A 56,761-nucleotide genomic window follows, 5' to 3' on the forward strand; every position below is an offset into this window, starting at 1 on the left:
CACAGTGCCAGTGCCGATGAGAGTGCCTGCGGCATCACGCACCTGCACGGTAGCGCCCGGTTCGCCGCGACCGGTGAAGGTCACGCCGTCGGCCAGGGCCAGGTCAGTTGGTTGAGCCGGCGGCAGCAGGTCGGCTGAGGTGACCGAGCCCGGCTGGGACACGTTGCCAGCAGCGTCGGTCAGGGTCACTTGCAGGGCACTGCCGTCGTTCACGGCAGGGGCCAGGGCGATGACGAAGGTGCCATCCGCACCAACGGTACCCGTCGCGATGATGTTGCCTGCGGCATCACGCACTTGCACGGTGGTGCCGGCTTCGCCACGGCCGCTCAGCTGGCTGCCGGCCAGGCCGATGACCAGATTGGTCGGGGCCTCAGGCGGCGTGGTGTCGCCCCCGTCGATATCCGGCGCAGTGACCGCGCTGGCTACGGATGTATTGCCAGCGGCATCGGTCGCGGTGGCTTGCAGGACTTCGCCGTCAACCTGTGGGGGGTTGAGGTTGATGCTGAACACGCCGGTTGGGCCGACTACAGCCGTGCCCAGTTCGGTGCCATCGGCAGCCACGATACGCACAGTGCTGCCCGGTTCGGCACGGCCGGTCAGGACGGTGCCATCCGCGCTGACGGCCAGCTCGGTCGGGGCACCTGGGGCGGTGATGTCCGGGGCTGTGAATTCCAGTGGTATCGAACTGTTGCCAGCGGCATCGACCTGGCGGATGTCCAGTACCTCGCCATTGGCCTGGGCGGGCGAAAGGGTGAGGCTGAAGGTACCGTCGGCGTTCACCAGGCCACTGCCGATGAGGTTGCCGGCGGCATCGCGCACCTGCACGGTGGCGCCGGGTTCGCCGCGACCGGTAAGGTTGGCGCCCTGTTCATTGATCGCGAGGTCGGTCGGTGCCAGTGGCGCGGTTGCGTCCGGGGCGGTGACGGTGCCTGGCGCCGAGACATTTCCGGCGCCATCGGTCAGGGTGACTTCAAGGTTCTCGCTGTTGACCTGCGGTGGGTTCAACGTCACGTTGAAGCTGCCGTCGGCACCCACGGTGCCGCTGCCGATCAGGTTGCCAGCGGCATCGCGGATGTTAACCGTGGTGCCCGCTTCACCGCGGCCGCTCAGGCGCAGGCCATCCGGCGACACCAGCAGGTCGATAGGCGTGGCCGGTGCGGCGGTGTCGGGGTCGGAACCGCCGCTGCTGCCACCGCCGCCGTTGTTTGCCGCTGCCGCTGCGCCGCCCACGCCGAGCAGGCTGAGCCCGGCAATCGCCCAGGTCGGCATGGCACTGCCGGCGGTGCCGATACCCGCCACCAGTTCGTCCAGCGAGGCCACGTCTTCGAAGGTAAAGCCGGTGAACGCTGCCGCATCGTACTGGGCATGCCACAGGGTGCCGTCTTCGCCGACGAAGACCATGTCGCTGCCGACCCCGGCCTGGTCCACGGCGAAGAAGTTGCCGATGGTGACCTTTTCACCCGACTTGAGGGTGACGATCAGGTCCTGCCCGCGCTGGGTAACGGTAGCCACCTTGTCGGGAGATACCGGCATCTGCACGACGCCTGGCCCTTTGAGATTGATATTGCCCCAGGCGCTCTGCGTGGCGACTTCGGATTGCTTATCGGCGACGACGATGTTGTCCATGGATGCTCCCTGCTGGTATCCGGATCCCCCGGCCCGACTGTTCGGGCCACAACCGGCGTAACACACCCTTTCAGGGTTGTTAGGCGCAGTCTCGACCAGGCAGTCGAAAAACGGGTGGTTAGGGAGATATAGCAGCCGGGCAGGAAGCAACCAGATGGCTTTCTGGGTTAATCCTTTTGTAGGTGAACCTCAGCGAAGCCCCAGCCGGCGGGCCAATCGGCTCAGGTTTGCGCGGTCCAGGCCCAGCTCACGGGCGGCCGCCGCCCAGTTGTCCTGATGCCGTTGCAGGCAGGCTTCTATCGCCTGGCGCTGGTAGATATCGACCGCTTCGCGCAAGCCGCCTTCAGGCAATGCTGCCACCTGCAGCGGGGCTGCAGAGGAGGGTTGTGAGCCCGTTGTCGGGGGGGTAACGCGCAGGTCCAGGTCGATGGCTTCGAGGGTGAGGATACGTGGCCGGTCAGGGTGCTGGCCGAGCGCCTTGAGTGCCGAACGGCCAATCAGGTGTTCCAGTTCGCGCACATTGCCTGGCCAGTCGTAGGCGACCAGCGCGGTTTGGGCGTCGTGGCTCAGGCGCAAGCTGTTCAGGCCAAGTCGCGATCGGTTCTGTTCAAGGAAATAGCCAGCCAACAGCAGTACATCTCGAGCACGTTCGCGCAGGGGCGGCACGTGTAGCGGGTATACGCTGAGGCGGTGGTAGAAGTCGGCGCGGAAGTTGCCATTGCGCACTTCGGCAGCCAGGTCGCGGTTGGTAGCGGCGATCAGGCGCACGTCCACCCGGTGCTCGCGGTCCGAGCCCAGGCGTTGCAGCTGGCCGCTTTGCAGCACCCGCAGCAGCTTGGCCTGCACGGTGAGTGGCAGTTCGCCCACTTCGTCGAGGAACAGCGTGCCACCGTTGGCCAGTTCGAACTTGCCACGGCGTTCGCCGTGCGCACCGGTGAAGGCACCGCGTACATGGCCGAACAGTTCGCTCTCGACCAGGGTGTCGGGCAGGGCGGCACAGTTGAGGCTGACCAGCGGCTTGTCGGCGCGGCTGCTGGCCTGGTGCAGGGCCTGGGCCACCAGTTCCTTGCCAACCCCGGTTTCGCCGGTGATCAGCACGGTGAGGTCGCTGCCGCCGACCAGGCGGATTTCTTCTACCAGGCGCTTGTGTGCGGCGCTCTGGCCAATCAGCTCTTTGTCCTGGCCGCTGGCCTGGCGGTAGATCTCGGCGCGCAGGTGTTCGTCTTCAGCACGCAGGGCCAGGTGCTCGATGCGCTCGGCCACGGTAACGGTGGCGGCCGCCAAACTGGCGAAGGCCTGCAGGGCATCCAGCTCCAGGCTCTGGAATTGCCCGGGGGTGAGGGCGTCGAGGGTGACCAGGCCCCACGGGCGTTCATCGACCATCAATGGGCAGCCCATGCAGTCGTGCACTTCAAGGTCGGCATCTGCGGCGTTGACCAGGCCATCGTAGGGGTCGGGCAGTTCGGAGTCGCTGGCAAACCGGGTGGGTTCCGGTCGGCTGAGCAAAATCTGGAACCGCGGATGCTCACTGACCCGGAATCGGCGGCCCAGGGTGTCGGGGCTCAGGCCGTCCACAGCCAGGGGTACCAGCCATTCACCGTCCAGGCGCAGCAGCGCAGCGGCGTCGCACGGCAGCAGGCTGCGCATGGCCTGCAGCAGGCGGCGGTAGCGCTCCTGATCGGGCAAATCGCGGGACAGATCACTGACGAGGGGCAGCAGGGCGGTTAGCAACGGCTTTGTAGTCATATTGACTCCTGTAGGTCGATATGACTATACACCGAGCCGAGTCATTTTGACATGGACTGCATCAAGCCCTTGATTTTGCTGGCTGTGAAAGTTGGCACGAATGCTGAAACGGCAAGGGCAGTCATTTGAAGCCACAGGCTCAGGAGTTGCTGCAATGCTCAATGCCGAACAACGTGCAATCATCAAGGCCACTGTCCCCCTGCTGGAAAGCGGCGGCGAAGCACTGACCACCCACTTCTACAAGATGATGCTCAACGAGTACCCAGAGGTACGCCCACTGTTCAACCAGGCCCACCAGGCCAGTGGTGACCAACCACGCGCCTTGGCCAACGGCGTGCTCCTGTATGCCCGCCACATCGACCAGCTGGAGCAGTTGGGCGGCCTGGTTGGGCAGATCATCAACAAGCATGTTGCCCTGCAGATTCTGCCGGAGCACTACCCGATCGTCGGCAGTTGCCTGCTGCGCGCCATCGAAGAAGTGTTGGGCAAGGAAATTGCCACCCCGGCAGTGATCGATGCCTGGGCCGCGGCCTATGGTCAGCTGGCCGACATCCTGATGGGTGCAGAGGAAAACCTTTATAAACAGAAGGAAGAGGCCGAGGGCGGCTGGCGCGGTACCCGCGCATTCCGCCTGGTACGCCGCGAGCAGGAAAGCAGCGAGATCGTCTCGTTCTACTTTGTACCGGTGGATGGCAAGCCAGTGCTCAAGGCCGAGCCAGGCCAGTACATCGGCCTGAAACTGGACATTGACGGAGCCGAACAGCGCCGCAACTACTCCCTGTCGGCGCTGTGCGATGGCAAGGAGTACCGCATCAGCGTCAAGCGCGAGGCGGGCGGCAAGGTTTCCAATTACCTGCACGATCAGCTGGTGGTGGGCGAGACCCTGCAACTGTTCCCGCCTGCGGGTGACTTTACCCTGGCAGCCAGCGACAAGCCGCTGGTGCTGATCAGTGGCGGCGTAGGCATTACACCGACCCTGGCGATGTTGCAGGCCGCGCTGCAAACCCGGCGTGAGGTGCACTTCATCCACTGTGCGCGTAACGGTGCGGTGCATGCCTTCCGTGACTGGGTCGATGGCCTGGCGGCGCGTTATCCGCAGCTCAAGCGCTTCTACTGCTATGCGGAGCCTGCGGAGGGCGCCGAGGCCGATGCCGTCGGCCTGCTGAGTGAGGACCTGCTGGCCGAGTGGCTGCCGCAGGAGCGGGATGTGGATGCGTACTTCCTTGGGCCAAAGGCGTTCATGGCGGCGGTGAAGCGCCAGTTGAAGGGCCTGGGTGTGCCGGAGCAGCAGAGCCGCTACGAGTTCTTCGGGCCGGCGGCTGCCCTGGATTGATGCAACGCCTGTACCGGGCCCTTCGCGGGCTTGCCCGCGAAGGGGCCGGTACAGGCACAAATATGTATCCCAGCCACAGTACTCCTTCCTGCCTATATATAAGGAGAGATGAAAAGCGCCTGCTCAGCTTTCATCTTTAATCCTCCTTTAATCACGGTATCCTTCACTCCCGGGTGTCGAGGGGCTTGCCCCTGCGCGGTACCCGTGCAGCCGTTTTTTTGCCGCCCGGCGTTGAACCGACGTTGTTGCGGCCGGTCTCAGCCACACCGGATAGCCCTGCGCAGTGCTGTCACGCCGCTTCCTCGGCACGCTCAAAGGCCCTGCCCAGCGTGTAGACTTGCGCCCAGGCAGGCGGACCACGCTGCCACTATCCATCGAAGGAACCGGCAATGAACGAACAAACATCGCGCCTGAATCGGGAACGGCGCTTTCTGGTGCTGTTGGGCCTGATCTGCCTTTCGCTGATTGGCGGCGCCCTCTACATGCAAGTGGTACTGGGCGAGGCACCGTGCCCGTTGTGTATCCTGCAGCGTTACGCGCTGCTGTTCATTGCCGTGTTTGCCTTCATCGCCGCAGCGATGCCCGGGCGCCGCAGCCTGACCTTCTTCGAAGCACTGGTTGTGCTCAGCGCGATTGGCGGAATCATTGCGGCCGGCAACCATGTGTATATACTCGCCAACCCCATGGTCAGTTGCGGCATCGACACCCTCCAGCCGATCGTGGATGACCTGCCGCTGGCCAAGCTGTGGCCGCTGGCATTCCAGGTCGACGGCTTCTGCAGCACCCCGTACCCGCCACTCCTCGGTTTGTCGCTGGCGCAATGGGCGCTTGTGGCGTTCGTGCTCACCGCCATCCTGGTGCCGCTCGGGATCTACCGCAACCGACGCCAGGCTTAGACAAAAGTCCCGAATCGCATAGGGTCTTTTACAGCGCATGTGAAGAGGGAAAAGTCGCTCACCGCTTGATCCAGATCAATCACAAAGCCTTGTAGAATGCGGCTTTGAGGCCTGGCAAGCGGGGTGCGACAAACTGTCGCGAAGTTGAATTATCGAGCAGCATTGTTGCACATTCTGTAAAAGACTGTTGCTCAATAAGTCATAGTCAAGGGTTGGCGACCTCACTACAATCGCCCCCAATTTCCGTTCGGCACTGCTTGCGAGTCGCAGGATTGAAGGAAGCCCCAGCGCTCCTTTTTGCTGACTTCGTCAAGTTTCGCCCAACGGCGATACCGGGCGGACCCCCCTCCGCGTTTTCCCGCACCAAATGGACTTGGTCTGAAGTACAGGCCTGTTGCCTACGAAACCATAAGCACCGCTAACAACGCTTGAAGCCAAGGTCCTGCAGTCGGACCCCAGGCAGGAGCGAGTACGGGCGCAAAATGCCTCACTTGGCAGGACGAAGTGTTGGCTACCAAAACACAAATTGCATTGAAGCAAGCTGATCTAGAGGTCGTGAGATGAGTAAAAAGCGTTACCCCAGACTGTTTGGCATATTGCCCTTTTTAGGCATGCTTTTACTCAGTGGGTGCAACTGGACCCTGCTCGACCCGAAGGGACAGGTCGGCATTGAGCAAAAGAACCTGATCCTGATCGCTACCGGCCTGATGCTGCTGGTGGTTATCCCTGTGATCATCATGACCTTGGCGTTCGCCTGGAAGTACCGTGCTTCCAACAAGGCAGCCACCTACACCCCTGACTGGTCGCACTCGACCAAGATCGAGGCTGCGGTGTGGATCATCCCGATCCTGATCATCATCGCCCTGGGTTACGTCACTTACCACTCCACCCACAAGCTGGACCCGTACCGTCCGCTGGACTCGGACGTGAAGCCGATCCAGATCGACGTTGTCGCACTGGACTGGAAGTGGCTGTTCATCTACCCGGAACAGGGCATTGCCACGGTCAACAAGATCGTCTTCCCGGCTAACACCCCGGTCAACTTCCGCGTCACTTCCGACGCCGTGATGAACTCGTTCTTCATCCCGGGCCTGGGCGGCCAGATCTACGCCATGGCCGGCATGACCACCAAGCTGCACCTGATCGCCAACGAAAACGGTGTGTTTGACGGTATCAGCGCCAACTACAGCGGTGCTGGCTTCACCGGCATGAAATTCAAGGCTACTGCCACCTCTCAGGAAGACTTCGACAAGTGGGTCGCTGAAGTCAAGCAGTCGCCGAAGAAGCTGGACAAGGCTGAATACGACGCCTTGGCCAAACCAAGCGAAAACAACCCGGTCGCGCTGTATAGCGAGGCTTCGCCAGAGCAGTTCCAGCTGATCGTCGACAAGTACGAAGGCATGAACCGCGGTCGTAGCCACGAAGAAGCAGGCAGCAAAGATCTGGCCACAACCAAGGGTGTGGAATCGAGTATGCAACCAGCTGCCGGTGCAGAGGAGTAAGAGATGTTCGGTAAATTAAGCCTGGAGGCGATACCCTATCACGAGCCGATAGTCATGGTGACGCTTGCCATGATCGCGCTCGGCGGTATCGCTGTCGTCGGTCTTATCACCTATTTCCGCAAGTGGACCTACTTGTGGAGCGAGTGGCTGACTACTGTCGACCACAAAAAGATCGGCGTGATGTACATCATCGTCGCGATGGTCATGCTGCTGCGCGGCTTTGCCGACGCCATCATGATGCGTACCCAGCTGGCTGCCGCTACCGGTGGCTCCGAAGGCTACCTGCCGCCTGAACACTATGACCAGATCTTCACCGCTCACGGTGTGATCATGATCATCTTCATGGCGATGCCGTTCTTCACCGGCCTGATGAACCTGGCGGTTCCTCTGCAGATCGGTGCACGTGACGTTGCCTTCCCGTTCCTGAACTCCCTGAGCTTCTACCTGCTGCTGGCAGGCGTGCTGCTGGTCAACATCTCGCTGGGCGTTGGTGAATTCGCCAAGACCGGCTGGGTTGCCTATCCGCCGCTCGCAGGCATTCAGTACAGCCCTGGGGTGGGTGTCGACTACTACATCTGGGCGCTACAGCTATCCGGACTGGGTACGACGCTTACCGGCGTGAACTTCCTCGTCACCGTGATGAAGATGCGCGCACCTGGCATGAAGCTGATGGACATGCCGATCTTCACCTGGACCTGCACCTGGGCCAACGTACTGATCGTTGCTTCGTTCCCGATTCTGACTGCTGCACTCGCTCTGCTGACTGTTGACCGTTATCTGGACTTCCACATTTTCACCAACGAGCTTGGTGGGAACCCGATGATGTACGTCAACCTGTTCTGGGCGTGGGGTCACCCTGAGGTTTACATCCTGATCCTGCCGGCCTTCGGCGTGTTCTCGGAAGTTACCTCGACGTTCTCTGGCAAACGCCTGTTCGGCCATCACTCGATGATTTACGCATCGGGCGCGATCGCCATCCTTGGCTTTGCGGTATGGCTGCACCACTTCTTCACCATGGGTGCCGGCGCCAGCGTCAACACCTTCTTCGGCCTGGCGACGATGCTGATCTCCATCCCGACCGGTGTGAAGCTGTTCAACTGGCTGTTCACCATGTACCAAGGCCGTGTGCGCTTCACCGCACCGATGCTCTGGACCCTGGGCTTCATGGTCACCTTCTCCATCGGTGGCATGACCGGCGTACTGCTGGCCGTTCCGGGTGCTGACTTCGTTCTGCACAACAGCCTGTTCGTAATTGCGCACTTCCACAACGTGATCATCGGTGGCGCGGTATTCGGCTACATCGCCGGTTTCGCCTTCTGGTTCCCGAAAGCCTTCGGTTTCACCCTGAACGAGAAGTGGGGCAAAGCTGCCTTCTGGTTCTGGCTGTCGGGCTTCTACGTTGCGTTCATGCCGCTGTACGCCCTGGGCTTCATGGGCATGACCCGTCGTCTGAACCACTCCGACAACCCACTGTGGGAACCCTACCTATACGTAGCCGTTGTCGGCGCCGTGCTGATCCTGTTCGGTATCGCTTGCCAGCTGATCCAGATCTTCGTGTCGGTTCGCGACCGCAAAGACAACATGGACGTCACTGGCGACCCATGGGGCGGCCGTACCATCGAGTGGTCCACTTCGTCGCCACCGCCGTTCTACAACTTCGCTCACATGCCTGAGAAAGTTGGTCTGGACGCCTGGCACGAAGCCAAGGAAGCCGGTGTTGCGTACAAGGTCCCGGCCAAGTACGAAGCGATCCACATGCCGAGCAACACCTCCACCGGTCTGTTCATGGGTATGTTCCTGACCGTGTTCGGCTTCGCCTTCATCTGGCACATCTGGTGGCTGGTGGGCGCGAGCCTGTTGGCAACCATCGCAGTCTTCGTTCGCCACGCTGCACGTGACGACCAGGGCTACATGGTTCCGGCCGAAGAAGTGGCGCGCATCGAAGGCGAGCGTATGAAAGCGCTGGCCAAAGCAGGTGCTCTGCCTGCCGGCGCACGTGTCGAATCGTTTGAGCGGGTGTAATCAATGTCCAGTCAAGTAATGCACGGCGGCGCTGCTCATGGTCACGACCATGGGCATGACGACCACCACCACGACTCGGGCCAGATGACCGTACTGGGTTTCTGGCTGTACCTGATGACCGACTGCATCCTGTTTGCGTCGCTCTTCGCCACCTACGCGGTGCTGTCCGGCAGTTTTGCCGGCGGCCCGTCGGGTCATGACATCTTCCAGCTCGATTTCGTAGCTGTTGAAACGCTGTTCCTGCTGCTGTCCTCGATCACCTTCGGCTTCGCCATGCTGAAGATGTTCGATGGCAAGAAAGCCGGTGTACTGGGCTGGTTGGCTGTGACCTTCCTGTTCGGTGCAGGCTTCATCGCGATGGAAATCTATGAGTTCCATCACCTGATCAGCGAGGGCTTCGGCCCGCAGCGCAGTGGCTTCCTGTCGGCGTTCTTCGCCCTGGTAGGTACCCACGGTCTGCACGTGACTGCCGGCCTGATCTGGATGGCAATCATGATGTACCAGATCAACAAGCATGGCATCACGCCGACCGCCAAGACCCGCATGAGCTGCCTGAGCCTGTTCTGGCACTTCCTGGACGTGGTCTGGATCTGCGTGTTCACCGTCGTCTACCTGCTGGGGGTTCTGTAATGGCTAGCGCACACGACACTCATCACGAAGGTAACCACGGCAGCGTCAAGTCGTACATGATCGGCTTTGTCCTGTCGATCATCCTGACTGCGATCCCGTTCGCACTGGCCATGACCGCCAGCCTGCCGAAGAACCTGACCGTTCTGATCATTGTTGCCATGGCCGTGATCCAGGTAGTTGTACACCTGGTGTACTTCCTGCACATGGACCGCTCGAAAGAGCAACGCAACAACGTGTCGACGTTCCTGTTCACCGTACTGGTAATTGCACTGCTGGTCGGCCTGTCGCTGTGGATCATGTTCAACATCCACATCGAAATGATGGCCAAGTGAGGTAAGACTGCATGTCCGTTAAGCACTTTATCCAAATCACCAAACCGGGGATCATTTTCGGTAACGTGCTTTCCGTGGCAGGCGGTTTCTTCCTTGCCTCGAAGGGCCATGTGGACTTCGCCTTGTTCCTGGCGGTGGTGATCGGTACTTCGCTGGTGGTTGCGTCCGGATGCGTGTTCAACAACTGCATCGACCGTGACATCGACCACAAGATGGAGCGCACCAAGAACCGCGTCATGGTGCAGGGCGGCATGTCGCTGCCCCTCGCGCTGATCTACGCCACCCTGCTCGGGGTGGCGGGTTTCAGCCTGCTGTATGTCCAGGCCAACCCGCTGTCGGCGTTCTGCGCAGCTGTAGGCTTCATCGTCTACGTCGGTTTCTACAGCCTGTGGCTGAAGCGTAAATCGGTGCACGGCACCTTGGTCGGCAGCCTGTCGGGTGCCATGCCTCCGGTGATCGGCTACTGCGCCGTAAGCAACAGCTTCGACCTGGCTGCGGTAACCCTGCTGGTGATGTTCAGCCTGTGGCAGATGCCGCACAGCTTTGCCATCGCCATCTTCCGCTTCAAGGATTACAGCGCTGCCAACATCCCGGTCCTGCCGGTGGCACGTGGCATCCTCGCGGCGAAGAAGCAGATCGTGCTGTACGTGCTGGCCTTCGTGCTCGCCACCTTGATGCTTACCCTCGGCGGTTACGCCGGCCTCGGCTACCTGGCCGTGGCAGCTGCCATGGGCCTGTACTGGCTGTACATGGCCTGGGGTGGCTACAAGGCAGAGGACGACAGCAAGTGGGCCCGCAAGGTGTTCAGCTTCTCGATCCTCACCGTCACTGCCCTGAGCGTGATGATGGGCGTGGACAGCCAAACCGCTGCGGACGTGCTGATGACCTACGCACGCTGAAACTGCTGCCTGTTTCACGAAAACCCCGGCCATGTGCCGGGGTTTTTTTATGCCTGTCTTCCTGTGCCGGCCCTTTCGCGGGCTTGCCCGCTCCCACAGGTCGGGCGCAGGTCCCAGGGCTGTGAGTAACCCTGTGGGAGCGGGCGAGCCCGCGAAGAGGCCAGCACAGGAAACATGAAATCTGGCTTTTCAAATAATACGTCTGAAAATATATGACAAAACAGGAAAATGTCCTTTACATATTTTATGTTTCGGCATTATCTTCTGAGTCAGGCCGCCACATCGGCCAACGTCGCTCGGACGGTTCCGGGCGCTTACGTCCTCAGAGGAAGCCATGGCTAACCCAGGTTCGCCGCGCCGCTTTGCGCGCATTGATCGTCTCCCCCCTTACGTTTTCAACATCACTGCCGAGCTCAAGATGGCTGCCCGCCGCCGTGGCGAAGACATCATCGACCTGAGCATGGGCAACCCCGACGGCGCTACACCGCCGCACATCGTCGAGAAGCTGGTGCAGGTTGCCCAGCGGGAAGACACCCACGGCTATTCCACCTCTCGCGGTATCCCGCGTCTGCGCCGGGCCATTTCCAACTGGTACAAGGAACGCTACGAGGTCGACATCGACCCGGAAAGCGAAGCCATCGTCACCATCGGCTCGAAAGAAGGCCTGGCCCACCTGATGCTGGCCACGCTCGACCAGGGCGACACGGTGCTGGTGCCCAACCCCAGCTACCCCATCCACATCTACGGTGCGGTCATCGCCGGTGCCCAGGTGCGTTCAGTGCCGCTGATACCGGGTGTGGACTTCTTCAACGAACTCGAGCGGGCGATCCGTGAGTCGATCCCCAAGCCGAAGATGATGATCCTCGGCTTCCCGTCCAACCCCACTGCTCAGTGCGTGGAACTGGACTTCTTCGAGCGCGTGGTGGCCCTGGCCAAGCAGTACGACGTGCTGGTGGTGCATGACCTGGCCTACGCCGACATCGTCTACGACGGCTGGAAGGCCCCGTCGATCATGCAGGTGCCTGGTGCCAAGGACATTGCCGTAGAGTTCTTTACCCTGTCCAAGAGCTACAACATGGCGGGCTGGCGGATCGGTTTCATGGTCGGCAACCCCGAACTGGTCAGCGCCCTGGCGCGCATCAAGAGCTACCACGACTACGGCACCTTCACCCCGTTGCAGGTGGCTGCCATTGCCGCGCTGGAAGGCGATCAGCAGTGCGTGCGCGACATTGCCGAACAGTATCGCCAGCGCCGCAACTTGCTGGTGAAAGGGCTGCACGAACTGGGCTGGATGGTTGAGAACCCCAAGGCGTCGATGTACGTGTGGGCGAAGATCCCTGAGCAATATGCACATATGGGGTCGCTGGAGTTTGCCAAAAAACTCCTGGCCGAGGCCAAGGTGTGCGTGTCGCCGGGCATCGGTTTTGGCGAATATGGTGATGACCATGTGCGCTTTGCCCTGATCGAGAACCAGGACCGCATACGCCAGGCCATCCGCGGGATCCGGCAGATGTTCCGGGCTGATGGGCTGGCTCGCAAATAAGCCAGTTGGGGCTGCCAGGCAGCCCCATATCTACCCCAGGGCGAGCTTTCCGCCTGCATTTCCCCGATCTGCCTACCTATCTTCAGCACTCATTTCTCACCACAGAGACTCCCCAATGAGTGTGTTCACCGCCTATTTCTGCGGTACCGGTTCTCACCGTTTCGACGACGCAAACCCCAACTTCTGGAACGGCGAGCTGGTCTCGACCCTGGCCGCAAATGACGAGGGCCGCGAATTTGCCCACTGGATCGCCGTAGACGGCCCAGGCAGCGGCAACCTTCAGGATGACAACCTGTTCGTAGAACCCGGTGGCTACTTCAACTGGACCGGCCAATTGTTCGGCCGCGGCTGGGAAGAAAACGTCAACCATGTGCTGCAGGTGATCAAAGGCGAAAGCAGTTGGCAGCGCACCAAGCTGAGCGAGGAAGAATACCAGCGGCTGAAGGACGCTGGTGTACCTGTACCGGACGTTTCCTCCACGGCCTCGTGGTTCTGGCGCACCTACGACTACGGTGATCGCCAGCCAACCCCGCAGGCGTTGCAAGAGCGCATCATCAGCATGTTCCGCAAGCCGCGCATTCCAACCCAGGTGAACCTGGTGGGCTGGAGCCGGGGTGGTATCAGCTGCCACATGCTGGCCAACGCCATGGCAAATGACCCGGTACTGCGGGAGGTGCCGGTGAATATCTTCGCCATCGACCCGGTGCCGGGTGTTGGCAATGTGCAGGCCGAGCGCATCGCGCTAGCGCAGAACGTGCGTGAATACGTCGGCTTCTATTCGCGGGATGAGCGGTCCAAAGGGTTTGCCTGCGTAATTCCTACCGTCGCCAGTGGCACGCAGATCTGCATTTATCCAATGCCGGGGCGTCATGCCACGCTGGTGGGTAATGCATCGGTCGATGGTGCCGGCGATGGCAATGTGCTCAAGGAACCCGGGCTTATCGTTCGCCATTTCGCCGAAGTCTGCCTGACCCGCTGGGGTGTTCAACTGGGCAAGCGACTGGCCCTGGATGACCGCCAGGTGATGGAATATCACCAGGCCATGGCCGCAGCCGAAACGCAGTACCAAGCCATGCGCAGCAAATCGTATACGGTGCTGACCGAGGGGGAGAAGCACGACCGGTTGGTGCATTGCGGCGAAGCCCGCACGCACTTCAGCAAGGTGTGTGGTGATGCCTATGACCCGACCGAAGGCCTGGCGCTGCAGCGTTGGGATGCCTCCACCTACAAGGCATTGCGCTGAATGAAGCGGGCGGCCGGATCAGTGGCGAAATTTTTTGCGTGTGCCCTCTATCCAGCCGCCCCCGGTTCGATTGAAAATGGCGCGGCGGGCCAGCCCCGATAACAACAACCTTCCCTCCGTGGCATCATGTCTGAATATAACCCTTGCCTTGACTGCGGCGCCTGCTGCGGGTACTTCCGTGTGTCCTTCTTCTGGGGCGAATGCCAGTCTGCCGGGGGCGTTGTGCCGGACGATCTGGTGGTACAGATCAACCCCACCCGCGTTGCCATGATCGGCACCGATGCCAAGCCCTGCCGTTGCGTCAGCCTTGAAGGCGAGATCGGTAAGGAAGTTGCTTGTACCATTTACGCCAACCGCTCCAGCCCTTGCCGCGAGTTCGAAGCATCGTGGGAGGGTGGGGTGCACAACCCCAGCTGCGACGATGCGCGGGCGGCGTATGGGCTGCCACCACTGACGCCGCCAGGCGCCAACGAGCCGCATTGGCCGGATGATGGGGCTGAGGTGGCCTGAAGTATTGATCAGCCTGACGCGGTCAATGTGGGAGCGGCCTTGTGCCGCGAAAGGGCTGCACAGCAGCCCCGGCAATTCCCGCAGCGCCGCTGATACCTAGGGGCCGCTGTGCGGCCCTTTCGCGGCACAAGGCCGCTCCCACAGGGATCGCGCTAGCCATCAGCTGTAAGAAAATTCTGAACCTGAAACCAAATGCTTCAGGTTGCCAGGGATTGGGAATTATCCTACGACCTCAGTCGGATGCCGTCTGATAGGCAAGTACCTACCTCAGAGATAACGTTCCAGCGTCGCCATACAAAATCGGCGACCGGGTGTGAGAAGCCCGTCGTTTCGAGAGGGCTTGCCAGTTATGGCAGCCGTGCGCGTGCAGACTTCGGTCTGGCCGTGAATACCTCGTAACACGGTCTTCTCACCTCGCGTACGGCTGCCACCTTATCTGTGAGAAGGATGCGAGTGGTTGCTTCTGAAAATATTTCGAGGTGACTATGAAGAAACTTGTCCCTGATCCACCCGTTACAGACCTGACCTACCAAGCCGCCAAGTCCCAGGCCACCCAGGTAATGGACACCCTCTCCAGCATCATCATCCAGTATCTCGACGCCGAAGCGCCGATTTTGCGTGCTTCACTGCTCGAAGCCATGTCGGCCCAGACCAGCCAGCTGCATGCCCTGCTAGCCCATATGAAAGCGCTGGAGGCAAAGGCATGACCAACCACCTCAAATCCCGCACCACCGCAGGCGTGGAAAAATTCCTTGAGCTGTACCGGGTTGAACCAGGTGTACCGCTTGATCTGGCATTCGATGAATTGTCGGTACTGATCGGCTGCATCAAGCACCTGAACGAGGAAGCCGAGATGGAGGGCGACAAGATCGCCGGCAGCGCAGCGCGGATTCTCAGTGCCATGGCCAAGGCGCTGATCAATGACATGGAAATGGGCTTGAACCGAGGCGCCTGAGCGATTTTTGGAGCCGCTTTGCGGCTCCATCGCCGGCAAGCCAGGCTCCCACAGGGTGCGTGCAAGGCTCCGGGCCTGTGGTGAACCTGTGGGAGCCTGGCTTGCCAGCGATGGGCTGCAAAGCAGCCCCGGGCTGCCTGAACCCTGCACTTGACGTTAAACTGTCATCTCCCCAGCAATGGACAGGAGATCCGGCGTGACCCCACCCCGCAGTTTCCCCAGTGACCTCTGCCTCGACAGCCCGCGTCTGCAATTGCGCCCCATGCGCCATGCCGATGCCGCGCAATGGCTGGCGATCATGGCCGACCCCGAGGTCATGCGTTATTGGCACCATGCACCCTGGCAAGACCTGGCCGAAGCCGAAAGCGCCCTGGCCGCCGACCGCGAAGCCTATGCCAATGGCGACCAGCTCAAGCTCGGCATGTATCGCCGTGACAATGGTGAGCTCATCGGCATGGTGCAGCTGTTCAACATCGACGATGTGTCCCGCCGCGGCGAAATCGGCTACTGCCTGGCCAGTGCCGTGCAGGGCAGGGGCTACATGGACGAAGCATTGACCTGCTTCATCGATTACCTCGCCCACACCCTGCACCTGCGCCGCCTGGAAGGCGAAATCGACCCCCGCAACCAAGGCTCGGCGCGCACACTCGAGCGCCAGGGCTTCGTGCTGGAGGGCACCCTGCGGGCACGCTGGTGTGTGGCCGGCGAATTGTCTGACTCGGGTATCTATGGCTTGTTGCTTGAGCCACCCGTTGCATAGTCTTGCGCCGCATGGTGTCTCCGTGCGGCAACCATCCAGGGTCTGGAAGCGGGGCAGGGCCTGGGTTAAGGTCGTAGGCTGTCCCGTTTCCTCCAGGTGTGCCCCTTGCCCGTTTTCTACCTTAGCATCAGCCTGCTGCTGTATCTGCTCGCCCTGTTTTTCGATGGCGCGCTGATGAGTGGCGATCGCCACATGCCGGCCCTGCAAATGTTGCTGTACGGGCCATGGGGTATGCCGTTCGGCTTGTACCAATGGTTTGCCAACCCGCTGCTGGCCCTGGCCATTCTTGCCCATCGACGGTTCCGCCGCCTGGCATTGCTGGCCGGGTTGGTGGCGGCGTACCTGGCGGCCAGCAGTTTCGGCATCACCCGCCTTCCGGACAACCAGAGCTATGAGTTCCACGACCTGACCGGTTTTGGTGCTGGCTTTTATCTATGGCTGACGGCCATTGGGGTGTTTTGCCTGGGGCAGGCCTGGCATTGCTGGAAGGCACGTAGCGCCGACGACATGCCGGGCTGGAACTGGCTGGATGTGGCGTTGATTGCGGCGCTGGGCGTGGCGCTTTATTCGGCAACGCAGATGCAATCATTGCGCTTCCAGCCAGGCAAGGTACTGATGCCGCCGGAACAGCCGCAGTCGTTTTGATACCCGCAAGGAGGGTTTGCATGATCAAGCATTGCCTGACAGGCCTGGCACTGGCCGGCATTTTGCCGCTGGCCGTGGCGGACGATTACACGCCGGCCTACGGCCAGTGCATGGACAAGGCCTCCAGCACCGTGGCCATGAGCCAGTGCATCCAGGCCGAGACGCACGTGCAGGACCAGCGCCTGAACCGGGTGTACAAGCAGTTGATGGGCAAGCTGGATGCCGGGCAGCAGAAAAGCCTGCGGGATGTGCAGCGTAAATGGCTGGCCTACCGGGATGGCAATTGCCAGTTCCATGTGCAGGCCAGTGGCGGGACCATGGCGCAGCTGGAGGGAGGGTCATGCATGATGGACATGACCCGCGACCGGGCGGCAGAGCTGGAACGGGTGCTCAGCCCGGGGCAATGACGATGCCTGTGCCGGCGATGGGGGCGCGAAGCGGCCCCGCTTTTACTTGCGCGGTTCGCGCAGCACCCGAGCTTTGAGGTATTCGCGCACTTCCACCGCATCCCCGGCAAACTCGATACGCTCTGCCTTGGCAGCACGCTGGTAGGCATACATCGGGTCGTAATACTCGTTCAGCAAGCCTTCGATCCAGCCCCGGTGCAGGTCCACTGCGCCGCTGCGCTGTTGCTCTTCAAGGGCGAGGCGCAGGATCTCCGAAAGCCGCTGATAGCGCTCCCCACCCAAGCGCTTGTAGATGTTGGCCATGCTTTGCAGCATGCGCTCGGCAAACAACCGGCGGCCATCCTCTTCGCCATGCACGGCGATAAACTCGGCACTCAGGTTGACCACATAGTCGCGCAAGATGCGCTCCACGCGGTTGGCGAAGCTGTCTTCCAGCCACACCAGCGGGTATTGCTGCATGCCCTGGTACAACTCCAGTGGCACCGTGCAGCTGCCGACAATGCGGCCTTCATCTTCCAGCACGAACTGCTCGCAGCCGCGGGCGCGCTTTTTAAGCACATCGATGGCCAGCTGGTTTTCGAAATCGATCTGTGCCGGTTGTGCAGTGGCGCGTTTGCCGAAGCTGGAACCGCGATGGTTGGCATGGCCTTCCAGGTCGAGCACGTTGTCCAGCTGGTGCAGCACATCGGTCTTGCCGGTACCGGTCAGGCCACCTACGAGCACGAAATCGCATTGCGCTACAGCCTGCTGAGTGGTTTCCAGCAGGAAGGTGCGCATGGCCTTGTAGCCCCCTTTGACACGCGGGTACTGGATACCCGCCTCATCGCGTAGCCAGCCTTGCACGATCTGCGAACGCAGGCCGCCCCGGAAGCAGTACAGGTAACCTTGCGGGTTGGCCTGGGTGAACGCCACCCAGGCATCCATCCGAGCCTGTTTGGTGGTGCCGCTGACCAACTGGTGGCCAAGGGCGATGGCGGCGGCCTGGCCCTGCTGTTTGAAGCAGGTGCCGACCTTCTGCCGCTCCTGGTCGTTCATCAATGGCAGGTTGACCACGCCCGGGAAGGCGCCTTTGGCGAATTCCACGGGGGCGCGCATGTCCATCATCGGCACATCGTCGAGGAACAGCTGACGGAAGTCGGTGCAGTCGGGGCGCATCAGATCACCTCGACCGCGTGGCTCTGTCGCTCGACCAGCTTGCCGATTGGCGACAGTTGCAGGCCCAGTTCGGCCGCCACGGTGAGGAACCCGGCTTCACCCTCCGGGGTAACGGCCACCAGGAGGCCACCGCTGGTCTGCGGGTCGCACAGCAGGTGCTTCTGGTCATCAGTGAGGGTGCCGATCTTGTGCCCGTAGCTGTCGTAGTTGCGCAGGGTTCCACCGGGGATGCAGCCCTCCGCCAGGTAGTGGTCGACACTGGGCAGGCGTGGTACAGCGGCGTAGTCCAGGTGCGCGGTAAGGCCGCTGCCTTCGGCCAGCTCGACCAGGTGGCCGAGCAGGCCGAAGCCGGTCACGTCGGTCATGGCCATGACCCCGTCGAGCTTGCCGAAGCGGCTGCCGGGGGTGTTGAGGGTGCACATCCAGTCGCGGGCCAGGCCCTGGTCTTGTTCGCGCAGCTTGGCCTTTTTCTCGGCAGTGGTGAGGATGCCGATGCCCAGTGGCTTGGTCAGGTACAGCTGGCAGCCGGCAGTGGCGGTGTCATTGCGCTTGAGGTGGCGCTTGCTGACCACACCGGTGACGGCCAGGCCGAAGATTGGCTCAGGCGCGTCGATGGAGTGGCCGCCAGCCAGCGGGATGCCGGCTTCGGCGCACACGGCACGGCCGCCACGTATCACTTCCCGTGCCACTTCCGGTGGCAGTACGTTGACTGGCCAGCCGAGGATGGCGATGGCCATCAGCGGGTCGCCGCCCATGGCGTAGATGTCGCTGATGGCGTTGGTGGCGGCGATGCGGCCGAAGTCGTAGGGGTCATCGACGATGGGCATGAAAAAGTCGGTTGTCGAGACCACGCCGCGCTCATCGTCGAGCGCGTACACTGCGGCATCGTCGCGCGACGCGTTGCCGACCCACAGTTTCGGGTCCAGGGCCTGGGTGCCGCTTTCGGCGAGAATCACGTCCAGCACCTTGGGGGAGATCTTGCAGCCACAGCCGGCACCATGGCTGTACTGGGTCAGGCGAATCGGCTCGCTCATGTGTACCTCAGCAGGTCAAATTGTCGCGCGATTGTAGCAAAGCTGGCCTTTGGGCCCTTGCCTCTTATAATTCACGTTGTCGGCGGATTTGTCGGCATTTCCCCGCTATTGAACCGGAGAATACCCATGCTCAAACGCCCCCTGGCGCTCGCCGCCGGTCTCGTGCTGTCTTGCTGTGCCGTTGCCGCTCAGGCCGCTGAAACCCTGCGGGTCAGCGCCATTCCCGACGAAGCGCCTACCGAACTGCAGCGCAAGTTCAAGCCATTGGGTGAATACCTGGCCAAGCAGCTGGGCATGGAAGTGAAGTTCGTACCGGTGGCCGATTACCCGGCGGTGGTCGAGTCGCTGGCCGCCGACCGCCTGGACCTGGCCTGGCTGGGTGGCTTCACCTTTGTGCAGGTGCACCTGAAGGACCCGTCCGCCACGCCGCTGGTGCAGCGTGAGCAGGACGCGCAGTTCACCTCCAAGTTCATTACTGCCAACCCCGACGTGAAGAGCCTGGCCGACCTCAAGGGCAAGTCGTTTGCCTTCGGTTCCATTTCGTCCACGTCGGGCAGCCTGATGCCACGCTACTTCATGCTCAAGCAGGACAACATCAAGCCTGAAGCGTACTTCAGCCGCGTGGCCTACTCGGGGGCCCATGACGCCACCGTGGCTTGGGTACAGGCTGGCAAGGTAGATGGTGGCGTGCTCAACGCCAGTGTGTGGCAAAAGCTGGTGGATGCCGGCAAGGTGGATACCAGCAAGGTGAAGGTGTTCGCCACCACCCCGACTTACTTCGACTACAACTGGACCGTGCGCGGCAACATGGACCCTGCGTTGAAGGACAAGATCAAGAAAGCCTTCCTTGAACTCGACCCGGCCAACCCGGAGCACAAGGCGATTCTGGACCTGCAGGCCGCCAGCCGCTTCATCGAAACCAAGCCTGAGAACTACCTGGGCACCGAGCAAGCTGCACGTGAGGCCGGCCTGCTCAAGTGACCGCTTCGAATGTAGCCATCCATCTGCACGGTGCCAGCCTGCGCCATGGCCAGGTCCGCGCGCTTGACGCGGTGAGCCTGCGCATTGAGCAGGGCGAGCGGGTTGCCATCATCGGGCCGTCGGGGGCGGGCAAGTCCAGCTTGCTGCACCTGATGGCCACGGCCATCCAGCCCAGCGGCGGGCGCCTGGAACTGCTCGGCGAGCAGCCTTGGGCGTTGTCGGCCCGGGCACGCCAGCGCCTGCGGGCGCGGGTTGGCCTGGTGCATCAGGCGCCGCCCTTGCCACCACGCCAGCGGGTGGTGACAGCGGTACTGGCCGGCCGCCTGGGGCAGTGGGGGGTGATGCGCGGTTTGCTCAACCTGCTATACCCCGGCGATGTGCCGGGCGTGCGCCAGGTTTTGGCGGAGCTGGGGCTGGCCGGCAAACTGTTCGTGCAGTGTGGGCAATTGTCCGGTGGCCAGTTGCAGCGCGTGGGCATTGCCCGGGCGCTGTACCAGCGACCGCAGGTGCTGCTGACCGATGAACCGGTATCGGCCATGGACCCGGTACTGGCCGACCACAGCCTGGCCTTGCTCAACCGCCATGCCCAGGCCAACGGCGTGACGCTGGTGGCGAGCCTGCATGCCGTTGAGCTGGCGCTGGCACATTTTCCGCGGGTAATCGGTATCCGCGAAGGGCAGGTGGTGTTCGACTGCCCGGCCCAGGCCGTTACCGAGCAATTGCTGGAAGCGCTATACGCCAACGAACAACTCGTTTCGCCGCCAACCCAGGGGCCGACCCTGACCGTGCAGATACCGCGGTGCTGAAGGCCGATACCCGCGACCCGGCCCTGCTGCCGCGGTTGCTGCTGGCCTTGCTGGCAGTGGCCGTGCTGTGGCCTGGCATCCGCTTGAGCGAGTTGAACCCGTGGGTACTGCTGCAGGCCGAGAACCGGCAGCAGATAGCCAGTTTCACTGGCGCCTTCTGGCCTCCGGCACATGATGCCGATTTTCTTGCGCTACTGTATGAGGCCACTTTGCAGACCTTGGCCGTGGCGACTGCCGGTATGGCGCTGGCGTTGGTGTTGGCTATTCCGGCGGGTTTGCTGGCCAGCCGTGCGTTGTCTTTGCGTGCCGCTTCACGCGGCGGGCGGGCCGGCTTCTGGTCGCGGCTGCTGCGCCTGCCGGTGCGCGGGCTTCTGATTTTCCTGCGTAGCGTGCCAGAGATCGTCTGGGCGCTGCTGTTTGTGCGCGCCGTGGGGCTGGGGCCGACGGCGGGCGTACTGGCGATCGCCATTACCTACAGCGGCATGCTTGGCAAGGTCTACGCCGAAATCTTCGAGTCGGTCGACCAGCGCCCTGCGCATGCCTTGTTGCAGGCGGGCAGTGGCCGGCTGGCGGCGTTTCTCTACGGCATCCTGCCCAATGCTGCATCGGAAGTGGTGTCTTACACCGTGTACCGCTGGGAGTGTGCGGTACGGGCGTCGGTGGTGATGGGCTTTGTCGGGGCGGGCGGGCTGGGCCAACAGATCGACCTGTCGATGCGTATGTTCGATGGTGCGCAAGTGGCGAGCATGCTGCTGACGTTCTTGCTGCTGGTGATGCTGGCCGACCTGCTCAGCCGCTTGCTGCGCTGGAGGCTGGCATGAACCGCGCCATCAACCTGCTGCTGCTTGGCGCCATCGCGGTGGCGGTAGTGGCCTCGGTCGCCTTCCTGGAATTGGACTTGCGCGCCTTGGTCGGCAACGGCGGGTTGGGGCAGATGGGCGAATATGCCGGGCGTTTCCTGCAGCCAGATGTGTCTGCCGGGCACCTTGAGGCGGTCTGGCGTGGCGCACTGGAGACACTGGCCATGTCAGGCCTGGGGACCTTGTTGGCAATGGTGCTTGGGATGCTGCTGGCGCTGCCGGCGGCGGGGCGTTTCGGCTGGCCGTTACAAGGCGCGGCGCGGCTGTTGCTGAACGCCCTGCGGGCCATCCCGGAACTGGTGTGGGCGGCGTTGACAGTGCTGGCGGCAGGCCTCGGTCCCAATGCGGGCACCCTGGCCCTGGCGCTGCATACCGCTGGCGTCCTGGGGCGCTTGTTTGCCGAGGCGCTGGAGAACGCACCACCGGAGCCGGCAGCGGCTATCCGCCTGCAGGGCGGCAGCCAGGTGGCGGCGTTCTGTTTTGGCACCTTGCCTAACCTGTGGCCGCAGTTGCTGGCCTACAGCTTGTATCGCTGGGAAAACAACATCCGTATGGCCAGTGTGCTGGGGTTTGTCGGGGCGGGTGGCTTGGGGCAGATGCTGTACACCACCTTGAGCCTGTTCCAGGAGGCCCAGGCCAGCACGGTGATCATCGGGATGCTGGTGCTGGTGTTGCTGGTGGATGTGTTGAGCGACGTGGTGCGCCAGCGTTATGTACGGGCCTGACACCTAGCAAAATCCCTCACGCATCTACTGCCTCGGCACACTGTGCTTCCCGCTGCATCGACTCCAGATTCCGTTCGATCGTCTCGCAAATGGTATCCATCTGGATCTGGTGCTCACTGAAACGGAACGGGCTCTGCAAATCCGTGCCGATCCGCTCGATAGCCAGCAGCATGAACCCCACCACCGTCGATGCCAGCGGTGTGAACCAGCCCAGCGACTCCACCAGCCCCACCGGCACGATCAGGCAGAACAAAGTAATGAACAGCCGCGGGAAATACACGTAAGGGTAGGGCAACGGTGTGTTGGCAATGCGCTCCATGCCACCCTGGGCGTTGGACAGGTCCACCAGGGTCGACTCCAGCCGGGCCAGGCGAATGCTGTCCAGCCGCCCGGCTTTGTATTCTCGCGCCAGCAAGGCCGCCGAGCCGCCGAGAATGTCATTGGCGAAGTTGTTTGAACGGTTGCGGCGTTCGAACTCTGCGGGCGGGATGAATGCCATCAGCTCCTCGGGGCAGCGTTCCCCCTTCAAGTGCGCCGCCAGGCAGTTCACGTAGGCGATATGGCGGCGCAGCAGGGTGGCTTTGACCGGGTTCAGGCCATCATCCGGGTCATCGATCAGGGTCAGCGTCTGCCGGGCGAAGCTGCGCGAACCGTTCACCAGCGCCCCCCACAACGTGCGCGCTTCCCACCAGCGGTTGTAGGCGCTGCTGTTGCGAAAACTCACCAGCACCACCAGCGCCGAGCCCAGTAGGGTCAGCGGGATAAGCGGTAGAGTGAACTTGCTGTTGAGAAACAGCATGAAGTCGATGGTGACCAGCACATCCCAGATCAGCAGCCAGAACAGCGACCAGCCGATGTAGCCGATGGTCTTCACGACCAGGCGGTACTTGCGGGTGATGATGTCTTTCACGCGGGTAACCTCAAGGCGTGGGTGATGGAGGATGGGACGTCGAGGGGGATCGAAGGTTCGCGTGCCGAATGTTGCAAGGGATTTAGAAGCTGACGTGAAGAGAAAAGTCTGACCAAATTAGAGGATTTGCCTGAATTCCTGATTCAGCGGAAAAACGACAGGGTAGGTCGCTTCAATCCTTGAATGGGTGTATCCATAAGGATACGTCGTTTTGACACTGTCTTGAGGGTCATTCGTGCCTTGGGGGTGGACCTTCTCGTTCAGCCACATGCAATGACCCGCTGATCCAGCGTGGTTAAGTCAGTATTTGCTTCATCTGCACCAACGCTACCCGCGTGCCGTCCCACGCCTGCCGCTCCTCGATGCCGAACGGTGTGAAGCCCAGCTGTGGATAAAGCAGCAGGCCCGCGGTGTTGTGATTGAAGCATGACACCCACACCTCCCGAGCGCTGTAATGCTGGCGGGCGAGGTCGATCATGGTGGTTACCAGGTAACGCGCTACGCCATGGCCGCGGGCGGCAGGGGCCACGACCACATTGCCAAGGGCACACGCGCCGCCGTGTTCGGCTTTGTAGAAGTTGGCAAAGGCCAGGACAGTACCGTTGCCTTCCACCACCGTGGAGCCGCTGCGTTGGGCTATGGCGTCGCTCAGCTGGGCAGGGGTGAAGGGATAGGTGGCTTTGGGGAACATGTAGAACAGTTCGTCCGGGCCCTGCGGGAAGTTGCAGATGACGGGGATGTCGTCAGGGTGGATGGGGCGGTGGGTCAGGTGCATGGCAGGTCCCTCTTGCGCTGGCGGATCGGGCCTTTTCGCGGGTGAACCCGCGAAGAGGCCATCAGCCTTCCATCATAGGCCGCTTTTGCACTCGCAGATGCGGGCCGCCAGTCAACTCAAGGCTTGGCGGCCACCGCCACGTAGCCTTTGACCGAAGCCGGTGCCTGGGGCTTGGCCTTGTGCGCCAGCAGGTACTGATAGCGCCGCCATTCCTTGTCGATTTCGCTGAACGACATGAACACGCTGATACGGTCCTTGCCGGCCAGGTCGGGACGCTTGCCGGCGTCAATCTCGCTGGTGGGTATGATGGCGACGTTGATGCCCACTACCGTGCCGTCATCCGCAAACACGGGCCCGCCCGACATGCCCTTGGTGATCGGGCCGTCATGCACCGAGTAGAAGACACTGCCAGGCGTGCCTTCAAGGCGTACCAATGACGGCAAGGCATGGCCCTTGCCCTGCATCGGCATCATAAAGCTGTTGAAACCTACCGCCGTCACCGCTTCCCCAGGCACGTACTGGCGCCAGCGCGGCACGCTGCTGGCCTTGTGCTTGAAGAACACCACATCGCCGAGGCCCTCGTGGACCACGTTGCGCAGGAAGGGGGTGTGTTTGGCGGTTACTGCGTAATCGTCGTTCCACTGGATGGCACTGGCCATCAGCAACATCGGCAGCGGCGCACCCGAGGTGACCACGAAAGCCTGGCTGTAGACGGGGTCTGAAACGTACGACGTTGGCACTCCATTGCACCCACTGAGCAGCATCATTGCCGCCATGCAGGGCGCGATTGTTTTCATGGGTCACACGGGGCGTGGAGAAATGGGAGTGCAACTATGGCTAAGTGCCATTACGCCAGCAATGCTTTCGGCATATATCCGACGAATGACAGCTTAAGTATTAATCCTGACTGCGGCCAATAGAATGCAGACATGGCTACAGGCCCCGGAGTCATTAGGGTGCCGTCAATTATTTCGTGCCGCTCCTGACGTGACCGTGCAAGCCGCACGCTCTGCATCAGATCAAAATTCGGGCATAAAAAAACCGACCAGTAAGGTCGGTTTTTTCCGGATCTTGGTGCCCCGAGGGAGACTCGAACTCCCACTCCTTTCGAAAACGGATTTTGAATCCGCCGCGTCTACCAATTCCGCCATCAGGGCGTGTGGCGCGCAGTATAGAGAGCTGCCGCTAGTCGGTCAATCGGCTTTCATGGTCAATTTTCACACATTGGGCTAAACTTCCCGGCCCTGCCGAACCGAACATCATCATGCGCGTCGCCGATTTTTCCTTCGAACTCCCTGATTCCCTGATCGCCCGCCACCCGTTGGCCGAGCGCCATGGCAGCCGTCTGCTGGTACTCGATGGGCCGACCGGCGCGCTGGCGCACCGGCAATTCCCCGACCTGCTCGAATACCTGCGCCCCGGCGACCTGATGGTGTTCAACAACACCCGGGTGATCCCGGCGCGCTTGTTTGGCCAGAAAGCCTCTGGCGGCAAGCTGGAAGTGCTGGTCGAGCGCGTGCTCGACAGCCACCGGGTGCTGGCCCACGTGCGTGCCAGCAAGGCGCCGAAAGAAGGCGCAGTCATCCTCATTGATGGCGGTGGCGAGGCCGAAATGGTCGCGCGCCATGACACGCTGTTCGAGCTGCGCTTCACCGAAGAGGTGCTGCCACTGCTCGACCGCGTCGGCCATATGCCGCTGCCGCCCTACATCGACCGCCCCGACGAGGGCGCCGACCGTGAGCGCTACCAGACCGTGTACGCCCAGCGCGCCGGTGCGGTTGCCGCGCCCACTGCGGGCCTGCACTTTGACGAAGCGCTGTTGGAAAAGATTGCTGCCAAAGGTGTGGAGCGGGCTTTCGTTACCCTGCACGTGGGCGCGGGCACGTTCCAGCCGGTGCGGGTCGACAAGATCGAAGACCACCACATGCACAAAGAATGGCTCGAAGTGGGCCAGGATGTGGTCGATGCCATCGAGGCCTGCCGCGCACGTGGCGGCCGGGTGGTCGCGGTCGGCACCACCAGCGTGCGTTCGCTGGAGAGCGCGGCGCGCGATGGCGTGCTCAAGGCCTTCAGCGGCGACACCGACATCTTCATCTACCCGGGCCGGCCGTTCCATGTGGTCGATGCCCTGGTCACCAACTTCCACCTGCCGGAGTCCACGCTGCTGATGCTGGTCTCGGCCTTCGCCGGTTACCCCGAGACCATGGCCGCCTATGCGGCGGCGGTCGAGCACGGGTACCGCTTCTTCAGTTACGGTGATGCCATGTTCATCACCCGCAATCCGGCGCCACGCGGCCCCGAGGATCAAGCATGAGTCGCACCTGTCGAATGTCCTTCGAACTGCTGGCTACCGACGGCAAGGCCCGTCGTGGTCGCATCACCTTCCCACGTGGCACGGTGGAAACCCCGGCGTTCATGCCGGTGGGCACCTATGGCACGGTCAAGGGCATGCTGCCACGCGATATCGAGGCCATTGGCGCCGAGATGATCCTGGGCAACACCTTCCACCTGTGGCTGCGCCCGGGCACCGAGGTGATCAAGAAGCACAACGGCCTGCACGACTTCATGCAGTGGAAAGGCCCGATCCTCACCGACTCCGGTGGCTTCCAGGTGTTCAGCCTGGGCGCCATGCGCAAGATCAAGGAAGAGGGCGTGACCTTTGCCTCGCCGGTCGATGGCTCGAAGGTGTTCATGGGCCCTGAAGAGTCGATGCAGGTGCAACGTGACCTGGGCTCGGACGTGGTGATGATCTTCGACGAGTGCACCCCGTACCCGGCCGAGCACGACGTGGCCCGCACTTCCATGGAACTGTCGCTGCGCTGGGCCCAGCGTTCGAAGAACGCCCACGCCGACAACACGGCGGCGCTGTTTGGCATCGTCCAGGGTGGCATGTACCAGGACTTGCGCATGCGCTCGCTGGAAGGCCTGGAAAACATCGGCTTCGACGGCCTGGCCATCGGCGGCCTGTCGGTGGGCGAACCCAAGCACGAAATGATCAAGGTGCTGGATTACCTGCCAGGCATGATGCCTGCTGACAAACCTCGTTACCTTATGGGGGTAGGCAAACCGGAAGATCTCGTTGAGGGTGTGCGCCGCGGCGTCGACATGTTCGACTGCGTGATGCCTACGCGTAACGCACGTAACGGCCATCTGTTTGTCGATACAGGGGTGATCAAGATCCGCAATGCGTTCCATCGCCATGATGAATCGCCGCTGGATCCGACCTGTGACTGCTATACCTGCACCAACTTCTCCCGTGCCTATCTCCATCACCTGGACAAGTGCGGCGAAATGCTGAGCAGCATGCTGAATACCATCCACAACTTGCGCCATTACCAGCGCTTGATGGCCGGTTTACGCGAGGCTATTCAACAGGGTAAATTGGCCGCCTTTGTCGACGCCTTCTACGCCAAGCGCGGGCTTCCTGTACCGCCTTTGGACTGACTGTCTGCATCCATTATTAGAAAATTACATTAGGAGTGCCCAATGAGCTTCTTCATCCCCGCCGCATACGCGGACGCTGCAGCACCTGCCGCTGGCCCAGCCGGTACCGGCTTCGAGTGGATTTTCCTGGTCGGTTTCCTGGTCATCTTCTACCTGATGATCTGGCGCCCTCAGGCCAAGCGCGCCAAAGAGCAGAAGAACCTGCTCGGCAACTTGCAGAAAGGTGACGAAGTTGTCACCAACGGCGGCATCGCCGGCAAGATCGTCAAGGTTTCCGATGATTTCGTGGTGCTGGAAGTCTCCGACACTGTCGAGCTGAAGTTCCAGAAGGGCGCCATCGCGGCCACCCTGCCAAAAGGTACGCTCAAGGCTATCTGAGTTACCGGTTTTATTTTCCAGTCGGGGCGCGCAACGCGCCCCGCGTCTTGAACGGGCGGCGTGATGCTGAACAAATACCCTCTGTGGAAATATGCACTGATCGTGCTGGTACTGGTGGTCGGTTTCATTTATTCCGCTCCTAACCTCTACCCGGATGACCCGGCGGTGCAGATCAGCGGTGCCAGTTCGGCGCTGCAGGTAAACCAGGCCGACCTCGATCGCGTCAGCAAGGCGCTGCTCGATGCCAAGATCGCCGTCAAGGGCGCGAGCCTGGGTGAGAAGGGCAGCGGGCTGATTCGCCTGACCAACCAGGAAGACCAGCTGCCAGCCAAGGATGTCGTGCGCAAGGCACTGGGCGATGATTATGTCGTGGCCCTGAACCTGGCCCAGACTACCCCGCAATGGCTGCGCAACCTGGGTGCGAGCCCGATGAAACTGGGCCTGGACCTGTCCGGTGGTGTGCACTTCCTGCTGGAAGTGGACATGGACAAGGCCATGACGGCCCGCATGAAAGTCTACGAAGGCGAGGTCAAGACCTTGCTGCGTAAAGAGCGCGTCCGCTACCGCAGCCTGCCCCAGCAGGATGGCGGCATCATGCTGGGCTTTGCTGACGATGCAACCCGCGAACAGGCACGTGCCCTGATCCGCAAGAATTTCAATGATTTCGACCTGACCACCACCGAGCGCAACGACCTCGCCGTGCTGCGTCTGGCGCTGACTCAGGCAAAAGTTGCCGAGATCCGCGAATACTCGATCAAGCAGAACCTCACCACCGTCCGCAACCGTGTCAACGAGCTGGGCGTGGCTGAACCCCTGGTACAGCGCCAGGGCGCCAACCGTATCGTGGTCGAGCTGCCAGGCGTGCAGGACACTGCCGAAGCCAAGCGTATCCTCGGTAAAACCGCCAACCTGGAGTTCCGCTTTGGTGCCGAACCGGGTGCGTCCAAGGCCACGACCGAAGTGTTCGAATTCCGTGAAGGCGGTCGTTCTGCCCCGGTCGAGCGCGGCCTGATCATCACCGGTGACCAGGTAACCGACGCCCAGGCCAGCTTTGACGAGCACGGCCGCCCACAAGTGAACATCCGCCTGGATGGCCACGGTGGCGAGCTGATGAGCCGTGCTACCCGTAGCAACGTTGGCCGCAGCATGGCGGTGATCTTCATCGAGCAGAAGCCGGTGACCCGCTATGTGAAGCAGACCGTCGACGGCGTCGAGAAAGACGTTGCCGTACAAAGCTTCGTGGAAGAGAAGAAGATCATCAGCCTGGCGACCATCCAGTCGCCGCTGGGCAGCCAGTTCCGCATTACTGGCCTGAATGGCCAGGGCGAATCGTCCGAGCTGGCCCTGCTGCTGCGTGCCGGTGGTCTGGCCGCGCCGATGTACTTCGCCGAAGAACGTACCATTGGCCCAAGCCTGGGTGCCGACAACATCACCAAGGGTATCGATGCTTCGCTGTGGGGTATGCTGTTCGTCTCGCTGTTCATCATCGCCATCTACCGCGGCTTTGGCGTCATTGCCACCATCGCCCTGGCGGGCAACATGGTATTGCTGCTGGCGCTGATGTCGCTGCTGGGCGCTACCCTGACGCTGCCGGGTATTGCCGGTATCGTGTTGACCATGGGTATGGCGGTGGACGCCAACGTGCTGATCTTCTCGCGTATCCGCGAAGAGCTGAAAGCCGGCATGTCGGTACAGCGCGCCATCCACGAAGGCTTCAACCGCGCCTACACCGCGATCATCGACGCCAACCTGACCAGCCTGCTGGTCGGCGGCATCCTGTTCGCCATGGGTACCGGCCCGGTCAAAGGCTTTGCGGTTACCATGTCCCTCGGGATTTTCACCTCGATGTTCACCGCCGTCATGGTGACCCGTGCAATGGTCAACCTGACCTGCGGCGGGCGTGACATCAAGAAGCTGTGGGTTTGAGGGAGCTGCGATGAAAACCATCAACTTCATGGGCGTGCGCAATGTTGCGTTCGCCATTACCGTGCTCCTCACCGTACTGGCGCTGTTCAGCTGGTGGCAGAAGGGTCTCAACTTTGGCCTGGACTTCACCGGTGGTACGCTGATCGAGCTGACTTACGAGCGCCCGGCCGACCTCAAGGCGGTGCGTGCCGAGCTGGTCGATTCCGGCTTCCACGAGGCCGTGGTGCAGAGCTTTGGCGCTACCACCGACCTGCTGGTGCGTATGCCGGGCGACGACCCGCAGCTGGGTAACAAGGTGGCCGCTGCCTTGCAGAAGGCCGGCGGCGACAACCCGGCTACCCTCAAGCGTGTCGAGTTCGTAGGCCCGCAGGTGGGTGAAGAGCTGCGCGACCAGGGCGGCATGGGCATGCTCATGGCCTTGGGCGGCATCCTTATCTACCTGGCCTTCCGCTTCCAGTGGAAGTTCGCCGTGGGTGCGATCGTTTCGCTGATCCACGACGTGGTGGTTACCCTGGGTATCCTGTCGTTCTTCCAGATTACCTTCGACCTGACGGTGCTGGCGGCGGTGCTGGCGATCATCGGCTACTCGCTGAACGATACCATCGTCGTGTTCGACCGGGTGCGTGAGAACTTCCGCGTCATGCGCAAGGCCTCGCTGATCGAGAACATCAACGTTTCGACCACCCAGACACTGCTGCGCACCATCGCCACTTCGGTTTCGACCTTGCTGGCCATTGCCGCGCTGCTGTTCTTCGGTGGCGACAACCTGTTCGGCTTCTCGCTGGCCCTGTTCATCGGTGTCATGGCCGGTACCTACTCGTCGATCTACATCGCCAACGTGGTACTGATCTGGCTGAACCTGAACAGCGAAGACCTGATCCCTCCAGTCAAGGCTGAAGGTGTGGACGAGCGCCCATAAGGCCCCGTCCCTACGCCGTACGGCGAGCAAAAAGGCGCGAGTGTTGAACTCGCGCCTTTTTTTTTGCTCCAAGGCTGGGAGAAGCGCGGGTTGAGACCCGCTGGTACGATCAGGAGGTTCACGTGAACAAATCAATGCTGGTGGGTGCGGTGCTGGGTGCTGTCGGTGTAACTGCCGGAGGTGCTGTGGCGACCTACAGCTTGGTGAACAAAGGCCCCGAAGTCGCCCAGGTGACGGACGTGCAGCCGATCAAGCAGCAGGTGAAAACCCCGCGTGAAGTGTGCAAGGACGTGGCCGTGACGCGTCAGGCGCCGGTCAAGGACCAGCACCAGATTGCCGGTACCGTGGTCGGTGCGCTGGCAGGTGGCTTGCTGGGTAACCAGATTGGCGGTGGTACCGGCAAGAAGATCGCTACCGTGGCCGGTGCGGTCGGTGGTGGTTATGCCGGTAACAAGGTTCAAGAAGGCATGCAGCAGCGTGACACCTATACCACCACACAAACACGCTGCAACACGGTCAACGACATCAGCGAGAAGGTGGTGGGTTACAACGTGACCTACTCCATCGGTGATCAGGTAGGCAAGGTGAAGATGGACCGCGAGCCAGGGGCGACCATTCCTCTGGACAAGAATGGCAAGTTGATCCTGAGCGAAGCTGCCCAGTGATCGATGTCGCCTGAGCCGGCCTCTTCGCGGGTAAACCCGCTCCCACACAGGTAATGCGATCCCTGTGGGAGCGGGTTTACCCGCGAAGAGGCCGGCTCAGGCAATGCGAAGCTGTCAGGTATAAAAAAAGCACCCCGAGGGGTGCTTTTGGCTTTCTGGCAATCCGCGTTTAGCGCTTCATGCTTTCCGGCAGGTGTGGCTGGATAGCGGTCAGTACGGCCTTGAAGCACTTGATGTTGCCTGCAACGATGTGGCCTTTGTCGAGGAAGTCGTGGCCACCGTTGAAGTCGCTCACCAGGCCACCGGCTTCCTGGATCAGCAGCACGCCGGCTGCCATGTCCCACTCGGCCAGGCCCGACTCCCAGAAGGCGTCGAAACGGCCAGCGGCCACATAGGCCAGGTCCAGGCTGGCGGAGCCGGCGCGGCGGATGCCGGCGGTCTGGCCAGTCAGGGCGCGGAACATGCCCAGGTAGTTGTCCATGTCGGCCATCTGGCCATCACGGAACGGGAAGCCCGTACCCAGCAGGGCGCCTTCCAGGCTGGTGCGCGAGCTTACACGCAGGCGGCGGCCATTGAGCTGGGCGCCACGGCCGCGGCTGGCGGTGAATTCTTCCTGGCGTACGGGGTCGAGCACCACGGCGTGCTCAAGGCGGCCACGGTATTTGCAGGCGATGCTGACGGCAAAGTGGGGAATGCCGCGAAGGAAGTTGGTGGTGCCGTCCAGTGGGTCGATGATCCACAGGTAGTCTTTACCTTCTTCGCCGGTGCCCGCGTGCATGCCCGTCTCTTCACCCTGGATGGAGTGGTTCGGGTAGGCCTTGCGCAGCGCGTCGACGATCTTCTGCTCGGCGGCACGATCAACCTCGGAAACGTAGTCCTTAGCCTCTTTCTCGTCCACCTTGATGCTATCCAGGCGTTCGATGGAGCGGAAAATCAGTTCACTGGCGCTGCGAGCGGCGCGCAGGGCGATATTCAGCATAGGCTGCATGGGCGGGTCACCTGGAGATGTTAAAGAAGAAAGCCGATCATTCTAGCAGAAAACTTTGTCGGCAGAAGTGTCACATTTGCTTTCATGGCGTTACGTCTGTCGGTTCTGTAAGATCGGATGCCCTGATTCCTGCATCTGTGAGCACAACACCTTGCTGCAAAATATTCGTGTTGTTCTGGTCAATACCAGCCACCCCGGCAACATCGGCGGCGCTGCGCGTGCCATGAAAAACATGGGCTTGTCGCGCCTGGTGCTGGTACAGCCGAAAGAATTCCCCGCCCTGGATGCCAGTGCCCGCGCCTCGGGTGCCGACGACGTGCTGGATAACGCCCAGGTGGTCGACAGCCTTGAACAGGCGCTGGTCGGCTGTAACCTGGTGATGGGGACCAGCGCCCGTGAGCGCAGCATCCCGTGGCCGTTGATTGGCCCGCGCGAGTGCGGGGCCAAGGCGGTGGAGCATGCCAAGGGTGGTGAAGAGATCGCCCTGGTGTTCGGGCGTGAACACGCCGGCCTGACCAACGAAGAACTGCAGCGATGTCACTTCCACGTGCACATTCCCTCCAACCCCGACTTCAGCTCGCTGAACCTTGCGGCCGCTGTCCAGGTGCTCTCTTACGAGGTGCGCATGGCCTGGCTGGCCGCCGGCGAAGCGCCGGGCAAAGTCGAGAAGGTTGACGCCAGCGAGCTGGCGACGATGGACGAAATGGAGCTGTTCTACGACCACCTGGAGAAAACCCTGGTGGGCATCGGCTTCCTCGACCCCGAAAAGCCCAAGCACCTGATGCCGCGCTTGCGCCGGCTGTATGGGCGGGTGGCGGTCGAGCGTTCGGAAATGAGCATTTTGCGCGGCATCCTCACCGAGACCCAGAAAGTGGTCCGGGGCGAGCCGCATAAACGGAAGGACTGACAGATGTTCGAACGCCTGCGTGAAGATATTCAAAGCGTATTCCACCGTGACCCGGCTGCGCGCAATGCCTTCGAGGTGCTCACCTGCTACCCGGGTATGCATGCCATCTGGCTGCACCGCCTGGGCAATGCCCTGTGGAAGCGTGATTTCAAGTGGCTGGCCCGGCTGGTGTCCAACTTCGGGCGCTGGCTGACCGGTATCGAGATCCACCCCGGTGCCACAATCGGCCGGCGTTTCTTCATTGACCACGGCATGGGTATCGTCATCGGCGAAACCGCCGAGATCGGCGATGACGTCACCCTTTACCAGGGCGTGACCCTGGGCGGTACCAGCTGGAATAAAGGCAAGCGCCATCCTACCCTGGAGAACGGCGTGGTGGTGGGGGCGGGGGCCAAGGTGCTGGGCCCGTTCACCGTCGGCGCCGGGGCCAAGATCGGCTCCAACGCGGTGGTGACCAAGGCGGTACCGCCCGGCGCTACGGCGGTGGGTATCCCGGGGCGCATCATCGTCAAGAGCGAGGACACCGAAGTCGAGGCCAAGCGCAAGGCCATGGCCGAGAAGATAGGCTTCGATGCCTACGGTGTCAGTGGTGACATGCCCGACCCGGTGGCGCGTGCCATCGGCCAGATGCTCGATCATCTACAGGCGGTCGACGAGCGGCTGGAGGGCATGTGTGGCGCCCTGACCAAGATGGGTAGCGATTACTGCGCCAAGGAGCTGCCCGCGCTGCCGGAAGATGATTTCACCGAGGTTGCCCAGGTGGTCCAGCGCGACACTCAGTCGCATTGATTACGCCGCACTGAACCCATGGTGACATACGGGGCGTGTGCTCACGCCCCTCGTCTGCTACAATCGCGCCCGCCTCCCTGATGCAAACCCGACTAAAGCAGTAGGTCTAATAGTTGACTTAAATGCTCGGGAATCGCATACTCGACACATCCCGAAACTCCCGTGGTACCCAATAGCCATGCGACTGACTACCAAAGGCCGATACGCCGTGACTGCCATGCTTGACCTGGCGTTGCACGCGCAGCATGGGCCGGTGTCTTTGGCCGACATTTCCGAGCGCCAGGGCATATCCCTCTCTTATCTGGAACAGCTGTTCGCCAAGCTGCGCCGTAGCAGCCTGGTTTCCAGTGTGCGCGGTCCAGGCGGTGGCTACCAGCTGTCGCGGGGCATGGAAACCATCCAGGTGGCCCAGGTCATCGATGCGGTCAATGAATCGGTCGATGCTACCCGGTGCCAGGGCCTTGGGGACTGCCATGCCGGTGATACCTGCCTGACTCACCACCTGTGGTGCGACCTCAGCCAGCAGATCCATGAATTCCTCAGCGGCATCAGCCTGGCCGACCTCGTCATGCGCCGTGAGGTGCAGGAAGTTGCCCAGCGCCAGGACCTGCGTCGTGTCGCAGGCCGAACCGCCCAGCTGGACAAGATTGAGACGTCAGCCGTCGATTGATCCCCCTGGGACGACGAGCGACGCCACCGCCTGATAGGAGAGACAAATGAAGTTGCCGATCTACCTCGATTACTCTGCGACCACCCCGGTCGACCCACGTGTGGCCCAGAAAATGGCCGACTGCCTGCTGGTCGACGGGAACTTCGGTAACCCGGCTTCGCGCTCCCACGTCTTCGGCTGGAAAGCCGAGGAAGCGGTCGAGAACGGCCGTCGTCAGGTTGCCGAACTGATCAACGCCGATCCGCGCGAAATCGTCTGGACCAGCGGTGCCACCGAGTCCGACAACCTCGCACTCAAGGGTGTCGCGCACTTCTATCAGACCAAGGGCAAGCACATCATCACCTCCAAGATCGAGCACAAGGCGGTCTTGGATACTGCTCGCCAGCTGGAGCGTGAAGGTTTCGAAGTGACCTACCTGGAACCGGGCGAAGACGGCATCGTCACCCCGGCCATGGTAGAAGCGGTGCTGCGCGACGACACCATCCTGGTCTCGCTGATGCACGTGAACAACGAAGTCGGCTCGATCAACGACATCGCCGCCATCGGTGAACTGACCCGCGCACGCGGCGTCCTGTTCCACGTCGACGCTGCCCAGTCGGCCGGCAAGGTCGAAATCGACCTGCAAAAGCTGAAAGTCGACCTGATGTCGTTCTCGGCGCACAAGGCCTACGGCCCGAAAGGCATCGGCGCGCTGTATGTCAGCCGCAAGCCGCGTGTACGCCTTGAAGCCATCATTCACGGCGGTGGCCATGAGCGCGGCATGCGTTCGGGCACCCTGCCAACCCACCAGATTGTCGGCATGGGCGAAGCTTTCGCCATCGCCAAGCAGGAAATGGCCGCCGAAAACGTGCGCATCAAGGCCCTGAGCGACCGCTTCTTCAAGCAGGTTTCGGACCTTGAAGAGCTGTACGTCAATGGCAGCAAGACCGCCCGCGTGCCGCACAACCTGAACCTGAGCTTCAACTACGTCGAAGGCGAATCGCTGCTGATGTCGCTGAAGGACATCGCCGTATCGTCCGGTTCGGCCTGCACCTCCGCATCGCTCGAACCGTCCTACGTACTGCGCGCTCTGGGCCGCAACGACGAGCTGGCGCACAGCTCGATCCGCTTCTCCTTCGGCCGTTTCACCACCGAAGAAGAAGTCGACTATGCCGCGCAGAAAGTCTGCGAGGCCGTCAACAAACTGCGTGAGCTGTCGCCGCTGTGGGACATGTACAAAGACGGCGTTGACATCTCCAAGATCGAGTGGGCCGCCCACTAAGCAGTCGCCGGCAAGAGCGGCTCCCTGATGAGGAAGGAATTGCACCATGGCATACAGTGAAAAGGTCATCGACCACTACGAAAACCCGCGCAACGTCGGCAAGATGAATGCCGAAGACCCGGACGTTGGCACCGGCATGGTCGGCGCCCCGGCTTGCGGCGACGTTATGCGCCTGCAGATCAAGGTCAACGAGCAGGGCGTTATTGAAGACGCCAAGTTCAAGACCTACGGCTGCGGTTCGGCCATCGCTTCCAGCTCCCTCGCCACCGAGTGGATGAAGGGCAAGACCCTGGACGAAGCCGAAACCATCAAGAACACCCAGCTGGCTGAAGAACTGGCGTTGCCGCCGGTCAAGATCCACTGCTCGGTACTCGCCGAAGATGCCATCAAGGCAGCTGTACGCGATTACAAGCAGAAGAAAGGCTTGATCTAAGTCGCCTGTTGCGAGGTAAGGAGTCCTGATGGCTATCAGCATGACAGAAGCCGCCGCCAACCACATTCGCCGTTCCCTTGACGGGCGCGGCAAAGGTGAGGGCATTCGCCTGGGCGTGCGCACCACCGGTTGCTCGGGCCTGGCCTACGTGCTGGAGTTCGTCGACGAACTGGCGGATGAAGACCAGGTGTTCGAGAACCACGGCGTAAAGGTGATCATCGATCCCAAGAGCCTGGTCTACCTCGATGGCACCGAGCTGGATTTCGTCAAGGAAGGGTTGAACGAAGGCTTCAAGTTCAACAACCCCAACGTGCGCGGTGAGTGTGGCTGCGGCGAAAGCTTCAACGTTTGAGGCTGGCTGTGGGTACTCCTTGTCATTACGCATTGTTTGACCTCCAGCCAAGCTTCCGCCTGGATCTGGACAAGCTGGCCACTCGCTATCGCGAGCTGGCCCGCGAAGTCCATCCTGATCGCTTTGCCGACGCCTCCGAGCGTGAGCAGCGCGTAGCGCTGGAAAAGTCCGCAGCCCTCAACGACGCCTACCAGACCCTGCGCAGTGCGCCGCGTCGCGCCCGCTATTTGCTGGCCATCAGCGGCCACGAAGTGCCTCAGGAAGTCACGGTCCATGACCCAGAATTCCTGTTGCAGCAAATGCAGTGGCGTGAAGAGCTCGAAGAGTTGCAGGACGAAGCCGACCTTGACGGTGTCGGCGTGTTCAAGAAGCGCCTGAAGGCCGCCCAGGACACGCTGAACGAGGACTTTGCCGCCTGCTGGGATGCCCCAGGCGAGCGCGACAAGGCCGAGCGCCTGATGCGCCGCATGCAGTTCCTCGACAAGCTCGCCCAAGAAGTGCGCCAGCTGGAAGAGCGCCTCGACGATTAACCCGGTGCTGCCCGTGATGGCACCTAAGGTATTCAGATAAGCATGGCCCTACTGCAGATTGCCGAACCCGGTCAAAGCCCTCAGCCGCACCAGCGCCGCCTGGCGGTGGGGATCGACCTGGGTACCACCAACTCTCTGGTCGCCGCATTACGCAGCGGCCGTAGCGAGCCCCTGCCCGACGCGCAGGGTAACGTGATTCTGCCGTCCGCGGTGCGCTACCTCGAAGGGCGCAACGAAGTGGGGCAGGCCGCGCGTGATGCCGCTTCCAGTGACCCGCTGAACACCGTGCTGTCGGTCAAGCGCCTGATGGGGCGCGGTCTGGCCGACGTCAAGCAATTGGGCGAGCAGCTGCCATACCGCTTTGTCGGCGGCGAGTCGCACATGCCGTTCATCGACACCGTGCAGGGGCCGAAAAGCCCGGTGGAAGTGTCCGCTGATATCCTTAAAGTGCTGCGCGAGCGCGCCGAAGCGACCCTGGGTGGCGAGCTGGTTGGTGCGGTGATTACCGTGCCGGCCTATTTCGACGATGCCCAGCGCCAGGCCACCAAGGACGCTGCGCGCCTGGCTGGCCTGAACGTGCTGCGCCTGCTCAACGAACCAACCGCAGCCGCCGTGGCCTATGGTCTGGACCAGAACGCCGAAGGCGTGGTGGCCATCTATGACCTGGGTGGTGGTACCTTCGATATTTCCATCCTGCGCCTGACTGCTGGCGTGTTCGAAGTGCTGGCTACCGGTGGCGATACCGCCCTGGGCGGTGACGATTTCGACCACGCCATTGCCGGCTGGATCATCGAGCAGGCTGGCCTGTCGTCCGACCTGGACCCAGCCACTCAGCGTGAGTTGCTGCAAACCGCCTGCGCTGCCAAGGAAGCCCTGACCGACGCCGACGTGGTCAGCGTCAGCCATGGCAGCTGGCAGGGCGAACTGAGCCGCACGGCCTTCGAAGCCATGATAGAGCCATTGGTTGCCCGCAGCCTCAAGGCTTGCCGTCGCGCTGTGCGCGACAGTGGCGTCGAGCTCGAAGAAGTCAGTGCCGTGGTCATGGTCGGTGGTTCGACCCGTGTGCCGCGGGTGCGTGAAGCCGTGGGCGCGCTGTTTGGTCGCGCCCCGATGACTTCGATCGACCCTGATCAGGTTGTGGCCATTGGTGCCGCCATCCAGGCCGATACCCTGGCCGGCAACCGCCGCGAAGGTGGCGAACTGTTGCTGCTTGATGTCATTCCGCTGTCGCTCGGTCTTGAGACCATGGGTGGACTGATGGAAAAGGTGATCCCGCGCAACACCACCATTCCGGTGGCCCGTGCACAGGAGTTCACGACGTATAAAGATGGCCAGTCGGCCATGATGATCCACGTCCTGCAAGGTGAACGCGAGCTGATCAGCGACTGCCGCTCGCTGGCACGGTTCGAGCTGCGCGGTATCCCGGCGATGGTTGCCGGCGCTGCCAAAATTCGCGTGACCTTCCAGGTGGATGCCGATGGTCTGCTCAGCGTTGCGGCCCGCGAACTGGGTTCGGGCGTGGAAGCAAGCATCCAGGTCAAGCCGTCTTACGGCCTGACCGACGGCGAAATCGCCCGCATGCTCAAGGACTCCTTCGAGCACGCAGGTACCGATAAGCAGGCCCGTCAGTTGCGCGAGCACCAGGTGGACGCCGAGCGCCTGCTCGAAGCAGTACAGGGCGCCCTGGACGCCGACGGTGACCGCTTGCTCAGCAGTGACGAGCGCGATGCCATTGCATTCCAGATGCAAGAACTACGTGATTTGCTGAGCGGCACCGATGGCGCAGCCATCGAGCAACAGACCAAGCGTCTGTCGCAGGTGACCGACGCATTTGCCGCCCGTCGCCTTGATTCGACGGTGAAAGCCGCACTGGCCGGGCGCAACCTGAATGAGATCGAGGAGTAACCGATGCCGCTGGTGACATTCCTGCCGCATGAGAAGTTCTGCCCTGAAGGGCTGACCGTGGAGGTCGAGCCGGGGACCAATATCCTGGAACTGGCCCACGACCATCACATCGAGATGGAAAGCGCCTGCGGCGGCGTCAAGGCCTGCACCACTTGCCACTGCATCGTGCGCAAGGGCTTCGATTCCCTCAAAGAGGCCGACGAGCTTGAAGAGGACATGCTGGACAAGGCATGGGGCCTGGAAGCGCAGTCGCGCCTGGGTTGCCAGGTGGTTGTAGGTGATGCAGACCTGACCATCGAGATACCCAAGTATTCGCTCAACCACGCTGCCGAAGCACCGCACTGAGGGCCTGTACATGAGTCTGAAATGGGTTGATGTACTTGAGATCGCAATCCAGCTTGCAGAAAGCAAGCCTGAGGTCGATCCTCGTTATGTGAATTTCGTGGACCTGCACCGTTGGGTGCTGGCATTGCCAGACTTCAGCGACGATCCGTCACGCGGCGGTGAGAAAGTGCTCGAGGCAATCCAGGGCGCCTGGATCGACGAAGCCGACTAAGCGTCACTTGCAGGTTAGGCAATCCCCTGAAACCCGCGTATAATTCGCGGGTTTAATTTTTCGTAACACTCATATTCTGGAGTTTTCCATGGCTGTTCAACGTACTTTCTCGATCATCAAGCCTGACGCAGTTGCCAAAAACGTCATCGGCAAGATCACCACTCGCTTCGAAGAAGCCGGCCTGAAAATCGTTGCCTCGAAAATCAAACAGCTGTCCAAAGCCGAAGCCGAAGGCTTCTACGCTGAGCACAGCGAGCGCGGCTTCTTCGGTGACCTGGTTGCCTTCATGACTTCCGGCCCGGTCGTTGTACAGGTTCTGGAAGGCGAAAACGCCATCGCTCTGAACCGTGAGCTGATGGGCGCTACCAACCCTAAAGAAGCTGCTGCCGGCACCATCCGTGCTGACTTCGCCGAGTCGATCGACGCCAACGCCGTTCACGGTTCGGACTCCGAAGCTGCTGCTGCTCGCGAAATCGCTTACTTCTTCGCTGCTACCGAGGTAACCACTCGCTAAGCGAAAGCTTACGGGTGAGGGTGAATCCATGACGACATCTACTGGCAAAATCAACCTGTTGGGTCTGACCCAGCCGGAAATGGAACAATTCTTCGACTCGATCGGGGAAAAGCGCTTCCGTGCCGGCCAGGTGATGAAATGGATTCACCATTTTGGCGTGTCCGACTTTGCGGCCATGACCAACGTAGGCAAGGCCTTGCGCGAAAAGCTCGAGGCCGTTGCCGAGATTCGCCCACCGGAAGTGGTCAGTGAAGACATTTCCGCCGACGGCACCCGCAAATGGGTGATCCGCGTTGCCTCCGGCAGCTGCGTCGAGACCGTCTATATTCCTACCGACGATCGCGGCACCCTGTGCGTATCGTCGCAAGCCGGCTGTGCCCTGGACTGCAGCTTCTGCTCCACCGGCAAACAGGGCTTCAACAGCAACCTCACTGCCGCTGAAGTCATCGGCCAGGTGTGGCTTGCCAACAAATCCTTCGGGACCGTCCCTGCCAAAGTCGACCGCGCGATCACCAACGTGGTCATGATGGGCATGGGCGAGCCCTTGCTGAACTTCGACAACGTCATTGCCGCCATGAAAATCATGATGGATGACCTGGGCTATGGCATTTCCAAGCGTCGCGTCACCCTGTCCACCTCGGGCGTGGTGCCGATGATCGACGAACTGGCCAAGCACATCGACGTGTCGCTGGCCCTGTCGCTGCACGCGCCGAATGACGAGCTGCGCAACAAGCTGGTACCGATCAACAAGAAGTACCCGCTGAAAGTGCTGCTGGAATCGTGCATGGGCTACATGTCCACCTTGGGTGGCAAGCGCGTGCTCACCGTCGAGTACACCCTGCTCAAGGACGTCAACGACCAGCCTGAGCATGCCGCGCAAATGATCGAGTTGCTGCGCGATGTGCCGTGCAAGATCAACCTGATCCCGTTCAACCCGTTCCCGCATTCGGGCTACGAGCGGCCGAGCAACAACGCCATTCGTCGCTTCCAGGACCTGCTGCACCACGGTGGTTTCAACGTCACCACCCGCACCACCCGTGGTGAGGACATCGATGCCGCCTGTGGCCAGCTGGTCGGCCAGGTCAACGACCGTACCCGTCGCAGTGAGCGCTACATCGCCGTACGCCAGCTTTCCGCGGACGTCGAGCTGCAAGACAGCGCCGCCAGCCACTGACCGGGACCTTGCCCATGAGCCTGCGCGCTGCGCTGTCGATCCTTGCGCTTTCGCTGCTGGCCGGCTGCGTGTCGGGCGGCGCGGGCGACCCCTTGGCCAGCCGCCAGGGCAGGGTGGAAGCGGGGCGGGCTTATGTGCAGCTAGGTCTGGGTTATTTGCAACAGGGTTTGACCGGGCAGGCCAAGGCGCCGCTGGGCAAGGCCCTGGCCCTCGACAGCCGTGATGCCGACGCGCACGCCGCCCTGGCGATGGTGTTCCAGGCCGAAGGCGAGCCGTTGTTGGCCGAAGCGCACTTTCACAAGGCCTTGTTGGCCCGCGCTGGCGATACGCGAATTCGCAACAATTACGGCAGTTTCCTTTATGCTCAGGGGCGATTTGCCGAGGCCCAGCAGATGTTTCGCCTCGCCAGTAGCGATACCCTGTATCCTGAGCGCTCACGCGTGTACGAGAACCTGGGCCTGACTGCCCTGAAGCTCGAACGCCGCGACCAGGCGCACGCGTATCTGCTCAAAGCGTTGCAACTCAACCAGCGGCAACCAAAAGCGTTGCTGGAAATGGCTGAGTTGTCCTACGAAAACAGGCATTATGTGCCGGCCCGGGACTACTACGATCGTTTCAGCCAGTTGAGCGACCACGATGCCCGTAGCCTGCTGCTGGGTAGCCGCCTTGCCAGGGTGTTCGACGAGCAGGGCACACTGGCCGAGCTGGGCCAGCAATTACAACGACTTTATCCCGGTACGCCGGAATATCAGCAATACCTGTCGGAGCAACGATGAACGCCGCGCATCCCGAAGTAGCAGTAGCGCCTGGCCAGAACCCCGGTGAGCTTTTGCGCCTGGCCCGTGAGAAACGGGACTGGTCTCAAGCCGAGGTGGCCCGCAAGCTCAACCTCACTGTCAGTTCGTTGAACCATGTGGAAACCGGCGCCTTCGACAAGCTGCCCGGTCATACATTCGCCCGTGGTTATATTCGCGCCTATGCCAAATTGATGGACCTTGACCAGGCCACCCTGGTAGAGGCCTTCGACCGCTACACCGGTACCCACGCCAAAGGCAGCGATGTGCACTCGCTGGGGCGTATCGAAGAGCCAGTACGCCTGTCGCACAATATTCTGCGCGGCGTCAGCCTGCTGTTGTTGGTGGTCGTGGTCGGCGGTGGCTTCGTCTGGTGGCAGGACCAGGGCAGCCTGCGTGGCAAGGACCTGGCCAAGATCGCCCTGGAGCACGTCGAAGTCGAAAGTGCCGACGGCACCACCCAGATTCACCCGCTCGACGAACCTGAAGATCAGGCGGTTACCGCAGGCCAGCAGCCCGAGAGCGCGCCGCTGGCACTGGAGCAGGGCACTGCCGAGCAGCCTGCCGCTGCCGCCGAACAGGCGCCGGCAAGCCCGGCGCAATTGTCTGCTGCCGCACCCGCCCGGCAGGCGCCTGCGCAATCTGCAGCCAACGTAGCGCCTGCGCCGGTAGCACCAGCTGCACCGGCCGCCGCTGCGCCTGTAGCACCTGCAGCTGCCGTGGCCGCTGCCGAGCCCGCCGCAGTACCGGCAGGCAGCGCCAAGGTCGCCATCCAGTTCACCGCCGATTGCTGGACCCAGGTGTCCGATGGCAACGGCAAGGTGCTGTTCAGCGCCGTCAAGCGCAAGGGGGACAACCTCGAGCTGACCGGCAAACCGCCGTTCGCGGTACGCCTGGGCTTTGCCCGGGGCGCCCAGGTCAGCTACAACGGCCAGGCCGTCGATGTTGCCCCGTTCACCAGTGGCGAGACTGCTCGCCTGAAGTTGGGACAGTAAGTCATGCACGGCGAATCTCCGATCAAACGTCGCGAATCCCGCAAAATCTGGGTCGGCAATGTGCCGGTGGGTGGTGATGCACCTATCGCGGTGCAGAGCATGACCAACACCGATACCAACGATGTCGCCGCCACCGTGGCGCAAATCCAGCGCCTGGTCGATGCCGGCGTGGATATCGTGCGGGTTTCGGTGCCGGACATGGACGCGGCCGAGGCGTTTGGCAAGATCAAGCAACAGGTCAGCGTACCGCTGGTTGCCGACATCCACTTCGACTACAAGATCGCCCTGCGCGTGGCCGAACTGGGCGTCGATTGCCTGCGGATCAACCCGGGCAATATCGGCCGCGAAGACCGTGTACGCGCCGTGGTCGACGCTGCCCGCGACCGTGGTATCCCCATCCGTATCGGTGTCAACGCCGGTTCTCTGGAAAAGGACCTGCAGAAGAAGTACGGCGAACCCACCCCGGCGGCGCTGGTCGAGTCGGCCCTGCGCCATGTCGAACATCTGGACCGCCTGAACTTCCAGGACTTCAAGGTCAGCGTCAAGGCCTCCGACGTGTTCATGGCCGTCGAAGCCTACCGCCTGTTGGCCAAGCAGATCGTGCAGCCACTGCACCTGGGCATCACCGAAGCCGGTGGCCTGCGTTCGGGGACGGTGAAATCCGCCGTCGGCCTCGGTATGCTGCTGGCCGAGGGCATCGGCGATACCATCCGTATCTCGCTGGCGGCCGACCCGGTCGAAGAAGTGAAAGTCGGCTACGACATCCTCAAGTCGCTGCACCTGCGTTCGCGTGGCATCAACTTCATCGCCTGCCCGAGCTGCTCGCGGCAGAACTTCGATGTGGTCAAGACCATGAACGAGCTGGAAGGGCGCCTGGAAGACCTGCTGGTGCCGCTGGACGTGGCGGTGATCGGTTGTGTGGTCAACGGCCCCGGTGAAGCCAAGGAAGCCCATGTAGGGTTGACCGGCGGCACGCCGAACCTGATCTACATCGACGGCAAGCCGGCGCAGAAACTGACCAATGACAACCTGGTCGATGAGCTGGAAAGGCTCATCCGTCAGAAAGCGGCCGAAAAGGTCGAAGCCGACGCGGCGCTGATCGCCCGTGGCTGACACACAGAATTCGTAAGGACTTTTCGTGAGCAAATCGCTGCAAGCCATCCGTGGCATGAACGACATCCTGCCAGAACAGTCGCCACTGTGGCGCTACTTCGAAGGCACCGTGGCCGGTCTGCTGGACACCTACGGGTACAGCCAGATCCGCACGCCGATCGTCGAGTTCACCGAGCTGTTCAAGCGCTCGATCGGTGAAGTGACCGACATCGTCGAAAAAGAGATGTACACCTTCGAAGACCGTAACGGCGATTCGCTGACCCTGCGTCCCGAAGGCACCGCCGCTTGCGTCCGTGCCGTGCTGGAACATGGCATCACCGGCAACGGCCAGGTGCAGAAACTGTGGTACATCGGCCAGATGTTCCGCCATGAGCGCCCGCAGAAGGGCCGCTACCGCCAGTTCCACCAGATTGGCGTGGAAGTGTTCAACCTGGACGGTCCGGACATCGACGCCGAGCTGATCATGCTGACCTGGCGCCTTTGGGGCCTGCTGGGCATCCAGGACGCGGTCAAGCTGGAGCTTAACAGCCTGGGTACCAGCGAAGCCCGCGCGCGCTACCGTGATGCGCTGGTCGAGTTCCTCTCGGCGCGCCTGGAGCAACTGGATGAAGACAGCCAGCGCCGCCTGAAGAGCAACCCGCTGCGTATCCTCGACAGCAAGGACCAGAACACCCAGGCGGTGCTGGTGGGTGCGCCGAAGCTGGAAGATTACCTGGACGAAGCGTCGCGCGTGCACTTTGAAGGCCTCAAGGCCCGCCTGGACGCCGCCGGCATTCCGTTCGTGATCAATACCAAGCTGGTGCGCGGCCTGGACTACTACAGCAAGACCGTATTCGAGTGGGTCACCGACAAGCTGGGCGCCCAGGGTACCGTGTGTGCCGGCGGCCGCTATGACGGCCTGGTCGAGCAGATGGGCGGCAAGCCGACCACCGGCGTCGGTTTCGCCATGGGTATCGAGCGGCTGATCCTGCTGCTGGAAACCCTGGGCAAGGTACCGGAATCCATCAGCCGCCAGATCGACGTCTACCTGTGTGCCTTCGGTGAACAGGCCGAGCTGGCAGGCCTGCGCCTGTCCGAAACCCTGCGCGACCGGTTGCCGGGCCTGCGCCTGGCGGTGAACGCAGGCGGTGGCAGCTTCAAGAGCCAGTTCAAGAAAGCCGACAAGAGCGGGGCGCTGTTCGCCCTGATCCTCGGTGACGAGGAACTGGCCAGGCAAGAAATCGGCTTCAAGCCCCTGCGTGGCCAGGGTGAACAACAGAACATTGCCTGGGATGCTCTGGCAGAGCACCTGGAAACCGCGATCGCGCAAGCGTAACGCGGTTCAACAAGCGAATAGGCGAAAAGGAGTATTGGGGTGTCGAGTACCGATGATGATGACCTGGCAGGGGTCAAGGACTGGTGGAACCGCAACGGCAAGCCGCTGCTGACTGGCGCGTTGCTGGCAGGCGTGGTGGTGTTGGGCTGGAATACCTGGCACAAGTACCAGAACAACCAGTCCCAAGGTGCCTCGCAGCTGTATCAGGCGTTGATTGAAACCAGCCTGACGCCGACTGGCCAGCCAGACGCCACCAAGGTCGCGGAACTGGCCAGCAAGCTCAAGAGCGAGTTTGGCGGCACCGCTTACGCCCAGTACGGTAGCCTGTTCGTAGCCAAGGTCGCGGTCGAGAGCGGCAAGCTCGACGACGCCGCTGCCGAGCTCAAAGGCGTGCTGGACAAGCCGGCCGATGTGACCCTGGGCGAGATTTCGCGCCAGCGCCTGGCTCGCGTGCTGGCAGCCCAGAACAAGGCCGAGGATGCCCTCAAGCTGCTGGACGGCGACGCCGACAAGGCTTTCCTGGCCAGCCGTGAAGAATTGAAGGGTGACCTGCTGGTGCAGCTGGGTCGCGCCGACGACGCGCACAGCGCTTACGAGAAAGCCAAGGCTGCGCTGTCGGATGAGGCGGCGGTCGGTGGCCTGCAATTGAAGCTGGATGACCTGGCTAAAGGGGACGCGTAAGTGATCGGTTGGAAACATGCAGCAGTGCTGACCCTGGCCGTACTGGCCGCCGGTTGCAGCAGCAACAGCAAGAAGGAACTGCCCCCGGCCGAGCTGACCAAGTTCACCGAGGAAGTGGTGCTGAAGAAGCAGTGGAGCCGTTCGATCGGTGACGGCCAGGGTGAGACCTACAACACCCTGGTACCGGCTATCGAGAACGACCGTATCTATGCTTCCGACGTCAACGGCGAAGTCTTCGCCCTCGACCGCATCACCGGTGATGTGGTGTGGAAGAAGGACTTGGAGCTGCAGGTTTCCGGCGCGGTTGGCGTGGGCTATGGCCTGGTCATGCTCGGCACCCTCAAGGGTGAAGTCATCGCCCTGGACTCCAGCACCGGTGAAGAGCGTTGGCGCTCGCGTGTGACCAGCGAAGTGCTGGCCCCGCCTGCCAACAACGGTGACGTGGTCGTGGTGCAGACCCAGGACGACCGCCTGATCGGCCTGGATGCCGCCACGGGTGACCGCCGCTGGATCTATGAGAACTCCCCGGCCGTGCTGACCCTGCGTGGCACCGGTGCACCGATTGCCACCAATCGCCTGGCCGTCGCCGGCCTGTCCACCGGCAAGGTGGTGGCGGTGGACATCAACAACGGTGTGCCGGTGTGGGAAAGCCGCGTGGCCATCCCGAAGGGCCGTTCCGAGCTGGACCGTGTGGTTGATATCGACGGCGGCTTGCTGCTGTCTGGTGGTACCCTGTACGTCAGCACCTACCAGGGCCGTGTAGCGGGCCTGGACCTGGAAAGCGGCCGCGAGCTGTGGCAGCGCGATGCTTCCAGCTATGTAGGTGTCGCACAGGGCTTCGGTAACGTCTACGTCAGCGAAGCCTCGGGTACCGTGGAAGGCGTGGATGAGCGCTCTTCCAGCGCCCTGTGGAGCAACGACAGCATGGCTCGCCGCCAGTTGACCGCTCCTGAAGTGTTCAGCAGCTACGTGGCTGTGGGTGACTTTGAAGGTTATCTGCACCTGCTGAGCCAGGTGGATGGCCGCTTCGTTGGTCGTGAGCGTATCGACAGCGATGGCCTGCGCGCCCGCCCACTTGTGGTCGGCGACACCATCTATGTCTTCGGCAACAGCGGCAAGCTCGAGGCACTGACCATCCGCTGAAGCTATGCTTGAAACCTTGGCGGGTTTCAAGCTGCGGCGTAGGACACGCCGCCCAAACTCCGGCCGCTGCCTTGCAGCGGCCTTTGCATTTTCAAGAATTCGAGAGTGGAGAGCCGATGGTTCCCGTAATTGCCCTGGTGGGCCGCCCGAACGTCGGCAAATCCACCATGTTCAACCGCCTGACCAAAACCCGCGATGCAATCGTGGGTGACCTGTCAGGCCTGACCCGTGACCGCCAGTATGGTGATGCCAGCTGGCAGGGTCGTTCCTTCATCCTGATCGACACCGGCGGTATTACCGGTGACGAAGTGGGCATGGATGAAAAAATGGCCGAGCAGTCGCTCATGGCCATTGAAGAAGCCGACTACGTGCTGTTCCTGGTCGACGCCCGCGCCGGTATGACCGCCGCCGACCAGATGATTGCCGAGCACCTGCGCAAGCGCAACAAGTCGGCGATTCTGGTCGCCAACAAGATCGACAACATCGACCCCGACGTGGCTCGCGCCGAGTTCTCGCCGATGGGTATGGGCAACGCCATTCCGGTGGCGGGCTCCCAAGGTCGTGGTATCAGCGCCCTGATGGAAGCTGTGCTCGGCCACCTGCCGCGTGATGCCGAGGAAGAAGCCCTCGACCAGGACGTCGCAGAAGGCGAGGAGGCCGTGCGCATTCCTGGCCCAAGCGAGAAGGATGGCATCAAGATCGCCATCATCGGCCGCCCGAACGTCGGCAAGTCGACCCTGGTCAACCGCATGCTCGGCGAAGAACGTGTGGTGGTCTACGATGAGCCGGGTACTACCCGAGACAGTATCTACATCCCGTTCGAGCGTGATGGTGACAAGTACACCTTCATCGACACCGCCGGGGTGCGCAAGCGCGGCAAGATCCACGAGGAAGTCGAGAAGTTCTCGGTGGTCAAGACGCTGCAGGCGATCAAGGACGCCAACGTCGTCATCTTCGTCATGGACGCCCGTGAAGGGGTGGTTGATCATGACCTGAACCTGCTGGGCTTCGCCCTCGAAGCCGGCCGCGCCATCGTCATCGCGCTGAACAAGTGGGATGGCATGGAGCCGGGTGAGCGTGCCTACGTGAAGACCGAGCTGGAGCGCCGGCTGTTCTTCGTCGACTTCGCCGACATCCACTTCATCTCCGCCTTGCACGGCACCGGCGTGGGCAACCTGTACAAGTCGGTGCAGGCCGCGTTCACCTCGGCTGTGACCCGCTGGCCAACCAGCCGCCTGACACAGATCCTCGAAGATGCGGTCAGCGAGCACCAGCCGCCGCTGGTCAACGGCCGCCGCATCAAGCTGCGCTATGCCCACCTGGGTGGTGCCAACCCGCCGCTGATCGTGATCCACGGTAACCAGACCGAGAGCATCCCCAAGTCCTACTCCCGTTACCTGGAAAACACTTACCGCCGCGTGCTGAAACTGGTCGGCACACCGATCCGCATCGAGTACAAGGGCGGTGAGAACCCGTTCGAGGGCAAGAAGAACACCCTCACCGACCGCCAGGTCAACAAGAAGCGCCGCTTGATGTCGCACCACAAGAAGGCCGAGAAGAAGCGCCGCGACAAGCGCTGATTCCGCGTCAGCTTCTTCGCGGGCTTGCCCGCTCCCACAGGTCCTCCACAGATTTTGAATATTGTGCAGCATCTGTGGGAGCGGGTTCACCCCGAAGAGGCCCTTTGATCCAGAGCAATCCCCCTATTGTTTCAACCTTTTTCCTGACTGCTTGATCCGCTATGCTCGGACTCCACCCCGTGCCGGATACACCCCAGGAAAGAGGGCTCCATGATCCGCAGCAAACTGCCGAATGTCGGCACGACCATCTTCACCACCATGTCCCAGCTCGCCGTGCAGACTGGCGCGCTCAACCTGTCCCAGGGTTTCCCTGATTTCAACGGCCCGCAGGCCCTGCTCGATGCAGTGGGCCGGCATGTGGCTGCCGGGCACAACCAGTATTCGCCAATGACCGGGCTGCCGGCTTTGCGCCAGCAGGTGGCGGCCAAGGTGGCGCGGCTGTATGGCGCACAGGTGGATGCCGACCAGGAAGTGACCATCACCCCTGGTGCCACCGAGGCGATCTTCTGTGCCATCCAGGCGGTGGTCCATGCCGGTGACGAGGTCATTGTCTTCGACCCGTGCTACGACAGCTACGAACCTTCGGTGGAACTGGCCGGTGGTCGCTGCGTGCATGTGCAACTGAGCGACGGCGACTTCCATATCGACTGGCAGAAGTTCAGCGAGGCCCTGAGCCCGCGCACCCGCATGGTCATCCTCAATTCGCCGCACAACCCCAGTGGCGCCCTGATCACCCGCGAAGACCTTGAACAGTTGGCAATGCTGATTGCCGACCGCGATATCTACCTGGTCAGCGATGAGGTCTACGAGCATCTGGTGTACGACGGCGTCCACCACGCCAGCGTACTGGCCCACGAGCAGTTGTATCAACGTGCCTTTGTGGTCAGCTCGTTCGGTAAGACCTATCACGTGACCGGATGGAAGACCGGCTATGTGATTGCGCCCCCGGCGTTGAGTGCAGAGCTGCGCAAGGTGCACCAGTACGTCAACTTCTGTGGCGTGACGCCGCTGCAGTGCGCCCTGGCCGACTTCATGGCCGAGCACCCTGAGCATATCGATGAACTGCCGGCTTTCTATCAGGCCAAGCGCGATCTGTTCTGCGGCTTGCTGGAGGGCTCACGCTTCAACTTTACCCGCACGGCGGGCACTTATTTCCAGCTGGTGGATTACTCGCAGATCCGCCCGGACCTGAACGATGTCGACATGTCGCTGTGGCTCACCCGCGAGCACGGTGTGGCGACCATCCCGGTATCGGTGTTCTACCAGCAACCCATCCCCGAGCAACGCCTGGTACGCCTGTGCTTTGCCAAACGTGAGGAGACGCTGCGTCAGGCAGCGGAACGACTATGCGCGATCTGAGCACACTGCCCAACCTGAAAGTCGCCCTGGTGCAAACGACCCTGGCCTGGCACGACCGCGAGGCCAACTATGCGCACTTCGAGGTGCTGCTGGAACAGGTCGGGGAGGTGGATCTGGTGATCTTGCCGGAGATGTTCACCACGGGTTTCTCGATGCAGTCCGAAAGCCTGGCCGAGCCGGAAAATGGCCCGACCTATAAGTGGCTGAAGGCCCAGGCGAAGAAGTACAACGCGGTGATTACCGGCAGCGTGATCATCCAGGCCGCCGATGGCAGCCACCGCAATCGCCTGCTGTGGGCCCGGCCGGACGGCGAAATTCTGCACTACGACAAGCGCCACCTGTTCCGCATGGCCGGTGAGCACAAGCACTACACCCCCGGTGAACGCCAGGTGCAGTTCGAGCTCAAGGGCTGGCGGATCCGCCCGCTGATTTGCTACGACCTGCGCTTCCCGGTGTGGAGCCGTGACGCTCAGGACACGGACCTGCTGCTGTATACCGCCAACTGGCCGGCGGCGCGCCGTCAGCACTGGAATCGTCTGCTGCCGGCGCGGGGCATCGAGAACCTGTGCTATGTGGCGGCCGTGAACCGGGTGGGCACGGACGGCAAGGGCTTTGCTTATTCGGGCGACAGCCAGGTGCTGGACTTCCAGGGCGAGAGCCTGCTCAGTGCCGGTGAGGCAGACGGGGTGTTTACCGCCGTGTTGAGCGCTGCGGAACTGGCGGCGTACCGGGCCAAATTCCCGGCCAACCTGGATGCCGATACCTTCGATTTACACTGACAGCCTGTACCGGCCCTATCGCCGGCAAGCCAGCTCCCACAGGTAACCCACTGCCCTCGGGCCCGGTGCTGTACCTGTGGGAGCTGGCTAGCCGGCGATAGGCCAGTACCGACTACATCAATGAATGATCAGTAAACATCTCGCCGATACCGCCCATCCTCGATCAACTGCTGCACAGCGGCCTCCCCAAGCATGCCGTTGAGCGCCGCATCTACCCCCGCAGCCATCCCTTGCAGGCTGCCGCAGACATACACAAAGGCGCCATCCGCCACCCAGCGCTTGAATTCCTCGGCCTGCTGCAGCAACACATCCTGCACATACACTTTCTCGGCCTGATCCCGCGAAAACGCAAGGTCCAGGCGTGCCAGGTCGCCGCTTTGCAGCCACCCTTGCAGCTCGTCACCACACAGCAGGTCATGCGCCTGATTACGCTCGCCAAACAGCAGCCAGTTGCGCTGTTCGCCAGCGTTCACCCGGGCCCGGATCAGGCTGCGCAGGCCGGCCAGGCCCGTGCCGTTACCGATCAGGATCATCGGTGCAGCTGCCTCCGGCAGGTGGAAGCCGCTGTTGCGCCGCAGGCGCAGGCTCAGCGTACCGTTTAGTGGCAGGTATTCGGTGAGCCAGCCAGAGCCCAGGCCCAGGTTGCCATCGCTATGGCGCTCCTGGCGTACGATCAGCTCCAGCACGCCATCACTGGCGATGGAGGCGATGGAGTATTCGCGGCTGCCGATTGGCACCAGAGCGTCGACCAGCGCTTGCGGCTGCAAGCCGATCAGGTGATCACGGCGCGCGGGCAACTGGCGGCCAGCGAGGGCTTGGGCAAGGGTTTCGTCCAGACCGTTCACGTGTACCCGTGCACTGGCGTCCAGCGCCATGCCTTTGAGGAACGCGTCGATCCTTGGTTGCCCATTGAGTGGCAATATCTCCACCAGGTCGCCAGCGTCCCAACTTGCAGGCTCTTCAGCCAGCAGGCCGAGCAAGTACACCGGCTGGCCTTGGCTGCCCGGGTTGAGCAGTTCGCGACGCACCAGTGACCAGTTGCCAAAGCTTGGCGGCTGCCAGGCGGCCACCGGCTGGGCGCCCGTCAGTTGTGCCAGTTCCTGCTGCCATTGCTGCAGGGCGGCCTGGTCGGCGTTGTCCACCTCCACTGGGCTGAATGCACTGCTGGCTCCGCGCTCTCCCAGCCAGGCCTGCAGGCGGCGGGCGAAGCCGCAGAAGTGCGGGTACTGACGGTCGCCGAGGGCGAGCAGGGCGTAGTTGAGGTTGTTCAGCGCCCAAGGCTGGCCGAGCACCTTGCGCTCGAACGCGCGGGCGCTGTCGGGTGCTTCGCCGTCGCCAAAAGTACTGACCACGAACAGCGCACGGCGGGCCTGGCGCAAGTCGTCTTCACGCAGTTCGGCCAGTGCACGTACCTGCACTGGCAAGCCAGCTGCCTGCAACTGGCCGGCACTTTGCCAGGCCAGTTGCTCGGCAAAGCCGCTTTGGCTGGCGAAGCCGATCAACCAGCTGTCGTCGCTGCCATTGCTGCTGGCAACGTTGCCACGGGCTGCGCGTACCTGGCGTTTCTTGCGGCGGCGGTCGAGGTACAGCAGCCAGCCCGTGACGAAGAACAGCGGCATGGTCAGGCTGGCGAGGGTGACGATGATGCGCCCTGGCAGGCCGAAGTATTCGCCAACGTGCAGGGCGTAGACGCTCTGCAGCAGTTGGGCCTTGAAGGATTTGTCGGCGTAGCGGTCGTGTTTTTTTACCTGGCCGGTGGCCGGGTCCAGCATCAGGGTGTTGAAGGCGCGTGGGTGGTCGGCGCTGTCCAGCAGGTAGAACAGGTTGGCTGGCTGGCCGCCAACCGGTGGCAGGCGCAGGTTGTACGTGGCAAGGCCTGGGCCTGCGGCGTCCTTGAGGTTGGCCCAGATGGCGTCATAGTCGACCACCAGCGGCGGGGCGTTCTTGTCGACTTTCTGCGGGCCGTGGCGGCCACGGCCTTCACCGCGTTTTTGTTGCTGGCCGGCTGCCGGGGCGTCGGCCAGCAGCTTGTTCAGGCCTTCGCGGTACCACTCATAGGACCAGAACAGGCCGGTAAGGGCGAACAGAAGATAGAACAGCAGGCACCAGGTGCCTGCCACGGCGTGCAGGTCCCAGTTGAAGGCACGGCCTTTCTTGGCCCAGTCGAAGGTCAGCCAGGTGCGCCAGTCCAGCGCCTTGCGCGGCCAGCGCAGGTAAAGGCCGGACAGGCAGAAGAACACCAGCATCAGGGTACAGGCACCGGTGATCTGCCGGCCGGTGTCGCCCATGGCCAGGAAGCGGTGCAGGTTGAGCATGAGGTTGAAGAAGCCTTGCCCGGCCACTTCACCTTTGAGTTCGCCCGTATACGGGTCGGCATAGCGCAGCTCGCCTCGGCGCTCGCCCGGTGCTGGCGTGAAGAAGATACGTGCGGCGTTGCCTTCACGCACATCCACCCACAGCATCGACACCTTGTCATGCTGCTGGGCTTCGACCCGTTGCACCAGCTCGGCCGGAGGCAGCACGCCTTCGGGGCGCACTTCTACTTTGAGTACATCGGCATTGAACGCACGCAGCAGTTCTTCCTGGAACGAGTACAGGGCTCCGGTGATGCCCATCAGGGCCAGCACCAGGCCAGCGGTGATGCCAAAGAACCAGTGCAATTGGAACAGCGTCTTCTTCACCACATCGATCACCTTGTGTTGCTACCGCAGACTGCGCGGCGTGCATTATGCCTTGATACGCAAAAGCCCCGCTCAATGAACGGGGCCCTTGGTTGTTGCTTTAGAAGTGCACGCTGGTGGTCAGCAATGCAGTCCGCCCGGCCGCCTGGTTGGCGAAGTGGGTAGAGAAGGCCTTGTCGTAGTACACCTCGTTGGTCAGGTTCTGCACGTTCAACTGCAAGTCGACGTTCTTGGTCAGCTTGTAGGCGGCCATGGCGTCGTAGCGTACGTAGCTGTCAACCATGGTGGTGTTGGCCACGCTGCCGTACACGTCATCCACGTAGAACGCACCGCCACCCACGGTCAGCTTTGGCGTGATCGAGTAGGTCGTCCACAGGCTGGCGCTGTTGTTCGGGGTGTTCGGCAACTGGTTGCCATCGTTGGCCTTGCCCAGTGGGCCGCCGTCGATCTGGCGAGCCTGCATGTAGGTGTAGCCGGCGAATATCTGCCACTTGTCGGTGATCTTGCCGCTGGCCGACAGTTCGATGCCTTGTACGCGGGTTTCGCCGACGTTTTCGTAGGTGGTGGTGTCCACCTGGACGCGGGCGTTTTCCTTCTCGGTGCGGAACAGCGCGGCGGTCAGCGACAGGCGCTGGTCGAGCAGGTCCCATTTGGTACCGATTTCGTAGTTGGTGGTTTCCTCTGGCTCCATGTCACTGGCCAACAGGTTGCCGGTACGGTCAGGGGTGCCACCCAGCGGGTTGCCTTCTGTACCTTCGCCGAGCATCGAGCCTGGTGGCGTTGCAGAAGTGGCGTAGGAAACGTAGATACTGCCGTTTTCCGCCGGTTTCCACACCAGGCCCAGTTGGCCGGTCACGAACTCGCTGACATCCTTGCCTTTGGCGGTGGTGGTGCCAGCAGCGTTGTAGGTCTTGTAGTCGGTGTCGAAGTGGTCGTAGCGCAGGCCCATGTTGACCAGCCACTCGGGGGTCAGCTCCAGGGTGTCGAATACGTACAGTGCACGGGTCTTGCTGTTGGTGGTGGTGCCGGCGTAGTTGCGCGAAATGGCACCGTTCCACGGGTCATCCGGGTTCGGGTTGCTCAGCGAGGTGCAGTTGTAGCCGCTGGTGGCACCGATCATGCCCGGGGTGCAGTTGGTATTGGCAGCGCCGCCAGGGACCGTGTCGGTGTCGACGGTGTAGGACGAACGGTCGCTCTCTTCGCGGCTCAGTTCGATACCGGTCGAGAAGCTGTTTTTCATGCCACCGACGTAGAACTCGCCGAACAGGTCGGTCTGGTTGGTGGTCGTGGCGGTGTTGCCCACGCGGGTATTGGCACGGCGCCAGACGCTGCCGTTGTTGACGTTGCCCTTGCTGTCGTCAGGCTGGGTCAGGATGTAGTCCTGCATGCTGTTGCCGTGACGCAGGGTGTTCTTGATGGTCAGCGAGTCGGTCAGGTCGTGCTCGACCGCGAAGGTGGCGATGTCTACACGGCTCTTGCGGAAGTCGCGACCGGTCAGGCCGTAGAAATTGTCGCTGTCGCCGCCGTCATTCGGCTTGCTCGGGTGGGCCGAGGTGCGCCCGGCGCTGCCGTTGGTCGGGATGGTGTACGGAATACCCGAATCCGGCAGGTCATCGCTCTCCAGGTGGTAGTAGTCGAGGTTGACGCGGGTCGGCGTGCCCAGGCCGAAGGCCAGCGACGGGGCGATACCCCAGCGGTCGTAATTGACCTTGTCGCGGCCGGCAACGTTGCTTTCGTGGGTCATCAGGTTCAGGCGGCCGGCAACGGTATCGCTGAACTGGTAGTTGCCATCGAAGGTGTAGCGCTGGGTCTGGTCGCTGCCCCAGGTCCAGGCACCGTCCAGCGAGTTGCCCAGGTGCGCGCGCTTGCTGACCAGGTTGATGGTACCGCCGGCGGCGCCACGGCCACCGATGGCCGAGTTCGGCCCCTTGGCCACTTCCACCGACTCGATGGCGAAGATTTCGCGGGTTTGCGCGCCAGTGTCACGCACGCCGTCCAGGTACGTATCGCCCTGAGCGTCGAAGCCACGGATGAACGGACGATCGCCTTGCGGGTTGCCACCTTCACCGGCGCCAAACGTGATGCCTGGCACGGTACGCAGGGCGTCCTGCAGGGTCAGGGCATTGGTGTCCTTGATCACTTGCTGCGGGATCACGGTAACCGAGCGCGGGGTGTCCACCAGCGGCGCGGTGTACTTCTGCGAAGCGGCTTTTTCGACCTTGTAATCGGTGCTGGCTTGTTCAGCCTTGCCGTTGACGCTGGTGGCATCGAGGGTGATGGCACTGCTGGCGGCCGGGTCGGCGGCATACACCGACGAGGCGCTAAGCGCGACGCCGATGGCGGATACGATCAGGCGTGGCGAACTCACTGCAGATGGTACGTACTGGCGCATTGCTAAGGACCTTCCCCAAGGTGTTGAGGCGGCGGATCTTAATGTAAGCAATTGTGACTCACAATTGAGATTCGTTACCATTCGTGAGGAATTTACAATCTTTACAATTAGCCTTTACGGTTTCATCAAGCTGAAACGTCTTAAGCGGCGAAAGGGCTTGTGTAGCGCAAAAGGGAATCAATATCATTGGCGCCTTTACATTTCCTAACGGTGCTGCCGCCAT

At 61.9% G+C, this 56,761-nt stretch carries 57 protein-coding genes, 1 tRNA gene and 1 pseudogene (1 of these 59 cut by a window edge); 48 read left to right on the forward strand and 11 right to left on the reverse strand.

What is annotated here, in order from left to right:
- The coding region (locus LU684_RS12460) for an Ig-like domain-containing protein (protein WP_232894690.1) at positions 1–1,626 on the reverse strand (1,626 nt) is incomplete at its 3' end.
- Between the two features lie 189 nt (positions 1,627–1,815).
- Complete coding sequence (gene norR / locus LU684_RS12465) at positions 1,816–3,372, reverse strand: nitric oxide reductase transcriptional regulator NorR (RefSeq protein ID WP_232894691.1); 1,557 nt, start codon at positions 3,370–3,372, stop codon at positions 1,816–1,818.
- 154 nt (positions 3,373–3,526) lie between these two features.
- On the opposite strand from norR, the gene hmpA reads away from it, so the two are divergent.
- The 15 genes from hmpA (at position 3,527) to LU684_RS12540 (ending at position 17,049) form a co-directional block, all read left to right on the forward strand.
- Positions 3,527–4,705: an NO-inducible flavohemoprotein gene (gene hmpA / locus LU684_RS12470; protein ID WP_016484938.1), complete on the forward strand. Its 1,179-nt coding sequence runs from the start codon at positions 3,527–3,529 to the stop codon at positions 4,703–4,705.
- Positions 4,706–5,094: 389 nt separating this feature from the next.
- A complete protein-coding gene (locus LU684_RS12475) occupies positions 5,095–5,601 on the forward strand; it encodes a disulfide bond formation protein B (RefSeq protein WP_016484939.1) in 507 nt (168 codons plus the stop codon).
- Positions 5,602–6,161: 560 nt separating this feature from the next.
- Positions 6,162–7,103 carry a ubiquinol oxidase subunit II gene (cyoA, locus tag LU684_RS12480; protein ID WP_016484940.1) on the forward strand — a complete coding sequence of 314 codons (942 nt, stop codon included), beginning with the start codon at positions 6,162–6,164 and terminating at the stop codon, positions 7,101–7,103.
- A 3-nt stretch (positions 7,104–7,106) separates the two neighbouring features.
- Positions 7,107–9,125 carry a cytochrome o ubiquinol oxidase subunit I gene (gene cyoB / locus LU684_RS12485; RefSeq protein WP_016484941.1) on the forward strand — a complete coding sequence of 673 codons (2,019 nt, stop codon included), beginning with the start codon at positions 7,107–7,109 and terminating at the stop codon, positions 9,123–9,125.
- A gap of 3 nt (positions 9,126–9,128) precedes the next feature.
- Complete coding sequence (cyoC, locus tag LU684_RS12490) at positions 9,129–9,755, forward strand: cytochrome o ubiquinol oxidase subunit III (RefSeq protein ID WP_016484942.1); 627 nt, start codon at positions 9,129–9,131, stop codon at positions 9,753–9,755.
- Entirely contained in the window at positions 9,755–10,087 is a 333-nt protein-coding gene (gene cyoD, locus LU684_RS12495; RefSeq protein WP_016484943.1) for a cytochrome o ubiquinol oxidase subunit IV, read from the forward strand. The genes cyoC and cyoD overlap by 1 nt, the downstream gene beginning before the upstream one ends.
- 11 nt (positions 10,088–10,098) lie before the next feature.
- Positions 10,099–10,986: a heme o synthase gene (gene cyoE, locus LU684_RS12500; RefSeq protein WP_232894692.1), complete on the forward strand. Its 888-nt coding sequence runs from the start codon at positions 10,099–10,101 to the stop codon at positions 10,984–10,986.
- 334 nt (positions 10,987–11,320) lie between these two features.
- Positions 11,321–12,529, forward strand: coding sequence for an alanine transaminase (gene alaC / locus LU684_RS12505; protein WP_145913339.1), 1,209 nt, complete (start codon positions 11,321–11,323; stop codon positions 12,527–12,529).
- 115 nt (positions 12,530–12,644) lie between these two features.
- Positions 12,645–13,772, forward strand: coding sequence for a hypothetical protein (locus tag LU684_RS12510; RefSeq protein ID WP_232894693.1), 1,128 nt, complete (start codon positions 12,645–12,647; stop codon positions 13,770–13,772).
- A 126-nt stretch (positions 13,773–13,898) separates the two neighbouring features.
- Entirely contained in the window at positions 13,899–14,282 is a 384-nt protein-coding gene (locus tag LU684_RS12515) for a YkgJ family cysteine cluster protein (RefSeq protein ID WP_016501425.1), read from the forward strand.
- 485 nt (positions 14,283–14,767) lie between these two features.
- Positions 14,768–14,989, forward strand: a complete 222-nt coding sequence (locus LU684_RS12520) for a hypothetical protein (protein WP_095115827.1) — start codon at positions 14,768–14,770, stop codon at positions 14,987–14,989.
- A complete protein-coding gene (locus tag LU684_RS12525) occupies positions 14,986–15,237 on the forward strand; it encodes a DUF3077 domain-containing protein (RefSeq protein WP_060517655.1) in 252 nt (83 codons plus the stop codon). Before LU684_RS12520 ends, LU684_RS12525 begins: the two co-directional genes overlap by 4 nt.
- Before the next feature lie 196 nt (positions 15,238–15,433).
- Positions 15,434–15,997 carry a GNAT family N-acetyltransferase gene (locus LU684_RS12530; RefSeq protein WP_016484950.1) on the forward strand — a complete coding sequence of 188 codons (564 nt, stop codon included), beginning with the start codon at positions 15,434–15,436 and terminating at the stop codon, positions 15,995–15,997.
- Positions 15,998–16,102: 105 nt separating this feature from the next.
- Complete coding sequence (locus LU684_RS12535) at positions 16,103–16,642, forward strand: hypothetical protein (RefSeq protein WP_232894694.1); 540 nt, start codon at positions 16,103–16,105, stop codon at positions 16,640–16,642.
- A gap of 20 nt (positions 16,643–16,662) precedes the next feature.
- Positions 16,663–17,049, forward strand: a complete 387-nt coding sequence (locus LU684_RS12540; protein WP_016484952.1) for a lysozyme inhibitor LprI family protein — start codon at positions 16,663–16,665, stop codon at positions 17,047–17,049.
- Between the two features lie 42 nt (positions 17,050–17,091).
- Here LU684_RS12540 and mnmH read toward each other — a convergent pair whose 3' ends face one another.
- On the reverse strand, positions 17,092–18,204 hold the full coding sequence (mnmH, locus tag LU684_RS12545) for a tRNA 2-selenouridine(34) synthase MnmH (protein ID WP_060517653.1): 1,113 nt from the start codon (positions 18,202–18,204) through the stop codon (positions 17,092–17,094).
- On the reverse strand, positions 18,204–19,238 hold the full coding sequence (gene selD, locus LU684_RS12550; RefSeq protein ID WP_016484954.1) for a selenide, water dikinase SelD: 1,035 nt from the start codon (positions 19,236–19,238) through the stop codon (positions 18,204–18,206). Before selD ends, mnmH begins: the two co-directional genes overlap by 1 nt.
- A 126-nt stretch (positions 19,239–19,364) precedes the next feature.
- On the opposite strand from selD, the gene LU684_RS12555 reads away from it, so the two are divergent.
- From LU684_RS12555 to phnE, 4 genes are read left to right on the forward strand one after another with little or no spacing between them, the layout of a single operon-like run.
- A complete protein-coding gene (locus LU684_RS12555) occupies positions 19,365–20,219 on the forward strand; it encodes a putative selenate ABC transporter substrate-binding protein (protein WP_016484955.1) in 855 nt (284 codons plus the stop codon).
- Positions 20,216–21,025 carry a phosphonate ABC transporter ATP-binding protein gene (locus LU684_RS12560; protein WP_232894696.1) on the forward strand — a complete coding sequence of 270 codons (810 nt, stop codon included), beginning with the start codon at positions 20,216–20,218 and terminating at the stop codon, positions 21,023–21,025. The genes LU684_RS12555 and LU684_RS12560 overlap by 4 nt, the downstream gene beginning before the upstream one ends.
- Positions 21,019–21,846, forward strand: coding sequence for a PhnE/PtxC family ABC transporter permease (locus tag LU684_RS12565; RefSeq protein WP_060517650.1), 828 nt, complete (start codon positions 21,019–21,021; stop codon positions 21,844–21,846). The genes LU684_RS12560 and LU684_RS12565 overlap by 7 nt, the downstream gene beginning before the upstream one ends.
- Entirely contained in the window at positions 21,843–22,610 is a 768-nt protein-coding gene (phnE, locus tag LU684_RS12570; RefSeq protein ID WP_232894697.1) for a phosphonate ABC transporter, permease protein PhnE, read from the forward strand. Before LU684_RS12565 ends, phnE begins: the two co-directional genes overlap by 4 nt.
- Positions 22,611–22,626: 16 nt before the next feature.
- On the opposite strand, the gene LU684_RS12575 is transcribed toward phnE, so the two are convergent.
- Positions 22,627–23,520 carry a bestrophin family protein gene (locus LU684_RS12575; RefSeq protein ID WP_016484959.1) on the reverse strand — a complete coding sequence of 298 codons (894 nt, stop codon included), beginning with the start codon at positions 23,518–23,520 and terminating at the stop codon, positions 22,627–22,629.
- 207 nt (positions 23,521–23,727) lie between these two features.
- Between LU684_RS12575 and LU684_RS30595 the strand changes: the two are divergent.
- Positions 23,728–23,805, forward strand: a pseudogene (locus tag LU684_RS30595) (addiction module antidote protein); the annotation flags it as partial.
- Positions 23,806–23,815: 10 nt separating this feature from the next.
- On the opposite strand, the gene LU684_RS12580 reads toward LU684_RS30595, so the two are convergent.
- The 3 genes from LU684_RS12580 to LU684_RS12590 all read right to left on the reverse strand — a co-directional run bounded on the left by LU684_RS12580 (position 23,816) and on the right by LU684_RS12590 (position 25,452).
- Positions 23,816–24,295 (reverse strand): GNAT family N-acetyltransferase, encoded by a 480-nt coding sequence (locus LU684_RS12580; RefSeq protein WP_232894698.1) that lies wholly within the window; start codon positions 24,293–24,295, stop codon positions 23,816–23,818.
- A 116-nt stretch (positions 24,296–24,411) separates the two neighbouring features.
- Positions 24,412–25,059: a serine protease gene (locus tag LU684_RS12585; RefSeq protein ID WP_232894730.1), complete on the reverse strand. Its 648-nt coding sequence runs from the start codon at positions 25,057–25,059 to the stop codon at positions 24,412–24,414.
- Between the two features lie 308 nt (positions 25,060–25,367).
- Positions 25,368–25,452: transfer RNA gene (locus LU684_RS12590), tRNA-Leu, on the reverse strand.
- Between the two features lie 107 nt (positions 25,453–25,559).
- On the opposite strand from LU684_RS12590, the gene queA reads away from it, so the two are divergent.
- The 6 genes from queA (at position 25,560) to LU684_RS12620 (ending at position 31,627) form a co-directional block, all read left to right on the forward strand.
- Positions 25,560–26,609, forward strand: coding sequence for a tRNA preQ1(34) S-adenosylmethionine ribosyltransferase-isomerase QueA (queA, locus tag LU684_RS12595; RefSeq protein WP_016484962.1), 1,050 nt, complete (start codon positions 25,560–25,562; stop codon positions 26,607–26,609).
- 14 nt (positions 26,610–26,623) lie between these two features.
- Positions 26,624–27,739 carry a tRNA guanosine(34) transglycosylase Tgt gene (gene tgt / locus LU684_RS12600; protein ID WP_016501406.1) on the forward strand — a complete coding sequence of 372 codons (1,116 nt, stop codon included), beginning with the start codon at positions 26,624–26,626 and terminating at the stop codon, positions 27,737–27,739.
- 42 nt (positions 27,740–27,781) lie between these two features.
- Positions 27,782–28,117 carry a preprotein translocase subunit YajC gene (yajC, locus tag LU684_RS12605; RefSeq protein WP_016484964.1) on the forward strand — a complete coding sequence of 112 codons (336 nt, stop codon included), beginning with the start codon at positions 27,782–27,784 and terminating at the stop codon, positions 28,115–28,117.
- Between the two features lie 63 nt (positions 28,118–28,180).
- Positions 28,181–30,043: a protein translocase subunit SecD gene (gene secD, locus LU684_RS12610; RefSeq protein ID WP_016484965.1), complete on the forward strand. Its 1,863-nt coding sequence runs from the start codon at positions 28,181–28,183 to the stop codon at positions 30,041–30,043.
- 10 nt (positions 30,044–30,053) lie between these two features.
- Complete coding sequence (secF, locus tag LU684_RS12615; protein WP_016484966.1) at positions 30,054–30,962, forward strand: protein translocase subunit SecF; 909 nt, start codon at positions 30,054–30,056, stop codon at positions 30,960–30,962.
- Between the two features lie 122 nt (positions 30,963–31,084).
- On the forward strand, positions 31,085–31,627 hold the full coding sequence (locus LU684_RS12620) for a glycine zipper 2TM domain-containing protein (protein WP_016501403.1): 543 nt from the start codon (positions 31,085–31,087) through the stop codon (positions 31,625–31,627).
- A gap of 169 nt (positions 31,628–31,796) precedes the next feature.
- On the opposite strand, the gene suhB is transcribed toward LU684_RS12620, so the two are convergent.
- Positions 31,797–32,615, reverse strand: a complete 819-nt coding sequence (gene suhB / locus LU684_RS12625; RefSeq protein WP_019472646.1) for a type III secretion system regulator SuhB — start codon at positions 32,613–32,615, stop codon at positions 31,797–31,799.
- Between the two features lie 151 nt (positions 32,616–32,766).
- Here suhB and trmJ point away from each other — a divergent pair, with 151 nt between their 5' ends.
- From trmJ to LU684_RS12730, 21 genes are all read left to right on the forward strand, one after another.
- A complete protein-coding gene (gene trmJ / locus LU684_RS12630; RefSeq protein WP_023049495.1) occupies positions 32,767–33,522 on the forward strand; it encodes a tRNA (cytosine(32)/uridine(32)-2'-O)-methyltransferase TrmJ in 756 nt (251 codons plus the stop codon).
- A gap of 3 nt (positions 33,523–33,525) precedes the next feature.
- The gene (cysE, locus tag LU684_RS12635; RefSeq protein WP_016484970.1) at positions 33,526–34,311 is read left to right on the forward strand and encodes a serine O-acetyltransferase; all 786 of its coding nucleotides are present in this window, start codon (positions 33,526–33,528) and stop codon (positions 34,309–34,311) included.
- Positions 34,312–34,489: 178 nt separating this feature from the next.
- A complete protein-coding gene (iscR, locus tag LU684_RS12640) occupies positions 34,490–34,981 on the forward strand; it encodes a Fe-S cluster assembly transcriptional regulator IscR (RefSeq protein ID WP_008092572.1) in 492 nt (163 codons plus the stop codon).
- Positions 34,982–35,027: 46 nt separating this feature from the next.
- Positions 35,028–36,242 (forward strand): IscS subfamily cysteine desulfurase, encoded by a 1,215-nt coding sequence (locus tag LU684_RS12645; RefSeq protein WP_016484971.1) that lies wholly within the window; start codon positions 35,028–35,030, stop codon positions 36,240–36,242.
- 46 nt (positions 36,243–36,288) lie between these two features.
- Positions 36,289–36,675: a Fe-S cluster assembly scaffold IscU gene (iscU, locus tag LU684_RS12650; protein ID WP_003248539.1), complete on the forward strand. Its 387-nt coding sequence runs from the start codon at positions 36,289–36,291 to the stop codon at positions 36,673–36,675.
- 28 nt (positions 36,676–36,703) lie between these two features.
- The gene (iscA, locus tag LU684_RS12655; protein ID WP_003248536.1) at positions 36,704–37,027 is read left to right on the forward strand and encodes an iron-sulfur cluster assembly protein IscA; all 324 of its coding nucleotides are present in this window, start codon (positions 36,704–36,706) and stop codon (positions 37,025–37,027) included.
- Positions 37,028–37,035: 8 nt separating this feature from the next.
- Positions 37,036–37,557 carry a co-chaperone HscB gene (hscB, locus tag LU684_RS12660; protein ID WP_016484972.1) on the forward strand — a complete coding sequence of 174 codons (522 nt, stop codon included), beginning with the start codon at positions 37,036–37,038 and terminating at the stop codon, positions 37,555–37,557.
- Positions 37,558–37,599: 42 nt separating this feature from the next.
- Positions 37,600–39,462 (forward strand): Fe-S protein assembly chaperone HscA, encoded by a 1,863-nt coding sequence (gene hscA, locus LU684_RS12665; RefSeq protein WP_016484973.1) that lies wholly within the window; start codon positions 37,600–37,602, stop codon positions 39,460–39,462.
- A 3-nt stretch (positions 39,463–39,465) separates the two neighbouring features.
- A complete protein-coding gene (gene fdx, locus LU684_RS12670) occupies positions 39,466–39,807 on the forward strand; it encodes an ISC system 2Fe-2S type ferredoxin (RefSeq protein WP_016484974.1) in 342 nt (113 codons plus the stop codon).
- Between the two features lie 10 nt (positions 39,808–39,817).
- Entirely contained in the window at positions 39,818–40,018 is a 201-nt protein-coding gene (gene iscX / locus LU684_RS12675; protein WP_016484975.1) for a Fe-S cluster assembly protein IscX, read from the forward strand.
- Positions 40,019–40,106: 88 nt separating this feature from the next.
- Complete coding sequence (gene ndk / locus LU684_RS12680) at positions 40,107–40,532, forward strand: nucleoside-diphosphate kinase (RefSeq protein ID WP_012316140.1); 426 nt, start codon at positions 40,107–40,109, stop codon at positions 40,530–40,532.
- Between the two features lie 28 nt (positions 40,533–40,560).
- A complete protein-coding gene (gene rlmN / locus LU684_RS12685; RefSeq protein ID WP_016484976.1) occupies positions 40,561–41,706 on the forward strand; it encodes a 23S rRNA (adenine(2503)-C(2))-methyltransferase RlmN in 1,146 nt (381 codons plus the stop codon).
- A 14-nt stretch (positions 41,707–41,720) separates the two neighbouring features.
- Positions 41,721–42,482 (forward strand): type IV pilus biogenesis/stability protein PilW, encoded by a 762-nt coding sequence (gene pilW, locus LU684_RS12690; protein ID WP_016484977.1) that lies wholly within the window; start codon positions 41,721–41,723, stop codon positions 42,480–42,482.
- Positions 42,479–43,495 carry a RodZ domain-containing protein gene (locus tag LU684_RS12695; protein ID WP_060517642.1) on the forward strand — a complete coding sequence of 339 codons (1,017 nt, stop codon included), beginning with the start codon at positions 42,479–42,481 and terminating at the stop codon, positions 43,493–43,495. The genes pilW and LU684_RS12695 overlap by 4 nt, the downstream gene beginning before the upstream one ends.
- Positions 43,496–43,498: 3 nt before the next feature.
- A complete protein-coding gene (ispG, locus tag LU684_RS12700) occupies positions 43,499–44,608 on the forward strand; it encodes a flavodoxin-dependent (E)-4-hydroxy-3-methylbut-2-enyl-diphosphate synthase (RefSeq protein ID WP_016484979.1) in 1,110 nt (369 codons plus the stop codon).
- Positions 44,609–44,633: 25 nt separating this feature from the next.
- The gene (hisS, locus tag LU684_RS12705) at positions 44,634–45,923 is read left to right on the forward strand and encodes a histidine--tRNA ligase (RefSeq protein WP_016484980.1); all 1,290 of its coding nucleotides are present in this window, start codon (positions 44,634–44,636) and stop codon (positions 45,921–45,923) included.
- A 39-nt stretch (positions 45,924–45,962) separates the two neighbouring features.
- Complete coding sequence (locus LU684_RS12710) at positions 45,963–46,604, forward strand: tetratricopeptide repeat protein (RefSeq protein WP_016484981.1); 642 nt, start codon at positions 45,963–45,965, stop codon at positions 46,602–46,604.
- Positions 46,605–47,747, forward strand: a complete 1,143-nt coding sequence (gene bamB / locus LU684_RS12715) for an outer membrane protein assembly factor BamB (RefSeq protein ID WP_003248513.1) — start codon at positions 46,605–46,607, stop codon at positions 47,745–47,747.
- Positions 47,748–47,863: 116 nt separating this feature from the next.
- Positions 47,864–49,327 carry a ribosome biogenesis GTPase Der gene (gene der, locus LU684_RS12720; protein WP_016484982.1) on the forward strand — a complete coding sequence of 488 codons (1,464 nt, stop codon included), beginning with the start codon at positions 47,864–47,866 and terminating at the stop codon, positions 49,325–49,327.
- Between the two features lie 210 nt (positions 49,328–49,537).
- Entirely contained in the window at positions 49,538–50,686 is a 1,149-nt protein-coding gene (locus LU684_RS12725) for a pyridoxal phosphate-dependent aminotransferase (protein ID WP_232894699.1), read from the forward strand.
- Positions 50,674–51,465, forward strand: a complete 792-nt coding sequence (locus LU684_RS12730) for an amidohydrolase (RefSeq protein ID WP_016484984.1) — start codon at positions 50,674–50,676, stop codon at positions 51,463–51,465. Before LU684_RS12725 ends, LU684_RS12730 begins: the two co-directional genes overlap by 13 nt.
- Positions 51,466–51,593: 128 nt before the next feature.
- Here LU684_RS12730 and LU684_RS12735 read toward each other — a convergent pair whose 3' ends face one another.
- Both LU684_RS12735 and LU684_RS12740 read right to left on the reverse strand, forming a co-directional pair.
- On the reverse strand, positions 51,594–54,149 hold the full coding sequence (locus tag LU684_RS12735) for a PepSY domain-containing protein (protein WP_232894700.1): 2,556 nt from the start codon (positions 54,147–54,149) through the stop codon (positions 51,594–51,596).
- Positions 54,150–54,246: 97 nt separating this feature from the next.
- A complete protein-coding gene (locus tag LU684_RS12740) occupies positions 54,247–56,538 on the reverse strand; it encodes a TonB-dependent receptor (RefSeq protein WP_232894701.1) in 2,292 nt (763 codons plus the stop codon).
- Between the two features lie 221 nt (positions 56,539–56,759).
- Here LU684_RS12740 and LU684_RS12745 point away from each other — a divergent pair, with 221 nt between their 5' ends.
- Positions 56,760–56,761 carry a 2-nt sliver of a Fe2+-dependent dioxygenase gene (locus LU684_RS12745; protein ID WP_019472663.1) on the forward strand. 679 nt of this gene lie beyond the right edge of the window, so just 2 of its 681 coding nucleotides fall inside the window; its start codon straddles the right edge of the window (only 2 of its three bases are visible, at positions 56,760–56,761); its stop codon lies off the right edge, out of view.

The sequence above is a fragment of the Pseudomonas sp. NMI542_15 genome (assembly GCF_021283425.1).
Lineage (GTDB): Bacteria > Pseudomonadota > Gammaproteobacteria > Pseudomonadales > Pseudomonadaceae > Aquipseudomonas > Aquipseudomonas fortuita.

Excerpts from the sequence above, each read along its gene's own strand:
- norR (WP_232894691.1), bottom strand. The coding sequence starts at position 3,372 with ATGACTACAAAGCCGTTGCTAACCGCCCTGCTGCCCCTCGTCAGTGAT.
- hmpA (WP_016484938.1), top strand. The coding sequence starts at position 3,527 with ATGCTCAATGCCGAACAACGTGCAATCATCAAGGCCACTGTCCCCCTG.
- LU684_RS12475 (WP_016484939.1), top strand. The coding sequence starts at position 5,095 with ATGAACGAACAAACATCGCGCCTGAATCGGGAACGGCGCTTTCTGGTG.
- cyoA (WP_016484940.1), top strand. The coding sequence starts at position 6,162 with ATGAGTAAAAAGCGTTACCCCAGACTGTTTGGCATATTGCCCTTTTTA.
- cyoB (WP_016484941.1), top strand. The coding sequence starts at position 7,107 with ATGTTCGGTAAATTAAGCCTGGAGGCGATACCCTATCACGAGCCGATA.
- cyoC (WP_016484942.1), top strand. The coding sequence starts at position 9,129 with ATGTCCAGTCAAGTAATGCACGGCGGCGCTGCTCATGGTCACGACCAT.
- cyoD (WP_016484943.1), top strand. The coding sequence starts at position 9,755 with ATGGCTAGCGCACACGACACTCATCACGAAGGTAACCACGGCAGCGTC.
- cyoE (WP_232894692.1), top strand. The coding sequence starts at position 10,099 with ATGTCCGTTAAGCACTTTATCCAAATCACCAAACCGGGGATCATTTTC.
- alaC (WP_145913339.1), top strand. The coding sequence starts at position 11,321 with ATGGCTAACCCAGGTTCGCCGCGCCGCTTTGCGCGCATTGATCGTCTC.
- LU684_RS12510 (WP_232894693.1), top strand. The coding sequence starts at position 12,645 with ATGAGTGTGTTCACCGCCTATTTCTGCGGTACCGGTTCTCACCGTTTC.
- LU684_RS12515 (WP_016501425.1), top strand. The coding sequence starts at position 13,899 with ATGTCTGAATATAACCCTTGCCTTGACTGCGGCGCCTGCTGCGGGTAC.
- LU684_RS12520 (WP_095115827.1), top strand. The coding sequence starts at position 14,768 with ATGAAGAAACTTGTCCCTGATCCACCCGTTACAGACCTGACCTACCAA.
- LU684_RS12525 (WP_060517655.1), top strand. The coding sequence starts at position 14,986 with ATGACCAACCACCTCAAATCCCGCACCACCGCAGGCGTGGAAAAATTC.
- LU684_RS12540 (WP_016484952.1), top strand. The coding sequence starts at position 16,663 with ATGATCAAGCATTGCCTGACAGGCCTGGCACTGGCCGGCATTTTGCCG.
- mnmH (WP_060517653.1), bottom strand. The coding sequence starts at position 18,204 with ATGCGCCCCGACTGCACCGACTTCCGTCAGCTGTTCCTCGACGATGTG.
- selD (WP_016484954.1), bottom strand. The coding sequence starts at position 19,238 with ATGAGCGAGCCGATTCGCCTGACCCAGTACAGCCATGGTGCCGGCTGT.
- LU684_RS12555 (WP_016484955.1), top strand. The coding sequence starts at position 19,365 with ATGCTCAAACGCCCCCTGGCGCTCGCCGCCGGTCTCGTGCTGTCTTGC.
- phnE (WP_232894697.1), top strand. The coding sequence starts at position 21,843 with ATGAACCGCGCCATCAACCTGCTGCTGCTTGGCGCCATCGCGGTGGCG.
- LU684_RS12580 (WP_232894698.1), bottom strand. The coding sequence starts at position 24,295 with ATGCACCTGACCCACCGCCCCATCCACCCTGACGACATCCCCGTCATC.
- LU684_RS12585 (WP_232894730.1), bottom strand. The coding sequence starts at position 25,059 with ATGCTGCTCAGTGGGTGCAATGGAGTGCCAACGTCGTACGTTTCAGAC.
- queA (WP_016484962.1), top strand. The coding sequence starts at position 25,560 with ATGCGCGTCGCCGATTTTTCCTTCGAACTCCCTGATTCCCTGATCGCC.
- tgt (WP_016501406.1), top strand. The coding sequence starts at position 26,624 with ATGTCCTTCGAACTGCTGGCTACCGACGGCAAGGCCCGTCGTGGTCGC.
- yajC (WP_016484964.1), top strand. The coding sequence starts at position 27,782 with ATGAGCTTCTTCATCCCCGCCGCATACGCGGACGCTGCAGCACCTGCC.
- secD (WP_016484965.1), top strand. The coding sequence starts at position 28,181 with ATGCTGAACAAATACCCTCTGTGGAAATATGCACTGATCGTGCTGGTA.
- secF (WP_016484966.1), top strand. The coding sequence starts at position 30,054 with ATGAAAACCATCAACTTCATGGGCGTGCGCAATGTTGCGTTCGCCATT.
- suhB (WP_019472646.1), bottom strand. The coding sequence starts at position 32,615 with ATGCAGCCTATGCTGAATATCGCCCTGCGCGCCGCTCGCAGCGCCAGT.
- cysE (WP_016484970.1), top strand. The coding sequence starts at position 33,526 with ATGTTCGAACGCCTGCGTGAAGATATTCAAAGCGTATTCCACCGTGAC.
- iscR (WP_008092572.1), top strand. The coding sequence starts at position 34,490 with ATGCGACTGACTACCAAAGGCCGATACGCCGTGACTGCCATGCTTGAC.
- LU684_RS12645 (WP_016484971.1), top strand. The coding sequence starts at position 35,028 with ATGAAGTTGCCGATCTACCTCGATTACTCTGCGACCACCCCGGTCGAC.
- iscU (WP_003248539.1), top strand. The coding sequence starts at position 36,289 with ATGGCATACAGTGAAAAGGTCATCGACCACTACGAAAACCCGCGCAAC.
- iscA (WP_003248536.1), top strand. The coding sequence starts at position 36,704 with ATGGCTATCAGCATGACAGAAGCCGCCGCCAACCACATTCGCCGTTCC.
- hscA (WP_016484973.1), top strand. The coding sequence starts at position 37,600 with ATGGCCCTACTGCAGATTGCCGAACCCGGTCAAAGCCCTCAGCCGCAC.
- fdx (WP_016484974.1), top strand. The coding sequence starts at position 39,466 with ATGCCGCTGGTGACATTCCTGCCGCATGAGAAGTTCTGCCCTGAAGGG.
- iscX (WP_016484975.1), top strand. The coding sequence starts at position 39,818 with ATGAGTCTGAAATGGGTTGATGTACTTGAGATCGCAATCCAGCTTGCA.
- ndk (WP_012316140.1), top strand. The coding sequence starts at position 40,107 with ATGGCTGTTCAACGTACTTTCTCGATCATCAAGCCTGACGCAGTTGCC.
- rlmN (WP_016484976.1), top strand. The coding sequence starts at position 40,561 with ATGACGACATCTACTGGCAAAATCAACCTGTTGGGTCTGACCCAGCCG.
- pilW (WP_016484977.1), top strand. The coding sequence starts at position 41,721 with ATGAGCCTGCGCGCTGCGCTGTCGATCCTTGCGCTTTCGCTGCTGGCC.
- LU684_RS12695 (WP_060517642.1), top strand. The coding sequence starts at position 42,479 with ATGAACGCCGCGCATCCCGAAGTAGCAGTAGCGCCTGGCCAGAACCCC.
- ispG (WP_016484979.1), top strand. The coding sequence starts at position 43,499 with ATGCACGGCGAATCTCCGATCAAACGTCGCGAATCCCGCAAAATCTGG.
- der (WP_016484982.1), top strand. The coding sequence starts at position 47,864 with ATGGTTCCCGTAATTGCCCTGGTGGGCCGCCCGAACGTCGGCAAATCC.
- LU684_RS12725 (WP_232894699.1), top strand. The coding sequence starts at position 49,538 with ATGATCCGCAGCAAACTGCCGAATGTCGGCACGACCATCTTCACCACC.
- LU684_RS12730 (WP_016484984.1), top strand. The coding sequence starts at position 50,674 with ATGCGCGATCTGAGCACACTGCCCAACCTGAAAGTCGCCCTGGTGCAA.
- LU684_RS12740 (WP_232894701.1), bottom strand. The coding sequence starts at position 56,538 with ATGCGCCAGTACGTACCATCTGCAGTGAGTTCGCCACGCCTGATCGTA.